Genomic DNA, 55,224 nt, shown 5'->3' on the forward strand with positions numbered 1-55,224 from the left:
GTAAGCGCCAATAAATCCGCACCTGTAGCTGACGCCCGAGTTTCGCCACACTGATTCCTGCTTTCACATTAAAGAGGAATCCGATGACTACCCCTGATTTACACCAGTTCTGGCAAGAGACGCTGTCGGACTGGCAGGCCTCGGGCCTGTCCGGTGCAGCCTACTGCAAACAAGAGTCGCTTGTTTATCATCGGTTTGTCTACTGGCGGCAGAAGCTGACCGGTCGTGTCGAATCCAGTGATGAACCGGTTCACGCTCGATCCGGATTCACTCGCGTGACTCCGACTCCGACTCCGGATGCCGGAGTCAGTTTGACCGTGTCACTGCCCGGCGGCGTATCGATCACCGGTCTGCATGCCGGTAATATCGATTTGCTGGGTGCCGTCTTGAGACAGCTGTGATGCGTCACCGCTATCTGCGCCCTTCCAGGGATTTGCCGGAGATCTACCTGTACCGAAAGCCCATCGACTTCCGCAAGCAGGCCAACGGCCTGGCCCTGCTGGTTGAACAGGAACTGGGGCACAGCCCATTCTCCGGTGCACTTTACGCCTTCACCAACCGGCAGCGGAACAAGATCAAATGTCTAATGTGGGAAGACAACGGCTTTGTGCTCTATTACAAAGCCTTGGCTGAGGAAAAATTCAAGTGGCCAGGGCCTGCGGATGAGCTGATGCCGCTGACCGGTGAACAGATCAACTGGTTGTTGGACGGCTACGACATCAGTCTGTTGCGGGGCCATAAAACCCTGCACTATGAGAGTGTCGGATAGCCCTTTTTGCATTACGTTTTAGGTGTGCCAGGGCATTGTTTTTGCTATAATTCCGCCATGAAATCAACGCCTGATAACGCCCTCAAAACCCCGGATCTCAACGGTTTATCGACCGCTGAGATGGTGGCGGTTATCAGCGGCCTTCAGCAGCAACTCGCCTCCAAAGAAGACGCCATCCAGCGACGAGACGCTCGCATCGAGATCCTCGAAGAACTGCTGCGCCATAAGAAGATCCAGCAGTTCGCCGCCAGCAGTGAAAAGCTGCCCAATCAGATCCTGCTGTTCGATGAGGTCGAGCTGGAAGTCGAGATTGATGAACTGCGCGATGAGCTGCCGGACGATGTCGAAGAGGAAGAGACGCCCCGCCGTTCCCGCAAGCGCCGCCAACGTGGCTTCTCCGATACGCTGCTGCGTGAGCGTATTGAATTAACCCTCAGCGACGAAGAGAAAGCCGGTGCCAGCAAGACCTTCTTCACCAAGGTGAAGGAAGAGCTGGAGTACATTCCCGCTCAACTGAAAGTGCTGGAGTACTGGCAGGAAAAGGCGGTGTTCGAGCAGGACGGCGAAGAGCGCATTGTTGCGGCTGCCCGTCCGGCGCGCCCGCTGGGCAAGTGCATCGCCACCCCGTCACTGCTGGCTTACCTCATTACCTCCAAGTATGCCGACGGTCTGCCGTTGTACCGTCAGGAACAAATGTTCCAGCGCCTGGGGCATGAAGTGAGTCGCACCAGCATGGCTCACTGGATCATCCGGCTGAATGACGTCTTCCAGCCGCTGATCAACCTGATGCGGGAAACCCAGAATAGCGGTGATTACCTGCAAGCCGATGAAACCCGGATCCAGGTGCTCAAGGAAGACGGTAAGACCGCCCAATCCGACAAATGGATGTGGGTCACCCGGGGTGGTCCACCGGGAAAACCTTCGGTTCTGTTCGAGTATGATCCATCACGAGGTGGCAAGGTACCGGTGCGTCTGCTGGATGACTTCCAGGGCATTCTGCAAGCCGATGGCTATTCCGGCTATGGGCAGGTCTGTGCCACGAACAAGCTGACGCGGATCGGGTGTTGGGATCACGCGAGACGTAAGTACGTGGAGGCGTCCCGGGCGGCACCGGCCAAAGGCAAAAAAGGCCAACCCTCAAAGGCGGATGTAGCCCTGAGCCACATCCGCAAACTGTACGCCATTGAAAAGGCCGCCCGGGATCTGAGCGACGCGGAGCGATATCGGGTTCGCCAGGAAAAGAGTCTGCCGTTGTTGAACGCCTTTAAAGCCTGGCTGGAGAAAAATGCCCCCAAGGTGATGAAAGGCCTGCTTACCCGTCAGGCCATGGATTACACCCTGAACCAATGGGACTACCTGGTCGGCTACTGTGAGCGCGGTGACCTGAAGATCAGCAATGCCGGAGCCGAGAACGCCATCCGCCCGTTTGCCCTCGGCAGAAAGGCCTGGCTCTTCGCCGATACCTCACAAGGGGCGAAAGCCAGCGCCACCTGCTATTCGCTCATCGAAACCGCCAAGGCCAATGGCCTGGAGCCTTCAGCTTATATCCACCATGTGTTGGAACGCATTGCTGAGTCCGACACGCTGGAGAAGCTCGAAGCGTTGCTGCCCTGGAATGCCGAGTTGCCGGCTTCGAAAAAAGTGGCTCAATACGATTAGGGCAAGCGGGTCGATTTAACGGCGCTTACAGTGAAAGCATTTTGGAATATTAGACAATTCAAACCACCTACTCGGCCATGCCAAGCCTGCCGCTAAGATTTCTTCTGGCCCAAATTCAGCGATTTCCTGAATTTGAAATTATGAATCTCCCTACGAATTTTCCCCTTGATCAAATACCAACGCCAGCGAAGCCGCATCAAACCTTTTCTCAAGTCTTTGGTATTAAAGCCGGTGTCGATAGCAGACTCAAATTCCGGGTTGTTGGTCACGCACGCTTGCTCAACACCAAAGCACTCGACACCGTTGTCCCAAAACTGATCCATTTCAATATCAACTGGCTCGGCCCAGGTGTCCGCGTACTGTAAAAATTTTCTTGCTGCAGAAGGCCTTAAAAAGTATCCGGTGGCACTTTTATGCCCCCTGAGAAACTTGCAAACCGTTACGCCGTTTTGATCAAAGACTCTTAACCTTTCCGTGTTCCTGGATCTGCTGTCAAACAGCCTTACACACTCAATAGTCTCTGGAAGAGCTGGGCAAACACTGAGAAACCGCGAAAATGATTCCTCAAAAATTTGTGCGTCATCCTCCAGAACAATGAGCGGCTTGTTGGACTCAGAGCAGCGCTGCCACACCAGGTAGTGACTGGCATAACAGCCCAAATGTCCTGCAGTAAGCGGAATTTCTCCAATACGCTTCGCCTTCCGTGCATCGAACCTTAAAAACAGCTCATGTCCTTTCTTGCCATCCACAGCATCGAAGAAGTGAAAGTCTACGCCCAAGTGCGAAAACTGTGCCTTAATCGCTTCTCGGCGCTCAACCGCCCTGAGAAGGCTGATGACAATTATTTCAGGCTGATCATTCATCATACTATTCCTAAAGAGAAACTAACCCGCGCCAAAAACTAGTGCTTGAACCATCGCCTGAGAGCAACTTCAAGATTGTTGAGCTGCTTATAAAACCGCAATCCCGTTAATGGATTATAGGTCCAGGGCTTAGGTGGATCTTTGGGAGTACACTCAAGAAATTCCTCGGCCACGGGCAACTTTTGGTCGGGTACAGATGTGATTTCTTTTGCCCGCCCCTCAGACCAAATCCGAAAAGGATAGAAACCCACACCTTTCTTACGCTCTGCGAGCTTCAGTCCCAAGGTTTTATTCTTTCCCCGATATGCAGGAACTTCAGGCAGCCACATTGCGAAAGGCAGCCACATGTACGCCATCATCCCGAAAAGCGACTTTGCCTGTTGGTCATTGGCAGGTTCGGACTGCTTGAATTGCCAGCCTGCCTCGATAAGTCTCTCCGGACGAAAAACAACCAGATCAGAGTAGTGGATACCTGCACTCTGCCCCGTGTCCTTCCTGAAGAAAAATTCGGCTGATGGTCCCTGTAATGGTGTTATCGGCCGTTTCGTCAGGTCGACACCTCGAATGAAGCAAGGATGAATAAACCCAAGACCTTCCGTATCGTCAAACAGCTTATCCAGAGCGGTCAATTCTTCTGGCGATATAGGTCGAACAACTTGCGTATCATCCTGAAGAAAACAAACAAGGCGACGACTCTGAAACCGTGTAAGCGCCGAGTTCATATTATGATAGAGACCGCCATGCTTAATGCTGCCCTCTTTCTCCGGTTTGATTACCTCACAGGTGTCCGAAATAGTGTTCAGATACTCGCAGGTTTCGGAGTCAGTGCTGTTGTCATCAAAAATGGCAATGTCTGCGTCCGGGATGCATCGTAGAATCGACTCAACACAATTTCGGAGAAATTTCCCTCGATTGAACGAAAAGATACACACGGCTATTCGGTTATTGGACATAAGCCTCCCCAGCCCTGTTAAGTTTCCTCACCGCTGCACGAGCGGAACAGGCCCATGACCACACAAATATCAAAGGAAGCCAACCAATCAACCAGACTGGGTGCATCGAAATCAGCAAGGTGTATTCATCCGTGAAGGTGAGCATCACAAAGAGTGCAAGAAGCGCCAACAAATGCAGTTTTACCAGGGGATTGGTTGGCGCCTTAATAGCCCAAAGCACCGGCAATCCCAATAAGGCAAGCTGGAATGCAACGCCAATAAAACCCGTTTCAGCCCAAACCCCAAGCCAGATATTGTGCGGATGGGATATATCGAGCCCCAAAGGTTCAAGAAACTGACGCGAGGCATCCATCAACTTGAAGTCCATTCCCGCACCGTTGCCAAACCAGAGAGACTCGGGCGGGTAGGATGCGTAAGCCTCCCAAATATCAAAGCGATGTGCATCGCCTCTCTTGAATAGTTGTTCAACCAAGGGTTCAAATCCCACGAGTGACTGAACACTTACTACGATTAGGGCTCCCGCAAAGACAACACAAAATGCGGTCAGGTGCGGGCGGAATCTGGCCCCGAGAACAAAAACAAAAAACGTCAAATAGGCGCACATTGTCAGAATGGGAGCCCGACTTTTGGTCATTATCACAAAGACGCAGGTAGCAACGATCACCAGAACAGCGAAAAACACTTCGGCGGGCTGTATTGGCTCATTTCTATGCAACAAGATAAACAAGCCAATTGCCATGAGCACAATCGCTATCGACGCGCCTTGAATAGGATGCTCCAACATACCCAAACCACCCGTCCGCAAGCCCCCAAACTCAGGCAACGGAACAGTTGCCACGCCTGCCAGAGAACCGAGTAGTGCCGCACACAAAAATACATATCCCCATACCTTTCTGTAACGAACGATACTGGACATCCACAGGCGAAATGCGAGCATGCCAAAGGCCGCTTCAACGCCCCACCGTGACGCCTGCCAGTCATCCTTAACAGGACCACTCCCCACAAACCATGTAGAAACAGACATATAGGCACAGAAAAGGACGAAAACAGCGATAAACGGCTCTTTCAGATCAACCAGATCCCGCCTCTGCAAAGCCAGATATGCGGTGAGAGGTAAGATCAAAGCGTGAAAAAAGGTTCTGAATACCACCTCAGGCGCAGATACGCTTAAGAAAAGCCAGATACCAAACAGAAACCCCAATCGACCAAACCATACAGCCGTCATTTCACGACCACTGGAATTCTGCCCCATATCTACAACACTCTGCATAGGTCGTCAGCCCGCCTTTAATTGACGAATCAACGGATCTATATAAGCACTGGGGGCCCAATTCTCTCGCCCACTAGCCTGCGAATGAATCGTAATGTAGTGCACGCATGGATCCCCACGCATCGAGGTCACAGTGTGAATAACCTTTTCAGGATCGCTGGTATCAAATATGTAACGACTTGATACTGGGTTACGCCATTCGACCTCACTGGCGTCGCACTGACACGCCAGAAATGCTTTGTAGTAGCCGAATTCGGACCACCTTCTGGGAGGTTGATCCAGGAGCACCTGCCACCAACGTTTTCTGCTACCCCTCTCCAGAAAATTCAGGGCCGCACGCAAAAGCCTCTGATCGAAAACAAAAGGCGTGTCAAAATAGACATTAACCTTACGGTCGGCGTTGACGGCCCCTGCCATCGCCTCTGAAACCGACACCCAGTTAGCCACCTTTCCCTTCAAATCAGTTCGCGATTTCCAGTCGGCAAAACACACAGCCTTTGCAGTCGATACAAAATCATCGACTTGTGCTGCCGGCGTAATGTACACATCCGAATCAATGATCACGGCCAGATCACAATCAAGCTCACTCGCCAGCTTCAGTTTGCATAGCTGCTGGGTATGCCAGCCGGTATAAGAGGGCCACATTGGCCACGAAATAAGGCGTTTCAGACTCCCGCATATCTTAGTAAGATCCCGCCCAAGCCTCGCCGAAAGGTTTCGAGCCCTCACGCGGATTGCTTCCACATCGGGTGGCAAAACATCCCGAGTCGACAGAAGATGCAGGCCGGGTTTGTCGGCAAACTCTCGGAACAGTTCGAGATCCTCATGCTGAACCACCACATAGTGGGGCAGATGGCTCAACCCCGAATGCTCAAGCGAGGCTCGCATCAATCGAAAATGCTCAAAATCACCAGCCCAAGTCGGTGTAATCAGAACCGTTCTCTGGAGGCGACTCATGAGAGGTTGTCCTGCTTCCGGTCGCGCCACCTAGACTGCCAAACCCGGAGCCTGGTCCTGAGTTTACTCCGGGCTTCATTGCCGGAATACCGGCCTTTGGCAACATGGCGAATCCTGTAAACTCCGGGAATCTGAATAGGCACTCCCTGACTCTGAAGTAACCACCGGAAGGCTCGGTCTTCATGGCATTTGGCGAAACTTTCTACCGGCTGTTGATACAATCTGATGTTTCGGCAATAACCCACGACTCGACACACATCACCATGAGCAATCTGAAGCGGGCCGGTGGCTTTGGCAATGATTCTGGTGGTGAAGGAGCCGGTGTCAATATCGAGGACTTGCGGCCCTTTGGTACCCGCTTGCAACATGGGGTTATCCTCAGCCAACAAATCAGTAGTATGCTCTTGTTCAGGAAACAGCAAGGCGTCCTGACGCCCCTGAAGCACCTTTGCCAAGGCATCCAGACAACCATCACGAAACATCAGATCACAATCAGTAAACCACACCCAGTCTGCCGCCGTGGCAAGCGCGGCACGGTTTCGGCCAATGCCTCGGCGAAACAGCTCCTGCTTAGGGACGGGCTGCCAGTTCCAGGTAATGCCGGGCGCTACCTGATCACCGAAAAAGGCAAGAAGCTCCTCTGTCTTTTTGTCTTCCGGACTGTAGAAAACCGTCATGGTGACATCCAGCTCTTTTGGCGGGAACAGCACCAACGAGCTCAGCTGGTAAACCAGAAAATGAGAATAGTTCCAGCAATGGCTGACTACTTCCAGTTTCAGGTGTCCGGTGCGCGCAGCACGCGTATTCTTTGGCGGCAGGTCAGGCTCGAACCACCCCGCAGGAATCCAGCCTCCGGCCGCAAACCGGAAAAAGGCAAGTTTTATCAGGTTCCACATAGTTTGGGCCCGGGCAACGTCTTGGAAAAACCCGCGAATTCTATCACGGCGACGATTGAAAAGCCGACAGCCATGCTGTTACAACGCGTCAATCACCTTGTGCAGGGTTTGTGACAATGGTACTTTTTCGGCCCTGTTTCTACCTTAGATGGAAAGATTTCGTGACCGGCAAGCTCATCAAAGTGGTTTTCCGCCTGCTGTCGATGCTTAGCCTCGGCAACGCCCAGCGCCTGGGCCGCCTGCTCGGCAGTATTGCGTGGAAACTCAATGGGCGCTCGGTAGAAACGACTCGCAAGAATCTTCGCGCCTGCTACCCCGAGCTGCGCGAGGACGAAATCGAAACCATGGGTCGCCAGAGCCTGCGCGAAACCGGTGCTACCGCACTGGAGCTACCGATTATGTGGGAATGGCCCGTTGAAAAATGCCTGGGATTGATCCGGGAGATCGAAGGTGAAGAGCTCCTGAGCGATTACACCGCCGGCAAACAAGGACTGCTGTTACTAGCCCCCCACCTCGGTAACTGGGAGCTAACCGGCCTATTCTTCGCATCACGCTACAAAATGGCAGCGTTGTACAGCCCACCGAACCAACCCGGCCTTGAGAACTACATCAAAACCGTAAGAAGCCGGAGCGGTTCAGAGCTGGTTGCCACTGATCGCCGGGGCATCATGCGCCTGTTCGCTATCCTCCGTGAGGGCGGCGTTGTTGGCATACTGCCGGATCAGACCCCACGCAGAGAAGGTGGCGAGTTTGCGCCCTTCTTCGGCATTCCCGCCATCACCATGACACTCGCCTCGAAACTGGTACACAAGACAGGGGCTGTGCCGCTGATCACCTACGCCCACAGACTGCCCGACGGCCGGGGGTTCAAAATTGTCATTCGCAAAGCCGAGGCGGGCATGACCTCAAAAGACATGACCGAATCCCTGGCTGCACTGAACCAGTCCGTGGAAAAGTGCATCGCAGAGGCTCCGGAGCAGTATCAGTGGGAATACAAGCGGTTCAGGCGTACCGCCCCCGGGCACACGCCGGTTTATTGAGGGCGTGCTCCATAGCCTGTAAGAAATGCCTGCCAGAGGCCATCCCGGGGCTCTGTGCCGACAGCGCCAAGGCATTTGTGAACCGATCGTTCGAAACGGCTGAGATTGGCCCGCTTCCAGCGGTCATCAGAGGATGAGGGCATCATGCGCCCACGGTCAAAATCAATCAGGTAGATTTCATCAGATACCAGAACGTTCATGCAGTTGAGATCTGCGTGAAAAACGCTGGCATCGTGGAACCGGCGCACACACTGCCCCGCGGCCTGCCAGGTTTTATGATCGCCGGGCTGCGCGCACTCTGCCAAAGGGATTGCCCCCGGAATACAGCGCATGATTAACGCCGCCTGATAGGTGCCGAGCTTCTCTTTCTGATAACCGGCAGCCACAGGCTCAGGAACCGGAAACCCCCGGCGAAACAACTGGTCCAGAAGGCGGAATTCGGAAAAGGACCGGACATGGTCTTCTCCGGTGAACAGGTAGTGCCGCCGGATAAATCGCCCGGGAATCCCCCCTCGGCAGAAATGCCTGAGCACCAGTTGATCAGAGCCCGCGCGGATAAACCATGCGGCCCCACGGCCTCCCCGGGTCACGGCGCTGGCACCGTCCTGCCAGAACGCCGGATCATACCAGCGTTCATCGAACAGCCCCAGAAACGAAGGAGCCACCAGGCTAACGCCGGTGGCTCCTTCCTGTCGCTTATATTGCGGTTGCTCCATTGATGGCTTTACCGCACCAGGGTCAGCCAATCCGCATGCTGCGCCAGCTTCCCTTTTACCGCATCAAAATACATGCTCTGCAGTTTCTCGGTCACCGGCCCGCGCTTGCCCTCGCCAATCTGACGGCCATCCAGCTCCCGAATCGGCAACACTTCTGCTGCGGTACCGGTGAAGAACGCTTCCTCGGCCACGTAGACTTCGTCACGGGTAATCCGGCGCTCTTTCACCTGCAGCCCCAATTCCCGGGCGAAATCAATGATGGTCGCCCGGGTGATACCTTCCAGACAGGACGTCAGCTCCGGAGTGTGCAGCACACCATCACGAACGATGAAAATATTCTCACCGGAACCTTCCGCTACGTAGCCTTCGTTATCCAGTAGCAGTGCTTCTTCGGCGCCGCCGGAGATGGCTTCATTCAACGCCAGCATGGAGTTGATGTAGTTGCCGTTGGCCTTCGCCTTACACATGGTGATGTTCACATGATGGCGGGTGTAGGACGACGTGCGAACCTTGATGCCCAGCTCTTTGGCTTCCGGTGACATGTAAGACGGCCAGCTCCAGGCGGCAACCATCACATGCACTTTCAGGTTGTCGGCGCGCAGGCCCATGCCTTCCGAACCCAGAAAGGCCATCGGCCGCAGGTAGGCTTCGTCCAGATTGTTCTCGCGCACCGCGGCACGCTGGGCTTCGTTCAGTTCTTCTTTGCTGAACGGCATTTTCATGTTCAGGATATGCGCAGAACGGAACAGACGATCAGTGTGCTCTTTCAACCGGAAAATCGCGGGGCCGTTGGCAGTGTTGTAGGCTCTCACCCCTTCAAAACAACCCAGACCATAGTGCAGCGTATGGGTTAGGACGTGGGTTTTGGCTTCCCGCCAGGGAACCATTTCACCATCCAGCCAGATAAGGCCATCGCGATCAGCCATTGACATTCTGTTCTGCTCCTGAAAAAGCGGATTTTAAGGACTTTGCATTCTAGCAGGAAATCCCGCGTAAAATACACGGAAGCCATTCAACCCACCACGAGTTTCTGCCAGAGCGCCGTTACAAAAGCGCGCTCATCGGTGAAACTGTCCGCCGCTACCTGGCTGTTCAGATTCTGCAAGGCGCGCCGATGAATGGTCGCGCGCAAGGTGATGTAGATATCCCGCAAGCGCTCGGTATCTTCTACCGGTAAAACCCCTGCCCGCCCAAGCTCTTCCAACTGGCGGATGTTGTCGCTCCAGCGGGTCAACTCCGGGTGCCGCTCACTCCAGGCAAGCATCAGGTACTGCACCAAAAACTCAATATCGACAATGCCCCCGGGATCGTGTTTTACATGAAACGTCTCCGCCTGCTTTGTCTCCGGCGTAGCCAGACTTGCGCGCATTTTATCCCGCATTTCAATAACGTCTGAGCGCAACACTTCAGCATCCCGGGGGGTGCACAGCATCTGGCGCCGAATATCCTCAAACGCCGCGACCGTGTGTTCGCACCCCGCCACTGCCCTGGCCCGGGCCAGGGCCTGATGTTCCCAGGTCCAGGCGTTTTCCTGCTGATACCTGGCGAAGGCCTGCAAGGTTGTCACCAGTAACCCGGAGTTACCCGATGGCCGCAGCCGCATATCGACATCGTAGAGCTGGCCAGAGGGCGTCTGGGTGCTGAGAATGTGCACAATGCGCTGCCCCAGACGGGTGTAGAACACCGCATTATCGATGGGGCGATCTCCGTCAGTGGCGAGCTGAGGGTCGGCCTGATGAACAAATACCAGATCCAGATCCGAGCCGTAGCTGAGCTCGATGCCGCCGAACTTGCCGTAGCCGATAACAGCAAACTCCGTATCGCACACCGAGCCGTCCTGGCGTTGCGGATAACCGTGGCGGCTGACCAGGTTGGAAAAGGCCACGTCGACCACATGGTCCAGCACCACCTCGGCAATCCAGGTCAGGTAATCGCTCACCTTCATCAATGGCAAGGTGCCCTTCAACTCAGATGCGGCAACCCGCAGCACATGCGCTTTCTTAAAATAGCGCAAAGCCTCCATCTGCTCTTCCAGGTCTTCATAGGGAATCCGCAACATCTGCTGGCGCAGGTCGTCCTGCAAGGCCTCTTTTGCCGGTGGGCTGTACAGACTTTCCGCGTTCAGTAACTCGTCCAACAGCAAGGGGGTATCTGCAAGCAATCCGGCAATCCAAGGGCTCTCACTGCACAGTTGCACCAACTGGCTCATCGCACCCGGGTTTTCCATCAACAGCACCATGTAGGCGCTACGGCGCAGAATCGCCTCGACCAGATGCACCACCCGCTCCAGAGTTTCCGAGGCATTGTCCACCTCAATCAAGGCATCCAGAAGCAAAGGAATAAACCCGTTAAGACGTTGCCGCCCCTGAGTCTGCAGGGTTTGTACCGTTCGACTGTCACGCAGCCGGGCCAAAAGCTGGTAACTGTCTTCGGGATTCTCGAAGCCCTGGCGGGTTAACCAGTCAACGGCGGCCTCCGGCTCCATTTCCGCCAGCCAAAGGTCGTAGCAGCCATCATCAACCTTGCTGTCCTCGCCCTGGTCTCCGTCATCGGTGGCAATAATGTCGGCGAAATGGCTCGCCACCTTTTGCCGATGGGCATCAAGCCGGGCCAGGCAATCCTGCCAACGCTCAAAACCCATGATTCTGGCGATACGGGCGCAGGACAAGGCATCGTCAGGCAACACCTGGGTTTGCTTGTCTTCCACACCCTGCAGGGCATGCTCCAGGTTCCTCAGGAATACATAGGCCTCCCGCAGTTCGCCGACTACGGTGGTGGGCAGCAACTCCAGCGCCTCGAGCTCATTGAGAATCTGCAGAAGTTCGCGCTGCTGCAATTCGCGATCACGGCCGCCACGGATCAGTTGGAACGCCTGCACCACGAATTCGATTTCCCGGATACCACCGCTGCCCAGTTTAATGTTGTTTTCCAGGCCCTTGCGGCGCACTTCCCGGCTGATCATGTCCTTCATGTTGCGCAGGGACTCAAAGGCACTGAAATCAATGTATTTCCGGTAAACAAACGGCCTCAGGCTCTCCATCAAAACCTGCCCAGCCCGTTTATCACCGGCCACCACGCGGGATTTCACCATGGCGTAACGCTCCCAGTCCCGCCCCTGGTCCTGATAATAGGTTTCCAGTGCCGCGAAGCTCAGCGCCAGCGCACCACTCTGGCCATAGGGACGCAGGCGCATGTCCACCCGAAACACGAAGCCGTCTGCGGTCATTGGGTCCAGTGCCTGAATCAGCCGCTGCCCAAGGCGAATGAAAAACTGCTGATTATCCAGTGCGCGACGACCGCCGCGGGTTTCCCCTTTGGACGGAAAGGCGAAAATCAGATCAATGTCCGAAGACACATTCAGCTCGCGCCCCCCGAGCTTACCCATACCGATCACTACCATTTGCTGGGGCGCCTCCTGCCGGGTGACCGGATCGATGCCCCAGGGTGTGCCCAGCTCTTCACAAGTCCGGCTGTAAAGCCAGGCCAGCGCACCATCGATGGCGATATCGGCAAACTCACTGGTGGCCAGCACAGTTTCATTCAAATCCGCCCAGCGCATCAGATCCCGCCAGAGAATCCGGAACTGAACTTCCCGGCGGTATTGCCGCAAAGCCCTGTGCAGGCTTTCCTCGGAATCTACGTCGGCCAAATAGTCTTGCCAGCGCTGAGCCAGCCAGGCCCCGGTGGTAGGTTCAGACAAGGGCCGCGCCAGAACCGCCAGTTTGATCAGCGAGGCGTGGCGCTGCAGGGTCTCTCGCAAAAAAAGGCTGCGGGCCAGCGCCTCCGCCAGCTCACTGGAAGAGACACCGGACTGTTCGATCCAGTCGGGCACGGCGTCCGGAAACACCGATGGCCAGCAACGCGACACATCGTTGGCAAGCTCGGCCGGCAATGACGCCCATGGTTCAGACATAACGCAACCCTCTGTCTCTCTGGTATATTTCAGGTACTGTATAACGAACTCGCCAAGGACTGAACAGGCCCGCTTACTGCCATGATGCGAAACCGACGCCCATTGAACCCGGAGCACACTCAGTCGCACCTGCCCATGGGCGGGCTTATACGCAGCCGGATCAAGCGGCTATTCCTGATTCTGGGAGGCCTTGTCTGCACCCAGATTCTGGTGCTGTGGGCTGCCGAGCCACTCTCACTGCTGGAAGCCGTGTGGCTGACCATGACCACTCTGGCAACCGTGGGCTATGGCGATTACGCACCTGTCACCACCATTGGCCGCATCAGTACCATCTCGCTGATGTTTGTTGCCTCAATCACGCTGCTCACGCTGATTGTGAGCGACTACATTGAGTATCGTTTCTATCGTCGAGAACGCATTCTGACCGGACGCTGGGTATACAACATGAAAGAGCACATTGTAATCATCAACACCCCAAGCCGCGGTGGCGAGCAGTATTTCATGCGCTTCGCATCGCAAATCCGGTCGATCCCGGAGTATCACACGGTGCCGATCATGATACTGACCCGGCAATTTCCGGGCGGGCTGCCCTCCGAACTGAACGATGCCGGGCTGGTACACTTCCATGGCGCAGGTAACGACCCGGAAGCCCTGAAGGCCGTGCATGCGGGCAGCGCGCGGCACATTATTGTGCTCGCTTCAGACGAGTCCGACCCGTTTTCTGACAGCCTCACCTTTGACATTGCCCACCGCCTGGCGGAGTCCAACCTCGGCAGCAAAACCACCGTTGAATGCGTGAACGACCACAACCGTGAGCGCTTCAAGGCGCTGGGTGTTCGCACCACCATCCGCCCGGTGCGCACTTACCCGGAAATCATGGTGCGCTCGGTGGTTGCGCCCGGTTCCGAGCGGGTTCTGGAAGATATGTTCAACTATGAAAAGGACCACCCACACCGCTACGACCTGGAACTGGACGACCTGTCCTGGGCGGATATTGTCAGTGCTCTGGTGCGCCACGGCATTGGCACCGCCCTGGCTTACATCGACCACGATAATGAAGTGGTCTGCCATCCCGACACCAACGAGGAGGTGGAAGGCAAGGGCCTGATCGTACTGGTGCGCTCAAACGATACGCCGGATGTTTCGGAGGTTGAGGAAGCCCTGGATCGCTATCGGGAGTTTCTGAAACAGTGGCGCACGCTGCGGGAAAAAAAAGACGCAGCGAAAGGCAACGGCGAAACCACCTAGGTGTCTGCCGATAACGCCAGCGCCAGCTGAACCTTGCCGAAGGCTGGCAGGCGGGCCAGTAAAGCTGGCACCTTGATGCCCTCGGCGAGCAATACCCGGGCCTGGGCCCAACTGGCTAGCACGGCGTCGTCCGCCTGTGGCAACGCCAGGGCCGCCAGCCAGGGTGCAGGCACTTGAACGCTCTGCCCCGTCAGCCAACCGAAACTCAACGCCCGCAGCAGGTTCACCGCTGATGGCGGCTGTGAGAGGGTTGTGGCTTCCGGCTGATGAACACCCGCCAAGTAATATCCCTGCTCTGCCTTGCTCACCAGATTCAGAAACACCGGCACAGCCCCGGCGAGCGCCATGGCCTGTTTCGCCAGTATCGACGGGGACCCGCCTTTCAGCTCAAACTCGACCTCGTGCAGGGGCAACACCTGGTCGCCCGCAACCACTTCGCCGGAATCCACAGCCACTTCAACCGAAGATCCACCTCCCTCAAGCATCACAATCCGGCGCCGGAAGTTGGTTTCAAACACACAGGCCAGGTCATCCAACGCCACCTGTTGCATCAATGGCGTATCCACCAGCAGGGCAAGGTCCAGATCCGGGCCGGGTAAATCCCACTCCCACTCCTGGCGCCGATGAGCACCGTTCACAAACTCGCCCTGGGTTTTCAGTGTCTGGATATAGCGATCGCCCGCTTTTCGTACTCGCAGCGCAGCCCGTGCACGATTGAACGCGGCATCCGGGGTATCGAAATAGCGGTTGATCAGGAGCTTTTCGGGCCCCTGAGTTGCGTTGGGGTGCGCTAGCAGCCACCTCCATGCCTGCGCCAACGCCGCCTCGGAAAGTGTCAGCTTGATTTCCAGTTCCGTTGCCATACCTTCGCCTGTCTTTTTTTTAAACACCAACGAAAAAGCCGGTGACTGAGTCACCGGCTTTTCTTTACTACTGGATTAGCCTGAAGGCTGATCAGAAGTAGTAAGTCGCACCCACAGCCAGAGTGGTTGTGTCTACGTCGTTGCTGCCGTCGTCTTTATTTTCCAGACCACCTTCAACATACACGTACATGTGGTCGGACAGGTTGTGCAGAGCCTGCAGAGTCAGAGTGGAAACTTCGTCGTCTGTGTTGTCAGCGTCCTGGAAACCGTACGCAACCGCGAAGGTGTTAGCACCAACGCTGTAACCTGCGAACAGGCCCCACGCATCGCCAACGTCTTTGCGGGTCTGGTAGGAACCGGTTACACGCAGGTCGCCAGCAGCGTAGCTTGCACGCACACCGTAGGTGTTTTCGTTGTTAACGCTGGTGCCAAAAGCACCATTGGAGTAGGCATAGTCGCCATCGTTGGAGTCGGCAGCAACCGCCAGCTCCAGGCTGTCCAGAGCGTAAGTCACTGCTACCTGGTATGGGTAGGACTTTTCAGCAGCGCCCTTGTCACCGTCACCGTTGATCTGAACAGCACCGTGCAGCTGCAGGCCAGCAAAGTTCGGGGAGCTGTACTGGATCAGATCGCCTTCACCAGTGTCGTGGCCGATCTTGGTGCCTGAACCCAGCGCTTCGAAGTAGTTTGAAATCTCGTCGATAGCCGCTTCATAGCGGGAATCGTCAGAACCGACCCAAACCTGACCGAAGCTGTCGCCCTTGATACCGATGTAAGCCTCATCCAGCTTGGACAGGCCAGAGCTGGTTGCCTTATCGTCAGCCTGGAACTCCATTTCAGCCTTGAAGAAACCAGTTACACCCGGTGCAATTTCATGGCTGTGCTTGATGCCCAGAGTAGAGCCGTTGTCGAAGTGAGCAACCTCGGAAATACCGTCTTCAACGTTGGTATGGGTAGCGGCGTACTGAATGTTACCGTAAACCGTCGGCAGATTGCTTTCCTGTGCCAGAGCAGCGCCAGAGAAAGTTGCAGCTGCAATGGCAGAAGCAAGAATCGTTTTTTTCATGTTGCGTCTTCCTTATTGAGTTAACTCAGGTTTTCGACGGGCTTAAATCCCGATCTGGTTCTGGCAAACACGCCGAAGCAGCGTTTACCGGATTCATGACCACACCCGGTTGCAAGCAGCCCAGGATGCGGGCTTTTCTTCTTCTTATATGACAAGCACACTTGCCTTGGTTATCAATCACTTACATGGCGTTGTTAAACCCATGCATGATGAACCTGTTTTAATACAATGTTTACTATTTTGCAAATTTTTAACGGTTACTTTTTGGTCTTTTTTTACTCTGAAACCACCACTGTCAAGCCATTCAACAACTTGGGAAACCGAGAGCTACTGCATCATGCTCCGGTTTGCGACGCTTTCGATGGCACCTCCAGAAGAAACGTAACCGGTCCGTCATTCACCAGCGCAACCTTCATGTCCGCACCAAAACGCCCCTGGCCAACCCTTTCTGCCCCCAAACTTTTTCGGGCTTCCTGGATAAAGGCGAGGTAAAGGTTTTCTGCACGATCGGGCGCGGCCGCCAGTGAAAAGCCGGGGCGGGTTCCGGATGAGGTATCTGCAGCCAGCGTAAACTGGGGGACAACCAGTAATGAACCCCCGGCATCCTGAACATTGACGTTCATTCGGCCCTGCTGATCGGGAAATATCCGGTAGGAGAGAATCTTCCGGCACAGCGCCTTGGCTTCATTTTCCCCATCGTTCCTCTCAACGCCCAGCAACAACAGCAAGCCCGGCCCTATCCGGGCAACCGACTCACTGCATACTGAAACACTGGCTTCCGAAACGCGCTGGATTAGTCCTTTCATTCAAGGCCTTGAGCGTTGATACCGAACATTAAATTTTATAAACGCCAAGAGTGTATATAGCCGCACATGGCTCCGCAACCCTGCTGCTTCAACAAAAGGTCGCATAGCCGTTACAGCAACCAGGCTTCTAACCTGCGGAGGGCAGGCTGCGGGCAGCCACGTCCTCAACGCCCCGTATCAGGGCATCAATGATGGCAGGCTCGGATGCCGAATGGCCCGCATTCCGGATAATCTGGAAATCCGCCTCGGGCCAGGCTTCGCTCAGCGCGAAGGCGTTATCCAGCGGGCACACCATGTCATACCGGCCATGAACAATAACCGCCGGGATATTCTTCAGCCTGGCCGCATTCCGCAAAATCTGGCCGGGTGCCAGAAAGGCATGATTCATAAAGTAGTGGCATTCGATACGAGCCAGAGCAATCGCCACATGAGGGTGCGCAAAGTGATCAACCACCGAGGGGTTAGGATGCAGCGTCGCACAACGCCCCTCCCAAACGGACCAGGCTTTTGCCGCCTGGATCTGCTCCAGGTCGTTGGTGCTGGTCAGGCGCCGGTAATAGGCCGACACCAGATCCTGCCGTTCGGCCTCGGGAATGGGTAACAGGAAATCCTGCCAGTAATCCGGAAACACCCGGCTGGCGCCGTCCTGATAAAACCAGTGGATATCTTCCTGACGGCAGAGAAATATACCCCGTAGCACCAGACCCAGAACCCGATCCGGATGGGCCTGCGCGTAGACCAGACTGAGCGTAGACCCCCAACTCCCGCCAAACAGTAACCACTGATCAATACCAAGGAAATGGCGGACGGCTTCAAGATCCTGCACCAGCTTGTCGGTACTGTTGCCCTGTAATTCAGCCAGGGGTGTCGATCGCCCGGCACCACGCTGATCCAACAGAATAATACGGAAACGCTCAGCATCGAAAAAGCGCCGGTGATAGTCCTCGCACCCCCCACCCGGGCCGCCGTGAATCACGATCACGGGAATACCATCGGGATTACCCGACTCCTCCAGATACAGCTCATGGGGATGATCAACCGCCAGCCGGTGGCGGGCATAGGGTTCGATTTCAGGATAAAGGCTTAGCATGACAGGCTCCGTGGCAGGGTTCACGGCAGTCTAGCTGAGGGAGGGAGGAAAATGACAGTGCCCAGAACAACAAAGCCGCCGCCAGGACGTGCCTGACAGCGGCTTTATAAGGCTATGAAAAGCTCAGCCGTTACTTCTTGTTGGCGCGCTTACGCTCGTTTTCAGTAAGCAGCTTCTTGCGCAGCCGGATCGACTTGGGTGTCACTTCCACCAGCTCGTCGTCCTCGATAAACTCCAGCGCCTGCTCCAGCGTGTGTTTGATCGGCGGAACCAGCCCGATCACCTCATCCTTACCGGAGGCCCGCATGTTATCGAGCTTTTTCCCTTTGGTGGGGTTAACCACCAAATCGTTGTCCCGACTGTGAATACCACACAGCTGACCTTCGTAGATTTCCTGGCCCGGGTCGAGGAACAACTTGCCCCGGCTCTGCAGGGTTTCCAGAGAATAGGTCAGCGCCGTTCCTGTCGCCATGGAGACAATCACGCCGTTCTGGCGACTGGTCATCTCACCGGCCTTAATCGGCCCGTAATGACTGAACGTCGAGGTCAGTATACCGGTACCAGAGGTCATGGTCAGGAAGCTGTTGCGGAAACCGATCAGACCACGGGCGGGGATGGTGTAGTCCAGGCGGATACGGCCTTTACCGTCCGGAATCATGTTGGTCATCTCGCCACGACGCAGCCCCATTTGCTCCATTACCGGGCCCTGATGCTGCTCTTCGATATCGACGATCACATTCTCGTAGGGCTCCTGCTTCACCCCGTCGACTTCTCTGACCACCACTTCCGGGCGACCCACCGCCAGCTCGAAGTTCTCCCGACGCATGTTCTCGATCAGTACTGACAGGTGCAGCTCGCCCCGACCCGAGACCTTGAACTTGTCAGCCGAATCGCCTTCTTCAACCCGCAGCGCCACATTGTGCAGCAGCTCTTTGTCCAGGCGCTCCTTGATGTTCCGGCTGGTCACGTACTTGCCTTCCTTACCGGCAAACGGAGAGTCGTTTACCTGGAAGGTCATGGAGACAGTCGGCTCATCGACCGTCAGCGGCGGCAGCGCCTCGACCGCAGAGGGATCACACAGGGTGTCGGAGATAAACAGCTGATCCAGACCGCTCACGCAAATAATGTCACCCGCCTGAGCTTCATCAACTTCTACCCGCTGCAAGCCGGAGTGCCCCATGATCTTGAGGATACGGCCGTTGCGCTTCTTGCCGTCGGCGCCGATAGCGACGACGGGAGTGTTAGTGCTGACATTGCCGCGCATGATGCGCCCGATGCCGATAACACCCAGAAAGCTGTTGTAGTCCAGCTGGGAGATCTGCATCTGGAACGGGCCGTCACGGTCTACTGAGGGCGCCGGCACATGGTCAACAATGGCCTGGAACACGGCATCCATGTTCTCTGCCAGTTCATTGTAATCCAGGCCAGCCAGGCCATTCAGGGCGCTGGCGTAAACAATGGGGAAGTCCAGCTGTTCGTCGGTGGCACCCAGGTTATCGAACAGGTCGAACACCTGATCAACTACCCAGTCCGGTCGCGCGCCCGGGCGGTCAATCTTGTTCACCACCACAATCGGGTTCAGGCCAGCGGCAAAGGCCTTCTGGGTAACAAAGCGGGTTTGCGGCATGGGCCCGTCGATTGAATCCACCACCAGCAGCACACTGTCTACCATGCTCATGACCCGCTCCACTTCGCCACCGAAGTCGGCGTGGCCCGGGGTGTCTACGATGTTGATATCGTAGTCTTTCCACTTGAGCGCCGTGTTCTTGGCCAGAATGGTAATGCCACGCTCTTTTTCCTGGTCGTTGGAGTCCATAACACGCTCGTTTTCGAGCTCTTTGCGGTCCAGGGTTCCAGACTGGCGCAGCAGCTGGTCAACCAGAGTGGTCTTGCCATGGTCGACGTGGGCGATAATGGCAACGTTTCTAAGCTTATCAATCACAACGGGTACCCTACAGAAATTATCGGCGCGCAGTATATCGAAAAGTCTCAGGGGATAATATGAAGTTTAGCGCCTAATATGTAACCAGTTCCCGAATGCACCAACAAGACGCACTGAACGCCCGGCCGCACCAATTCGGTGCAAAAAAACCAGGAGCGCAAACACAGCACGTTCTTTGATTTTCAGTGGAACAGGCCGAAGAATCCTGTTTTCAGGCATTCGGGCAAAACTGGCAAGGCGATTGCTAAACAAACCTCAGCCGCATTTGACAGGTAAGCCATCAGCGGTTCTGGTAAGCTGCGCGAGTCTTTCCAGAATCAGCAAACCAAGGCTGAACGATCCGGCATTTAAGAACGTCAAAATTCTACGGAGCATGCAGAATGTCCAAGACGATTGATTTGATCAAAGAGCACGAAGTCAAGTGGATTGACTTGCGTTTCACCGACAGCCGCGGCAAAGAGCAGCACGTTACCATGCCTGCCACCGAGGCGAGCGAAGACTTTTTTGTTGACGGCAAGATGTTCGACGGCTCATCTATCGCTGGCTGGAAAGGCATCAATGAATCCGACATGATCCTGATGCCGGTAGACGAAACGGCCGTGCTGGATCCGTTCACCGAAGAAACCACCATTAACATTACCTGTGACATCGTCGAGCCCTCCACCATGCAGGGCTACGAACGGGATCCGCGCTCTGTGGCGCAGCGGGCCGAAGAATACCTGAAGTCCACCGGCCTGGCCGATGGCGCGCTGTTTGGCCCTGAACCCGAGTTTTTCATTTTCGATTCCGTCAAGTGGAATGTCGACATGAAAGGCGCCATGTATGAGCTGCACTCCGAGGAAGCCGCCTGGGTATCCGGCGAAGACTTCGAGCGCAACAACATTGGCCACCGCCCGGGCGTGAAAGGCGGTTACTTCCCGGTGCCGCCGGTAGACAGCCTGCACGACCTCCGTGGCGCCATGTGCGCAGCCATGGAGTCTATGGGGCTGACCATCGAAGTGCACCACCATGAGGTAGGCACGGCTGGCCAGTGCGAAATCGGTGTTGGCCCGAACACGCTTACCCGCAAAGCCGACGAAGTACAGATTCTGAAGTATTGCGTGCACAACGTGGCCCACGCCTACGGCAAAACCGCCACCTTCATGCCCAAGCCCGTGGTGGGCGATAACGGCTCCGGTATGCACGTTCATATGTCTTTGAACAAAGACGGCAAAAATCTGTTCGCCGGTGACGGCTACGCAGGCCTGAGTGAAATGGCCCTCTACTACGTTGGCGGCATTATCAAGCACGCCAAAGCCATTAACGCCTTTACCAACCCGGCCACCAACAGCTACAAGCGCCTGGTACCCGGCTACGAAGCCCCGGTCATGCTGGCCTACTCGGCCCGCAACCGCTCAGCCTCTATCCGTATCCCCTACGTGAACAGCCCCAAGGCACGGCGCATCGAGGTTCGTTTCCCGGATCCCGCTGCCAACCCGTACCTGGCCTTCGCCGCCCTGATGATGGCGGGTCTGGACGGCATCCAGAACAAGATCCACCCGGGCGACGCCATGGACAAGGATCTGTACGACCTGCCAAAAGAAGAGGCCATCAACATTCCACAGGTTGCCACTACCTTGCAGGAAGCTCTGGAGTGCCTGAAGGCAGACCACGAGTTCCTGACCCGGGGCGGCGTATTCACGGAAGACATGATCAATGGTTATATCGACCTGAAACAGGGCGAAGTCGAGCGCCTGAACATGACCACGCACCCCGTGGAATTTGACCTCTACTACTCCTGCTGACCACCGCGCCTGCGGGCGCACGTGCATTCAGGCAAAAGCCCCGCGTCATGCGGGGCTTTTTTTGTTAACTCTCTCCCAATTTCCAGGGCGCCCCCCGGCCCTTAACGATATGTAACCAAGCTCAGGGGTCGCAGCATTGAAATGCCGGGGCCTGCATTCGATAATCCAATCAGTTCATTACTGCAGGTTACTTTTGCCATGAAAGCACCGTTTCTTATTGCCGCCAGCCTGTTACTGGCTGCCTCCGGCGCCTACAGCGAGGTTTACCGTCACGTCGATGCCCAGGGTAATGTCACCTTTTCTGACGAGCCCATGGACGGCGGTGAACAGGTACAGGTGAAACCGGTCACTACAATTACTTTGCCAAAACCGGAAGCCGTCAGAGAACCGGAAAGAATGCAGGAACAGGCAGATCGCGAGGGCGCAGCCTATGGTTCCCTAACGCTCACCTATCCGGACAACGGGCAGGCACTCCACAGTGGCAACGGTAATGTCACCTTCAAGATATCAAGCACCCCCGGCCTCCGGCCAGGCCACCGGTATGAAGTCACACTCGACGGCCAGCCCGTGGGCCAGAGCAGCTCTGACAGCATCATTGTCGAGAACATTGATCGCGGAACCCACAACGCCGGTGTGCACATCGTCGACCAGAGCGGCATTCGGGTTAAGAACGGCGACCCGATCACCTTTACCATCCACCGCCCTTCACGCCGAAACTGACACACCGCACCAAGACCGTGCACGCGCACCAAGTTAGTGCCATACTGTGAGCAATCCCGGCAGGTGGCACGCCTTCCAAGACGAACCTCGGCCCGACTGACTGCGATCTGCCTTCCCGAAAATTTCCCCTGCCTGCTCCAGGCGCCCCTATTCGAACTGGTTCGATTCTTGCTTTAAACAACAGGCGCCAACTTGCATGGTCGCAAGATCATCTGATCAGCACACGGAAGCCTCTTATGCCACGCCGAACAAACGACAGCAACGGAACCAACGACACCAGTATTCTCGACAGCCTGGCAACCGCTGTTCTGTTGCTGGGTGAGGATCTGTCGATTCGATATCTGAACCCGGCTGCCGAAAACCTGCTGGAAACCAGCATGAGCCGGAGTCGTGGCCAAAAACTGCAGGAAATCCTGATCGATACGGGCCATGCCCAGGCTACGCTGCAGGCCTCGCTTGCCAACGGCCATCCGTACACCCGGCGCGAAGCCGAACTTGCCCTGCCCTCCGGCACCCGGCTAACCGTCGATTACTCAGTGTCGCCGATCACCCAGGCACCCACCGAGTTACTTATCGAAATTCAGCCCAAAGACCGCTTGCTGCGAATCAGTCGTGAAGAAGACTTGCTGTCCCAGCAGGAAACCACCCGCAGCCTGGTTCGCGGCCTGGCCCACGAGATCAAAAATCCGCTTGGGGGCATACGAGGTGCCGCACAATTACTGGATCGGGAGTTGGCCAGCGATGAGCAGCGGGAGTATACCCGCGTGATCATCGACGAAGCGGATCGGCTGCGGGCTTTGGTCGACAGGATGCTGGGCCCCAACAAAGCACTGACCATGGCCTCCACCAATATTCACGAAGTGTTGGAGCGCGTGCGCACTCTGGTTGAAGCTGAAAGCAAAGGAAATATCCGCTTCGAGCGCGACTACGACCCGAGTATTCCGGAATTTTCCGGCGACAAGGAGCAGCTGATCCAGGCGTTCCTGAACATTGCCCGCAACGCCATGGAAGCCGCCTTTGAAAGAGCGGCACCGGCCCTCCTTGAGACAGAGCCAGCCATAACCGTCCGCACCCGGGCGCTCCGGCAGTTTACGATCGGCCACCGTCGTTATCGCCTCGTTTGCCGGGTGGACATTATCGATAACGGCCCAGGCATTCCGCCCGAGCTACTGCACAGCATATTCTATCCGATGGTCAGTGGCCGGGCGGCCGGAACCGGACTTGGGCTATCGATTGCACAGAGCATCATCGGCCAGCACCGGGGGCTGGTGGAGTGTGAAAGCGAGCCCGGACAAACCGATTTCATTATCTTCCTGCCTCTGGAGAACAACGCATGAACCAACCAGCGAATGTCTGGATTATCGATGACGATCGCAGCATCCGCTGGGTGCTTGAACGTTCCATGAGCCAGGCAGGCATGCAGCCCCGGGTATTCGAAAGCGGTGAAAGCATTATGCTGCGTTTGGAACAGGAACAGCCCGACGCCATCCTGAGCGATATCAGAATGCCCGGTGTAGACGGCATTACCCTGCTGTCCCGCATTGTCGAGCGACACCCCGATCTGCCGGTCATCATCATGACCGCCCACTCGGATCTCGACAGCGCTGTCACCAGCTATCAAACCGGCGCCTTCGAATACCTGCCCAAACCTTTTGATGTGGACGACGCCGTGGCATTGGTTCGGCGCGCGGTGGCACACAGCCGCGAAAAACGCGCCAGCAGCGACCCGGTTCTGGAAACCGCGCCCAGAACCCCGGAGATCATCGGCGAGGCGCCCGCCATGCAGGAGGTGTTTCGTGCTATCGGCCGCTTGTCCCACTCCAACATTACCGTGCTGATCAACGGTGAAAGCGGCACCGGTAAAGAGTTGGTGGCCCAGGCACTGCACAACCACAGCCCCCGGGCGCGTCACCCGTTTATTGCCCTGAACATGGCGGCTATCCCCAAAGATCTGATCGAATCGGAGCTCTTCGGCCATGCCAAAGGCGCTTTTACCGGCGCAGCGGCAACGCGCCACGGGCGGTTTGAACAGGCCAACGGCGGCACCCTGTTTCTGGATGAAATCGGCGATATGCCCGCCGAGACCCAGACCCGCCTGTTGCGGGTCCTGGCCGATGGCGAATTCTATCGGGTGGGCGGGACCACGCCGGTGCAGGTCGATGTGCGCATTATTGCCGCCACCCACCAGAATCTGGAAAAACTGGTGCAGGCAGGCCACTTTCGGGAAGACCTGTTCCACCGCCTTAACGTGATACGGGTTCACCTTCCTAAACTGGCGGAACGGAGGGAAGATATCCCCCGGCTGATGCAGCACTTTCTGAAGCGCGCCGCCAAAGAACTGGCCGTGGAGCCGAAAGTGCTGACCCCGGACGCGGAAAACTTCCTCACCACCCTGCCCTGGCCGGGCAACGTGCGCCAACTTGAAAATGCCTGTCGCTGGCTGACGGTGATGGCCAGTGGCCGGGAAATTCACGTAGACGACCTGCCGCCGGAGCTGATTCAGCAGGCCGACGAAGAACACCTGGCAACAGGCCTGACCTGGCAGGAAGGACTGAGACACTGGGCCGAAGAAGAACTTAAACGGGGCCACAAAGGTATTCTGGAAACCGCGGTGCCGGAATTCGAAAAAATCATGATCGAAAGCGCCCTCAAGCACACCGGTGGCCGCCGTCGCGATGCCTCTGTGTTACTGGGTTGGGGGCGGAATACGCTGACCCGCAAGATTAACGAGCTGGGCATGAGTGCGGAGGAGCAAGAGGACGCATGATGTGCGCTCCCAGCCAATGCCCGCTCAGCGTTCCTGCCAATAGATGACCCGGTCGTGGCCCCGATAAACGCCGAATGTGGCCAGGCCACTCGGGTGGTCAAACGTGCTGTCCCCGTTCCAGTCGTATGTCAACCACGGCGGCACCTGCCAGCGCAACGTATCGGTTCCCTGAGAGCCATCCGGCAGCAGGCGCAAGGCAGGCGCGGTTCCGGCCGAAAACGAACCTGATGGTGCGGCTGCGCCATCCAGCCGGTGGTAGTTGGCAGTATTATTAATGAGAGCCGTATCCCAGGCGGTGCAGCGGTCGGCAATGTTGGTCTCGAAGCGGCTACCGTTCCAGTACTCCACTCGATAGGGCATAGGCAGCACCGGAAGAGTCTCCGGGCCATACACATTGTCCATAGACCAGCGCCCGAAACGTATGTGCAAATCCGCCAGCGGTGTAAACGGATAAGGCGCTGACTCAGCCGCAACTCCGTCGCTGTCGGTCAGCTCTTCAATGACAAACTGCAACGCTGGCCGAAAGGGCGCGACAAGACCATCACCCGTGCGCCCGAATTCGAACTGCTCAGATGCATCATACTGAAACAGCATTTGCCCGGAACCCAGCACATTTTCGGGGCCGCTCAATACCCCCGGTAACGGGGTTGAGAGCACCGGCATCGCACTGCCGACAAGGTTCATCGTGAGCTGATCAACATCGGGATACCGGCGTTTTACGTCCGGCGCCACGAGTTTCTGGAAGCCTGGGAACCGGTAATTTCGGGTTACTTCCCCCTGCACAGACAAAGGGGTAATCGTCAGCTCAGGCGCCAGCAACCAGTCAAAAGGCTGGCCGGTATAGGTGAAGGATTGGGCCGCACCTGTGCAAAATGGCGCCAGTTCGCCGGGGCTGACCTCAACCTGGAATCTGTCGGGATAGAACCGCCCGACAGGCCGACTGCGGGCCGCGGGCAAATCCCGTCCGAGATAACTTCCGGGGGCTGGAGTCATCGCCACCTCAAATACGCCCACCTCCGATATCTGAGCTTCAACAACCTCAGCGGCCGACAGGGAGCGGGCGTGAGAATAGCTGGCCGGAAGCAGGGTGCCCTGGGCACCACCCGCCGGAGCCACAAGGGTGGTTTCAAGCGGAATATCAAGCAATCTGAAATTCGGTGTTACAGGATTTCCCTGGCACAAGTCTGCATCTGCGTCTGATTGCCAGCCCACGGCGGTAATGGAGACATCGAACGCTTGCCCCGCTTTACGAAACGCAGGGCACCGCTCATCCCCGAAACCGCACACGCCCTCTGGCTGAACACAGAATCCTGCGGGTAGGCTGACAAAACTATCGGCGCCCGGCATCCGAAGCCCGGCGTCATTGCTTGACGCACTGCCCTGATAAAGTGCGTTCAGGTTCATCTGGCCAGCATCGGGATAGGTCACCTCGATGTTCGCGACACCGCCTGCGCCAAACTCCAGTTCCACAACCGACGCATCGGCTTCATTGCGCCCGACAGGCTCCCCCTGCACTAAAACCTGCCGGGAGTCCGGGCGCCCGGCAGGGCCCGGATTGACATAGGCCGACCAGAACCGAACCGGTTTTCGAACATTTTCAAACGCGGGCACGCACGCGTTGCTCTGGTCGTCCCGCTGAACAGCCCGCACCTGAATATTCGACTGGGGCCGGTGCGACGTCAGATCAGGCACTTCAAATGCCAGCCCCGTATCCCGAAACTCGACCTCACAATTTGCCGGGTTCAGGCTGCCAGAGCCGTTATCGCACAGGGCACGGCTGAATGCCTTGGCTGGCGGCGTTGATGAAACCACATCCAGGCGAACCGACCCCGGCGTGGTCTTCTGCAATGGCCGAACGGCTTGTCCGCCGCTGAAACTGAAAGTGTCGCCCCCCAGCCAGCCGGTTGGCTGCAGGGTGACCTCAACCGGATCGGTAAACGGTACACTGCAATCCGCGTTCTCGCAGGCCCGAATGGTAATGGCTTCAGGCTGACAGGTGAGTGCAACGCCATCGTATACGAACTCGAAATGATCGACCTGTTTCCCCATCGGCTCAAGCTTCAGGGCACATACCTTCAGGTTATCCAGTTCATGAATATTGGTACTGCCTCCGGTTGAACCGGTGAGCGAGATCAGAAAATCGTCGGGTACAGGCGCCTGCCCGGCTCGGGCCAAAACATCAAAGGGTCCGATAAGGTTCTGGTAACCACCGCCTGTATCCCGCTCTACCGTTACCAGTGCTTGCCCGGCCTCCTGGGAGTCCACTACGATGCGATAACGGTGAGGATTGCGCGCTCCGGTGTCGTCTATACCTGGTGACAAGCTTCCTGTGCCTTCAAGATATCGATACCCGCTGGCTCCGGATCCTGACCCCCTCAAGGTAACGGAGTCCCTCGTGCGTTGCCCGCCGCCCTGCTTTCCCTCATTATTGGCAGCAAAGTTACCGTATTCATCAATGCCAACGCCAAGCCAGCCACCGGCAAAGCCAGGTGTGCCATTGTTGCGTTGGGCGTAGCCCAATGCGCCACCGTAACTGCCGGGCTGAGGGGTCACCTTCGCATCGGAAAACACCACCGCAATACCATCCGCCCCATTCCCCCCATATGCGAAGTAGTCGAATTCCAGCACAACCAGGTTTTCGGCGCCGGGCAGCAGGCGTTGCAGGGTAGCAGCGGTGGACTGATTTCGTCGGGCTTCGGTCATCCGCATGCGGCCATCAACCACCTGGGGCGTGAACGACCCTCCAGCAACCGATGTCACCCAGTCTGTTTCGCCGAGAGACGCTTCGGAAAAGTCATCCGTGAAACACTCAGTGGGCTCGGGTTCCGGGTCGGGCTCGGGCTCCCCGGAGCTGCAAAGGCCGTCCAGTAAGCCCGAGTTCGCGGCACCGGGATCGTGCGTAAACTTGGGTTTGTCATCATCAAAATCCACTTCATCCTCAGACGCGATTGCACCTGACACCTGAACCTTATCATCTGCCTCAATCTCACCTGTCGTGTAAATCACACCGTTGAATTTTGTTTTCTCTCCAAGCTCGAGATCACCTTGCACCACCAACAGCAACTGGCTCGGATCGCCATTGAGATTAATCTTGGACTTTTCATCAAACTCGTGGTCGCCGGAAACAAAGATTCGGACCACCTCGCCAGGTTTGACGGCAAGTTTGTATTTTTCGTCTAGCTCATCGCCTTTAAAGTAGTAATCTCCCCCGCTCAACTCGGTGCCAGATGCTGGCCAGGCCTGTGGGGCAGGCCATTTCCCGACGGGTGCCGGTGCGGTGTTTTCATTATCGTTGATCGTCAGGCGCTTATCCTTCGGCAACTCTTCATTGATTCCAGTATCGGATGAATAGATCTCATCACACGACAGCGCCAGTGCGCTGCTCGCCCAGAACGCCAGCGCCAGTGACACCAGGATCCTTAACCAGACCTGCCTGCTCATCGAACCCGAACCTCCACCGTGCGCTCTGCCCGATCCATTCCCTGCCCGCACCAGCCCCTGCTGGTGAGTGAATACACCGTGTTACCACCGGCACCATCCAGCGGGGCGATAACCGATTCACAGTCAAGCGCCGCACCACAGCCGTTAAGCCCGGCTGCAGAAAAGCCCAAGCTGGCAGGGACGGCACTGCAATCGTTGGCCTCCAGCACTTTATGCACCGCCAGCTGAGCCCCGCTTTCAGCGGCGAAAAACGCCCTCTGTGACTGTATCTGTAGGCTAACGGCCTCTCCACCCGCCTGCTGCATTTGCGCCATTGTCAGTACCAGCAAGGCCAGTACAGTTATAACGAACAACGCGACAGGTAAACCGGCGCCAGCCTGACCTTGAGTGCTTCTGAATTCAGGGTACATTTCGAACCTGAACCTCCTGATCAAATGCCGTGGTTTCTCCGGATTGGGCATCACTGATCTCGAAACGGAAGGACACCACAGCCGCCCGCTTCTGGCTGGGAGGCTCTACCTGAAAGCGAACAGAGCCGCTCACCAGGTTTGCCGCCAGCACTTCTCTTTTCGGATGGCTTGCCGGTAAGGCGGTTGCGACTGCTTTATTCAGGCCATAATCCCGATACCGAAACAGATACGCCCCTGCCTGGCAGACAGTTACCGGTGAGGCCGCCAGATAAAACCGGCGTTCCGGCGAACGGCTTGCAAATTGATGGGTTGCTCCGCCTGCAAACTGTACCGTCACCGCCGCCGTGCCGGAGGGCATGGTGGCCGGGGGTGAAATCGGCCCCGGATCTTTGGGCTCGTAAAGGTCTTCGCCATATCCGTAAACAACCACCCGCCCGGTAGCGCTGCGGTTATATGGCAAGGGCACTGCTTCAAAGCGATCCGGGCTGGAGGCATTTGGCAGTGTCAGATAATTCGAGGCCGCCAGAATCGGCATCCACTCCAGGCACGAGCCGTTACTGTTTGTACGTATCGAGGTGGGTAGTGCCTCACGCAGCTCGCGGCTGAGCTGCTCACTGATGACCACACCTGCCAGCGACCTCTGTTGCCTGGCACTTACATCCAGAGCCCCCTGTGTCGAGAGGCTGACAAAGCGCACTGAAATGGTTGCCACGATGGCAAGTAGCACAATTACCATAACCATTTCGATTAAGGTAAACCCTCGCAAACCAGCAGTCTGCATGGTAGACGCGGCGCCAGACATCAGAAGTTCGCTCTGTAAGCGGAAAAGGCATAGCGGCCACCGGAGGGGTCGCGAATATCCAGGTCTATGCGTTTTGCATCCCGTTCTGCGAGGCCAAGATCCGCCCCCGCACAGGCGACAGTCACCGCAACCGAAAAGCCCTGATACCCCGGAAGTCCGGTGCCATCAACAGCCGTTGGCGGGCCGTTCAGCGAGTGATAATCATCGACATCGTCAAACGATGCCCGAACCTCCCCGGCCTCTTTGCCAATGGTGCAGGCGCCCGTGTATTTGGGAACACCTCCCGCTGGCACCTGATGGTCGTATTTTCGGGTAAGTATCTCATCCATGTACAACTGAGCCAGTTTCACCGCCCGGGTCTGGTTCAATGGGTCTGCGCTGCGACCGGCGATCAGGGAAAAGGCACCCACCACTCCGGCAATAGCGATACCGATAATCATAATGGTTATGACCAGCTCAACCAGCGTGGCACCTCTCTGGAAGGCTCTCATGGCAGGCAACTCCCGGCATACACTGCACCCAGAGAGCTCAGGCAGGTTTCAAACCGACTATCACCAGAGAAGATAAGTTGCAGACTAACGCCTCCGGTCGGAGCGCCGAACGCGTCAAAGGTTAGCAAGAGCGGCAAACTGTGGTCGACAATGCTAAGGCTTGTACCCTCGCGGGCCAGTTCATAGCCGCGCTCAAGCGCAGTGCCCGGCCCCACCACAAAGCGGAAACTGTCCGCGGTTTGTTCAATTCGAAGCGCCGAGGCGCCGTTGCCCGCCAACGCTGCCTGCTGGGCAAGCAGCGTGGCGGAAGCGAGTTGCTGGCTGGCCAGCAACGGCGAGAAGGCAGAGCGACTGGCAAACAGGCCTATTCCCAGAGCGGAGAGTACTCCGATCAGAAAGATGACCATGACCAACTCTATGAGAGAAAACCCTCGAACACCGATGAGAGACATCCGCACCTGCGCTCCAAACCTGTCAAAATAGCAGCGCCTCAACAGCCGCCAAGTTCGATTGAGGTAACACGCCCAGAAGTCTCATCGTAGGCGAATTCACACTTGTCTGGCGCTGTCGGAGTATATCCTTCAATGGTAAATACACCGGTGGTAGCATCAAAGGCAAAGTCATTAGGGTCAATCTGCGCCGCTGCAGTGATGCCCTCAGGAGAGCTTCCGTGCGCAACAGAAGCGGGATACCCCTCTGCTGACATATCAACCTGCACTCCATCTAACGTTAATGGATCAGGACTGTTTCCATCGGCAAGCCAGGCTGAGTGAGCAATTGCAGCTGCAGATTTTACAGCGCCCGCGGCGCCCTCAATACTGGCTTGACGCGCATCCCCACCCAGATCCGCAAAACGCGGCAAGGCGAACGCCGCCAGAATCCCCAGAATGACAATCACCATCACCAGCTCGATCAGGGTGAAGCCCTTCTGTTTCTTTGCTGCAACCATATTCATCATGAGTACTACCTCTTTCTGTTGTCGTTAACGCTTGATCCAGACTACTTTACTTAAAAATCAATTAATTACAGTAACTATAGAACCGTCAGCGGTATCATAGGTGATCGTACTGTTTTCACCATCCAGCTGGTAGGTGTAGGTACACTCACTACCCGAAGCACTCGCAAGATAATCAATATCTGTACCGGCCGTCGCTACCGATGGTGCATTGGCCTGAAGTAAGCCCTGCCATACCTGCACACAGCGGTTGGCGTTAGGCGCGCCGGTGTTGCCATTGGTCGAGGTTGCCCAGCCCTTATCGTTCACCGCAACATCGTCGTTGCCGAAACCATCAACCGCTGCCACGGCGGCAGTCTGGCCATTGGTCACCCACTGGGCTTTGACCAGCGCCACGCCGGCACTCAAGGCACCGGCAGTCCCCTTGATGCTGGACTCGTGGGCCTGCTCGGAGAGCTGGGCAAAGCGGGGTAAGGCGAAGGCCGCCAGAATCGCCAGGATGGCAATGACCACCACCAGTTCGATCAGGGTAAACCCTCTTTGCTTTCGCTTGTGACAGTACTGCTTCATTCGTCAGCCTCTTTGATAGCTTTGCGTTTTCATCAGAGCCTGGCGTCCTGCCGGTTCGCTCTGGTTGCTTGTAACGGTACTGATTCGAGCACAAGGCCCGTCAGCCGTTCGTTTTGCTCCCGCACGTTATTCCTGTTGCGGTCGGCAAATCCGGTTGTTACCACCCAGGCTACAGGCTGACCAGCTTCTACGGCCTTACCTTCTACGGTTATCGGCTGCCGGGGCCGGTATATTAGCCAGCCTTTGTCTGTACCGCCCGCCCGCTGCGGCTGGAAACACCAGTTTCCCGGTGCAGGGCCGCCATGCCCGCATGGCCCCTGGTACACATCCCAGCGATGCTCCAGCCAGAGGAACGGGTTGCCGCCCTCGGCATTTGCCAGCGACTGGTGCCGATCCAGCATAAGCTCTGCACCCTTGATCACCAGGGCTGAACGCAGATGCACCAGCACCATGGCGACACTGCGCGCTTCAGCGCTTTGCAGTTCGCGCTCAAGCCGATCCAGCAGCACCCATGCCAGCACCGACAGCACCATCAGCACCACCAGCCAGCGCACACGCCGGGCATTCTGTAAGTGATCATCAGCGAGCCTGGCCGGGCCCGACACTAACCACGCCCCATGGCAGCCGCTCCCAGATCCCATATCGGCAGGAAGACACCCAGGGCAAGGATGAGTACCAGCACCCCCATGGCAACAATTAATATGGGCTCGATGGATTCCGCCAGCCGTTTCAGCCCGTAGTCGACATCCTCATCGTAAAAATCCGCCACATTATTGAGCATGTCGTCGACCGACCCGGTCTCTTCGCCGACAGCGATCATTTGTAAGATCAACGGCGTGAACATTCCACTATGACGCGCCGTACGTAGCAGGCTTTCACCCCGTTCGATTCCGGTACGCATATCCCGGATGTGCCTGCCAACCCAGGCATTGTCAGTGGCATCAGCCACAACGGTGAGCGCCTGGGTTACCGGCATACCCGCTTTCAGCATGGTGGCGAAGTTCCGCGCGAACCGGCTCAGGGTGATCAACTCCAGCAGCGGCCCGATGATCGGCACACGCAATTTGTAACGATCCCAGGTCAGGCGGCCGCTTTCGGTGTTTTTCCACTGGCGTATCAGGACCGCGGCCACAGCCAACCCGAACAGCATGATTGGCCAGTAGGCCAGCAAAAACTCGGAGGTGCCAACAAGCACCCTGGTGAGAAAAGGAAGGTCGGCACCGAGTTTGTTAAATACGGTTGCGAACTTTGGAATCACCAGGAAATTCACCACCATCAACGCCGCCAGCAAGGCCACCACCACAAATGTGGGATAGCGCAGGGCCTGCTTCACCCGGCGCTTGGTATCCCGCTCAAGCTCCAGAATTTCCGACAGTCTTCGGAACGAGTCGTCCAGCATGCCGGTGTTTTCACCCACGTGTATCATGGCCACAAACAATTCCGAAAACACGCGGGGATGCGCCTGCATGGCGGTCGCCATGGTGGTACCGCCTTCCAGTCTGCTGGTAATGTCGTGCAGTACCTCGGCCAGCATCGGCGAACGGGTGGTATCCGCCAGCCCCCGCATGGTGCGTATCAGCGGGATACCGGCTTTGGTCAGGGCGTGCATCTGCCGGCAGAATACAATCAGCTCATCCAGCGTTACCGCCCCGCGAAACAGCGGCAGTTCATTCAACTTGCTGAACGAACCGGCTTTTTCTTCCTGAACGGAAATACTCAGCGGCGTAATCCCCTGGCGCATCAGCTCGCTGGCGGCCGCATCCTCGCTCGTCGCCGACAGCATTCCCTGCTGGACAACACCGCGGTTGTCCTTGCCCCGATACCGGTATTGCATCAGGTATCCACTCCGGTAACGCTGCCGCCACCAGGGCCATTCACACCTGACGCACTGACTGCTTCAGAGGTCACCGCCACCCGGGCAACTTCCTGCAGAGAGGTAATTCCCTGCAGTGCAAAGTCCATGGCGCACTGCCCCAGCGGCCGGTAGAGCGGGCTTTCGCGAGCCGCCCGGGTAAAGTCACCAACGTTTCGGCGGCGCAGCGCGTCCAGCATGTCTTCGTTCATTTCCAGCATTTCGTACACACCCACGCGGCCCTTGTAGCCGGTGTTGCTGCACTGATAGCAGCCCTTACCGTGTACAAAGCCCGCTTCAATATCCAGCGGATCCAGGTCAAAGGAACGCAGCCATACCTGTTCCTGGCTACTGGGCTGGTAGGCTTCCTTACAGTTGTCGCACACCCGGCGCACCAGCCGCTGGGCAACCACGCCCAGCAGGGAACTGGCCACCAGAAAAGGCTCCGCTCCCATATCGATCAGGCGCATGGCACTGCTGATGGAATCGTTGGTATGCAGGGTGGAAAGCACCAGGTGGCCCGTCATCGCAGCTCTCAGGCCAATCTCGACGGTCTCCTGGTCGCGCATTTCGCCCACCAGAATGATGTCCGGATCCTGGCGAAGCGCCGCCCGCAGCACACCTGCAAACTCCAGGCCTATTTTCGGGTTCACCTGCACCTGGGTAATCCGCGGTAACCGGTACTCCACCGGATCTTCAGCGGTGATGATCTTCACTTCCGGCTGATTCAACTCACTCAGGGCACCGTAGAGTGTTGTGGTTTTACCACTGCCGGTCGGGCCGGTGACCAGAATCATGCCGTGCGGCTTCTTGATCAGGGAACGAAAACGGGCAAGCATCTGCGGCGGCATACCGGTGCCTTCCAGGTCAAGCGTACCCTGGCTCTGATCCAGCAATCGCATAACCACCGACTCACCGTACTGCACCGGCATAGTCGAGACCCGAACGTCAATACTTCGGCCTTTTACCCGCACATTGAAACGGCCATCCTGGGGCAAACGCTTCTCGGAAATGTTCAGCCCCGCCATCAGTTTCAGGCGCAACACCAGGGCGGCGTTCACCCGTTTTTCCTTCATGACCTGTTCTTGCAGAACACCATCCACCCGCTGGCGAATGCGCACCACCGACTCGTCCGGCTCTATGTGAATGTCGGAGCTTCGGGCCTGAACCGCATCTTCGAACAGGGTCTGCAGAAGTTTGACGACCGGAGCATCCGCACTCTCCGATTCTGCGGTGAGGTCAGCCAGGTCAAAGGCATCGTCACCCAGCTCATCTTCCAACTCTTCCGCCAGTGAGGCGATCTCGTCTGTACGCCGGTACACCAGATCCAGCGTGTTAAGCAGTTCACTCTCGCGCACAACCGCCTGGCGAACGTGCGTTTTCAGTACACGAACCAGTTCATCATAGGCAAAGATATCGAGCGGATCGGCCATCCCGACCAGAAGATCACTGCCCTGCTGTGCCAGCACGATGGCCCGGAACCTTCGCGCCAGAGCTTCAGGCAGCTTTTTTACCAGCTCATTGTCGAACTGGTAATGCCGCAGTTGCACAAAAGGAACATTCAGCTGCCGGGACAGGATGTTGAGCAGGTTGTCCTCATCCACATATCCCAGATCAATCAACGTTCGTCCCAGCTTGCGCCCGGTACTCTTCTGCTCGCGCAGAGCCGTCAACAGTTGCTGCTCGGTGATGACGTCGTTCTGGATCAACAAGTCGCCGATGCGGATTTTCTTTCTCGGTTCCGTGCTCATGATCCGGCCTGCAATGCGTGAATTCGTTCCCAGGCGTAGTCAGCCAGGGCGGGCGCCAGGCCCGGCAAGGCGGCGGCCTGGGCGTAGGCTTTGCTGGCGCCTTCTGCTCGTCCGCCGGTCTCCAGGGCGATCGCCAGGCCAAGCCACCAGGCGGCCTGGCTATCATTGAATGCAAGCAGTTCTGCCCAGTGGGCGGCCGCGTCATCAGCACGCCCCGCCTGCTGCAACAAGGTTGCCAGTGTGACCCGGTAGTCCGGATAGTCCGCTGCCGCAGGCACCTCCGCCTCCAGTGTTCCTACAGCCTCCACCAGCCTCCCCTCAACCAGCAGCAGCCGGGCTCTGAGCAAGCGCAACCGGCTGAAACCCTGGCTTACCGAGGCTCCCAACCAGCGGCGAGCCCGTTCCGGCATATCCTGAACCAGCATTTCACGGGCGAAAATTTCCCGACTTTGCGGTGCAGTCTGGCTCTGAGTCAATTCAACCAGTACTTGTTCCGCCTCTGCCGTTCGCCCGGCAGCCAGCAGGCTCGTGATGTGACGGCTGGCCCGTATGTCGATGGCCTCTGCGGTTTCCTTTACCTGTTTGACGCCAGGCGAACTCAATGGCGCCTGAACCGACGACTCGGCTTCGGTCGCGCTCACCGCCTTCAGGCTCTGCTTGTCCGGCCGGACTGCCATTTGCTGTGGGGCTTCTTTAGCCGCCAACAGCGTCGCTGACTCGTTAGCCCCTGATGCGTCCGGCGCTTGATCAACCGGTGTTTCCCGAGGCGTTGGCGCCCGATCCCCCCCAGGCTCTGCTGAAGGCAATGGAGACGCCACCCTGACTTCTGCCGCATCTGCCGCATCTTTCACATCTGTCGCGGCCCGATCTTCCGTTGCCTGCGGTGGGTTGGACACCACTGCGACAGCCGGGCCGTCCATCCCTCCGTTGTTGACGGCCAAGGGTGGCTCCGCAACGGGTAAGGCCACCACTGGAGTGGGCGCCTGAAAAATGTGCCAGAGGTAAACCGACACCGCGATCACCACGGCCAGAAACAGCGCGCCTAAGCGTTTTGGGCCAGAGCGGTTCGGTGTTGTCGCCACCGAGCCCGTATACACACCGCTCACGCTGGGCCGCTGCTGGCGTTGCTCGGCCGCACGTAACGCATCATTGAGCAGGCTCATAACCATCCTCCGAACAACCCGAGCGGGTAGGCGCTCTCAGTATCCCTCGCGGCAAGCAGGGCATGTCGGCGGCTCACCTGTGGCGCGCCCTGCCCCCAGGCTGCCAGTAATGCTTTATGGGCCAGTATGTTTACCAGCCGGGGAATGCCCCTGGATGCCCGCCAAAGCACCTTCAGGGCCGCAGGAGCAAAAAGATCGGCACCGTTGTAGCCTGCCTGCGCCAAACGGTGGCGCAAGTATAACGCCACCGAGTTCCGGCTAAGTGGCTGCAGGCGCGTCTGGAACGTAATCCGCTGTCGCAACTGCCGCAGACTCTCTTTTGCCAGCAAGGTGTCCAGTTCAGGCTGGCCAAACAAGACAATTTGCAGCAAGCGACGGCTCTCGGTTTCCAGGTTGGTGAGCAGACGAAGCGCTTCGATCGTGGCTTCAGGCATGGCCTGCGCCTCATCAATCACCAGCACCACTGGCTTTTGATCTACAGCCAGAGCAATCAAGCGATTCTGCAAAGCTTTCAGAATCTGGTGTCCGTTTGTGCAGACAGCCACATCCGCCCCCAGCTCCTCAGCTACCGCCTCGTAAAGTACATCCGGTGACAGGCTAGGATTTGGCAGATACGCCGTGCAGGCTTCTTTCTCCAGCTCATTCAATAAAAGGCGGCACAGGAGCGTCTTGCCCGTGCCGACCTCCCCGGTGACTTTGATAAAGCCCTCGCGCTGGCGTAACGCCACCAACAGCAACTCCAGAGCCTCGGAGTGGCTGGGGGCCCGCAGGAAGTAGCGGGTATTGGGCGTTAAGGCGAACGGGGCTTCCGTCAGCCCGAAATGGCTCTGGTACATCAGCGTGGCATTTTCTCGGGTTGCGGTTTTACAGAGTCCGACGAATTCAGCAATGCCCGCAACACATTCATCCGTTCCCGGGACGCGCTGATATCGGTATTGAACTGGCCTGCATTCGCAACCACAGGCCGCAGCAGAATCACCAGCTCACTTTTACGGGATTCGAAATTGCGTTGTTTGAACAGTTCTCCAAGCAACGGAATCTCACTCAAAAACGGAACGGCGGCGTTGTTGTCTTCACTGGTATTCTGGATCAGGCCGCCGATCACCACGATCTGGCCACTCTCGGCCCGGATAACGCTGTCGGTCTCGCGCACGGTACTTCGGGCCAAAGGCAGGGAAACATCACGCTCACCAATGGTGATGACTTTTTTCTGATCAGCCACCTCACTGACCGACGGGTGAACGTGCAGTGTAATGGCGCCGTCTTCGGCAATTTGAGGGGTAACATCCAGTGAAATCCCCGAGAAAAACGGAGTCAGCTCAACCGATGTTGAGGTACGATCCGTTGCAGCCACCGACGAGTTGTTGTTATCAAAGTCGATATCCGTCACAAAAAACTCATCGGTGCCAACTTTGATCACCGCCTTCTGATTGTTGATGGTGGAAATCCTCGGGCTGGAGAGTATTTGCACATTGCCCTGCTGGCCCAGTAACTCCAGAACAGCATTGAAGTTGCCCTCACGAATGGTTGCTGAGAACAGCCCCCCGATGTCTGCTGTGCGAATAATCTGGCCGGTTACACCTTCAAAGGTAAACTCGGCGGGCAAGCCATCGCTGGCGGTAACCGAAGAGGCGCTCTGGAAGTCCGTCCAGTTGATGCCCTGCTGGTAGCCCTCATTCAGCGTTACTTCAAGAATTTTTGCCTCCAGCACCACCTGGCGTTGCATAATCAATTCCGTGCGCCGGAGATAATCCTCCACCAGTTCCAGCTGCTCAGAACCTGAACGCACCATAACCAGCCCTGCCCCCGGATTCACCACAACCTGTGAGCCCTCACCAGCCACAATCATCGCCAGCGCATCCCGGATGTCCTGCCAGAAATCCGACTCGGTTTGCGTGGAAATGGTGGTGCCAACCAGGTTGCGGGTTCCGCTCTGGGTGTCATCAACCGTATTGTCAGCACTGCGGTTCGGGCTATGGCTCACCTGTCCGGAACTGACCCGGGTCTCGGAGCCACCTTTGCGCTTGAAGTGCAGGTAGTCAATCGGGAACAAGCGGGTTTCAATCTGTTCGGAAGCTACCCGAAACAGTCGGCCTTTGCGGGTAACACTCAGCCCATACAAATCGGCGGCGATATCCATGACTTCCGGTACGGTTACATCGCTCAGGCGCAAGCTGATGCTGGTATCGACCTCAGGGCGCACCACCGCGTTGTACCGGGTACCTTCCACCAGCGCAGCAAAAAAACTCGAAGCCGGAACGTCCCTCGCGTTGACATCAAAACGTTCATCAGGCTCGGGCGCTCCCGTCAGAGGCGGCAACAGGCTGGCGCTGATATCCCGGGCCTCCGGCACCGCTCGCGGTTCGGATGAAGCGGGTTGCCGGGCCTGCTCCGCGTCTTCCAGCGCCTTGTCAATCTGATCCGCCACATCCGTTGACGTCGCCGCCGACGTGCGCATCAACGGATTGTTGCTGCACGCACTCAACAGCACGGTAACTGCCGTTAACAGGGTGACTCGGGCTAGTGGGCTGAACGGACTCATTGGCGTGCTTCTTCCATTGTTAGTTGTTCCGGACATCGGGCAAAGCGGCCGGATACAGTGTGCGCAGGTATCCACTCTCGAGAATTTCAACTTTATCCCGATCTATTCGGCGTATCTGAATATCCCGGTGGCGCTCACCTTCACGTAATGCCACACCCTCAATAACCACAACTTTGCGCCGGGTACTGTAGAAAATCGAATCTACCTGCCAGGCCTTCATTGGTTCGGCCCCCGGCGCTCTTTGCGCGCCCGGAGGGCGCGTCGGGTCTTGCAGGGCCTGGCTAGCTGGCGCCCACAGCAGAGCAAGCACCAGGCACAGCGCAATCCACAGATGCTGTTTCATATCAGACTCCCAGCCAGGCACGGTTAAGGCCGAGCGTTCGTACCCTCAGAATACCAACCCCCTTCGGCCAGTCTCCGACATCGTACTCAAGCCTCTGCCAGCCCAGGCGCTCATCCATGGCTTCTAATTGCTCCAGGTAACCAAGAAAGTCCAGGTAGCTACCCTGCACTCGCATTTCAACATCGTGGGCATACAGTAAAGGCTTGGCCTCCCCGTTCGCCCGATTGCCGGCATCTGCCTGCGCCTCTGGGTAAACCGGCGCAGGCGGCATCAGCAGCATGGACTCAAGCCTTAAGCCGTCCTGCGCCTCCAGAATGCGCTTCAATAACGCCACCATATCCTGCGGCGCAATCAGCCGCCCGGTGGTCTCGGTGATTTCACGATCGAGCCGTGCCAGGCGCTCTTTTCGCTCCTGCAATCGCTCTTTCAACATCTGCGACGGATCCTCGGCCAGTTGCGACTCAAGGATTTGTTGGCGGGCCAGCAAGGCATCCCGGCTCACCTCTGCAGCCTGTAGGCGCTGGCGCAACTCTGACGTTTGCGCCTCCACCGGCGCCACCAGTCCCTGCCAGGTTATGAAGAAAGCACCGAGACACAAGGTCGCCAGCAGCAGCATTCGCTCTCTTAATGTACGATCGCCATACCAGGTCGCAGCGCTTTGCCAGGCATTCCGGAAACCTGTCATGAACCGGCCTCCGAATCTGACTGTGTTGCCACTTGAAACTCGATAACCTGGCGTTGTGCTCCATCCTCAGGTCGGGAAACCTGAAATTCGGAAAAGGTTTCACCGATAAACGCAGGTTCCTGGCCCAGCCCCTGCAGGTACGCAGGGACAAGTGCCGCCCTCTGCGCTTTACCATGCAGACGAACCTGTTCAGGTGCCACTCCTAGGTGTACCCGGGTCAGCCATAAGCCTTCAGGAATCTGCTTTGCCAGGGCAGTCATGCGGGCAGAAAAAACCGGTTGGTGGTGACTGACCAGCGTCTCCATTTTCGCTAACAAACTCTGTCGCCGGAGGATCGTTTCTGTTACCCGCTGGATAGCTGCTTCCAGGGCCGGGTCTGGCGCCATGGCCTGGACTCTCGCCTGCTGGCTCGTCACCAACTGCTCCAGCGACGCATTCTGCGCTTCGGTCGCTGCAAGGCGCGCCTGCAACTTGTCATTTTGTTGCTGGCCGTACAACGCAAAACCAAGCACCAGAAAGACCGACAGGACAACCAGTATAAAAAAGGTTATCGCATTCAGTGGCTCTTTGACGGGGCGCAACTCGGCACTGTAAAGGTTTACCTGCTGCCTCATGAGCCCGCCTCCAGCAGTCTCGTCATCGCGGCCCAGGCCAGCAGGCACCGACGGTCCAGATCACCTTTAAAACCAAGAGATGAGCAACTGAGAGTTTCAACACTGCCAGCCACGTAGCCAGACAGCATCGAGGCCAGTGGCAAAGAAGCATCTCCGGATACCAGCCGAATTGCGGCGGGCGGCACCTGCCCAAGCTGGCTTTCAAAATAGTCAAGGGATCGCTGCAGCTCCAGAGCCAGTGTTTGCACGGCATTCTCCTGGCTGGACGCATCCCTTAATTCGTCGTGAGCAATATCGAGACGACGAGACAAATACAGTGTTCCGCCCCGGCAGATAACCATCTGACCATAGCGTTCCCGAAGATGAACCAGCGCCACACCGCGGGCTTCCTCATCAAGCTTGCCAGCGATACCCGCCAACGCCAGCTCTGCAATATCAACCTGCTCCGGCTCAATGCCTGCCGACGTTGCCAGCCCGGTCAGCTCCAGCACCAGCGACTTGCGTGCAGCAACCAGATTTATAAGCGCCCCCCTGCCGCGGGCGGCATCCTCCGGAAACCCGAACACATCGGTCACCGCATCCGCAGGGCTGAAGTCCAGAAAATCTTTTAGCTTCCATTTCAGGGCAGCCGCCAGCTCGTCGTCATTAACCCCCTCCGGCCGTTCCACCTGATGCACCTGGTACTGATCCAGTGGCAGCACGAAAAACGCAGCGGCATGTCCCCAGCCACGATTGTGAACCAGTTGCGACAAGGTAGCCTCACGCTTTGCCGGTGAGCACGCCTCGAAACCGGCATCGACTCGTGCAGCACTCGTCATAGCACACCAGGCAATACCATCCGGACGAACCTCAAGGCATAACCTGACTCTGCTTTTTCCACGCCCCATCAGACGTGCCAGTTTACGTATCGAAGAAACCTGAATCATGAACTACCTGATGTAGACCGATGCCAACACTCAATCTAGCACAAGTGATTGCAATTGCGTCACAGACTTACAACATTTCACATAATAGGCGAAGTAGCAGCCATAACTCTAGGTTTTAACGATTAATTTGATCAATGAACACTCACCAAAAAAAACCCGCTACAGGAGCGGGATTTTTCAATGTCAGTACAGACACCCGGTCTTAAAACGGAATGTCATCATCAAAATCGTCAATAGGCTCCGGCATTCCGCCACTTTGTGAAGGGGCCTGCTGGGGGGAGTTATAGCCGCCCGGCTGCGGAGCCTGCTGTTGTGGCGGAGCGTTGTATTGAGACTGCTGCTGAGGCCGCACCTGTGGCGCTCCGGCATTCATGCCGCCTTCACTACCGCCACGGCTGTCCAGCATCTGCATCTGACCGTTGATATCGACCACGATCTCGGTGGTGTAGCGATCCTGGCCATCCTGCCCTTGCCACTTACGGGTCTGCAGCCGCCCTTCAATATAAACCTTGGAACCCTTGCGAAGATATTGGCCAGCCACTTCCGCAACCTTGCCGAACATCACCACGCTGTGCCACTCCGTGCGCGGCACCATCTGCCCTGTCTGACGATCCTTGTAGCTCTCATCGGTGGCAATTCTCAGGTTGACCACCGCATTACCGTTCGGGGTATAGCGGGTATCCGGATCCTGGCCCAGATTACCTATGAGAATTACCTTGTTTATGCCTCGTGCCATCGTCTGCTCCCGATCGTATCATCTGCATGCAGGCCGTCCGTGCCTGCCTCTGTGTTTAAGTAACTTCACCCTGCCGGACAAATTCGAAGTCCGCAAGCTGTTCTTCCCGAAATTGCTGCCGATCCACCTTCAAATAGGCGGTCGAGGCATCCTCGACAATCACCACATCCTGCACACCCGGCAATTCCCGCAGCCGCCGATCCACTTCATCCAGTTTACTCCCAACCACCCGGGCAAGCCGGACAACAAGGCTGGTGGTATAGCTCGGTGACGGCATGGTCAGGGCCACAAGAAGCCAGAGCGCCAGTACGCCCGACATCAACCAGAGCACGCCGGTTACACCACCACTTTGAAGCAGGTAGCCGCCAAGCGCGCCCCCAAGGAACGCTCCCAGAAACTGTGAGGTAGAGTACACACCCATCGCCGTCCCCTTACCCGCTGCCGGCGCCTCTTTGCTGATCAGTGAAGGCAGGCTTGCCTCCAGGAGGTTGAAGGCCATAAAAAAGAAAAACAGCACGGCCCAGGCTGCCCAAAGGCTGGCGCCAACCATGGTCAGCCCCGCCGTCGCCGCAGTTAGCAAGGCAATGGCAAAGCACAACATCGGCTTCATTTTGCGCTTTTTCTCGCCGACAATAATAAAGGGCACCATAGCGAAGAACGACAGCACCATGACGCTCAGATAGAACCACCAGTGGGACTGGCTGGCCAACCCCAACTGATTCTGCAGCATCGACGGAAACACCAGAAACAACGCGGTCAACGCAAAATGCAGCACAAAAATCCCGAAGTCCAGCCGCAACAGACGGCCATCCGCCAGAATGCGGCCAACCAGCTCCCGGGCCGGATGGGTATCTGCGCTGGCTTTAACCGTATGAGGATCCGGCACCAGCCGGGCAACCACAAACAATGCCACCAGAGCCAGCACTGCCGTGGCATAGAAGATGCCAGACAAGCCCCAGGCAGCACCCAGCAAAGGCCCGACAACCAGTGACACAGAAAACGAAAGCCCGATAGAAATGCCGACCACCGCCATGCCTTTAGTGCGCTCTTCTTCTCGGGTAAGGTCGCTGAGCAGAGCCATGAGCACACTGGCAATCGCCCCCGCCCCCTGAAGAATCCGCCCGGCAATGACTACGTATATAGAGTCAGCGGCGCCGGCGAGCACACTGCCAGCAGCAAATAGTATCAACCCCAGGTAGATCATGCGCTTTCGTCCGACCCGGTCGGACATCAGGCCAAAGGGGATCTGTAACAGCGCCTGGCTCAGGCCATAAGCCCCTATCGCCAACCCCAACAGGGCGGGCGTGGCGCCTTTAAGATCCTGACCCAGCAGTACAAACACCGGCATGACCATGAACAACCCGAGCATGCGCATGGAATAGACGGATGCCAAAGCGGTGACTGAGCGTTTTTCGAGCGCGTTCATGCCTACCCGTAACGAGTGATTGAATGAGAAGCGGTCCTATCCGCAAGCGGCGCATTGTATCAGATGCACACCACCGACGGGACACCCGAGCGCAGCGCAACCACACTTAGCCGGGGCGGAACGAAAACGATATAATGGCAACTTTTTACCAGTAGAGAGGCAGTATGGATCATATCCAGATCAAGGGCGCCCGCACCCACAACCTGAAAAATATCGACCTGGATATGCCAAGGGACAAACTGATCGTGATTACCGGCCTGTCGGGCTCGGGCAAGTCTTCCCTGGCGTTCGACACACTCTACGCAGAGGGCCAGCGTCGCTATGTGGAATCCCTTTCCACCTACGCCCGTCAGTTCCTGTCTATGATGGAAAAGCCGGACGTTGATCACATAGAGGGGCTTTCTCCGGCCATTTCCATCGAGCAAAAGTCAACATCACACAATCCCCGCTCGACCGTCGGCACCATTACCGAAATCTACGACTATCTTCGCCTGCTGTTTGCCCGGGCAGGAGAACCTCGCTGCCCTGAACACAGCCAGCCACTGGAGGCACAGACCGTCAGCCAGATGGTTGATCAGGTGTTGGCGATGCCCGAAGGCAGCAGGCTGATGATTATGGCACCGGTGATCCGCGACCGGAAAGGTGAGCACCATCAGGTGATCGACACCATGAAGAGCCAGGGGTTCATCCGCCTCCGGGTGGACGGCACGGTATACGATATTGACGACGTACCTGCGCTGGACAAAAAACGCAAACACCAGATAGATGTAGTGGTGGATCGATTCAAGGTCAAAGAAGGCCTGGAGCAACGCCTGGCAGAAAGCTTCGAGACAGCCCTTGAACTGGCGGACGGCATCGCCCTGGTAGCCCCCATGAGCGGGGCCGGTGAAGAACAGACATTTTCTGCCCGCTACGCCTGTACCCAGTGCGGCTATTCGCTCAGCGAACTGGAGCCCCGGCTGTTTTCGTTCAACAACCCTGCGGGCGCCTGTCCCACCTGTGACGGGCTGGGCGTGCGACAGTTTTTCGATCCCGAGAAGATCATTCAAAATCCGGAAGCAACGCTTGCATCCGGCGCCATCAAAGGCTGGGATCGAAGAGCCGTTTACTACTTCCAGATGCTCGGAAGCGTTGCTGAACACTACGACATAGATCTCGACACCCCCTGGCAGGAACTGCCCGAACACTTCCAGGATATTCTGTTATCCGGTTCCGGTGATGACGAGGTGCCTTTCCGCTACGTCAATTCCCGGGGCCAGATTATGGAAAAGGCCCACCCGTTCGAGGGCATCCTTCCCAACCTGGAGCGACGCTACCGCGAAACCGACTCCCAAAGCGTTCGCGAGGAACTCGCCCGCAACCTGAGCACCCAGCCTTGCAAAGACTGTAATGGCTCACGCCTCCGGCGCAGCGCACGACATGTATTCATTGAGGAGCGCACACTTCCGGATCTGACCCACCTGCCGGTTGGCGAGGCCCACCAGTATGTTACCGACCTGACGCTGCCCGGGCGCCGGGGAGAAATTGCCGAAAAGATCCTGAAAGAAGTGCGCGAGCGCCTCCAGTTTCTGGTGAACGTGGGGCTGGAATACCTGACCCTGGAACGCAGCGCCGACACCCTATCGGGCGGCGAGGCCCAACGCATCCGCCTGGCCAGCCAGATTGGTGCCGGCCTGGTGGGGGTCATGTACATTCTTGATGAACCCTCCATAGGGCTGCACCAGCGCGACAACGACCGCCTGCTGGCGACCCTTACGCATCTGCGGGATCTCGGCAATACGGTCATCGTTGTTGAACACGATGAAGACGCGATTCGCGCCGCAGACTATGTGATCGATATTGGCCCCGGCGCTGGCGTACACGGCGGGCAGGTCGTTGCCCGGGGCACTCCGGACGAGATCCTCGCCAGTGCCGACTCACTCACCGGCCAATACCTCAGCGGTGCCCGTTCGATTGCCGTACCGGACTGTCGCAACACAGGCAACGGAAAATCCCTGGTTCTGAGCGGTGCCTCCGGCAACAACCTGCGCAATGTTACCCTGACCCTGCCGATCGGCATTATGACCTGTGTGACCGGTGTCTCCGGCTCCGGAAAATCCACCCTGATCAACAGCACACTCTACCCTGTCGCTGCCACCAAGCTGAACAAGGCCACCAGCCTGACCCACGCGCCCTTCAAACAAATCAGCGGGCTGGATAATCTGGACAAAGTGATTGATATCGACCAGAGCCCCATTGGCCGAACACCCCGATCCAACCCTGCCACCTACACCGGCCTGTTTACCCCGATTCGGGAGCTATTCGCCGGCACTCAGGAAGCACGCTCCCGAGGCTACAAGCCCGGCCGTTTTTCCTTCAACGTAAAGGGAGGTCGCTGTGAAGCCTGCCAGGGCGATGGCGTGATCAAAGTTGAAATGCACTTTCTGCCAGATGTATACGTGCCCTGCGATATCTGTAAAGGCAAGCGCTACAACCGGGAAACCCTGGAGGTGCGCTACAAGGGCAAAAATATCCATGAAGTTCTTGAAATGACAGTAGAGGAAGGGCGGGAGTTCTTTGATGCGGTTCCGTTCATTGCCCGCAAACTCCAGACCCTGATCGATGTGGGACTATCCTACATACGGCTCGGCCAGAGTGCGGTCACCCTTTCCGGCGGTGAGGCACAGCGGGTAAAGCTTGCGAAAGAACTCTCCAAGCGAGATACCGGGAAAACTCTCTATATCCTGGACGAACCGACCACCGGCCTGCACTTCTACGACATTCAGCAGCTGCTGAGCGTGCTCCAACGCCTGAGAGATCACGGCAACACCATCATTGTGATCGAGCACAACCTGGACGTGATCAAGACTGCCGACTGGATCATCGACCTGGGCCCGGAGGGCGGCTCCGGAGGCGGGCAGATTATTGCCGAGGGCACGCCCGAAGAGGTGGCCGAAACCCCTGGGTCCCACACCGGTCGTTACCTGAAACCCTTACTGGCCCAGGGCAAGGGCAAGCTTTAAGCCTTGCTCAGCAACAAAAAAACCGGGAACCTTTCGGAACCCGGTTTTTTTTGGCCAAAGCCGAGGAAATTACTCCTCGTCTTCGTCCACTTCTTCCGCTTCAATATCCAGCGGGCGACCAACCAGCTCAACAAATGCCATAGGGGCATTGTCGCCAGCACGGAAACCGCACTTCAGGATACGAAGGTAACCACCCGGACGCTCGCTGTAACGGGGGCCAAGCTCATCAAACAGCTTGGCAACCGCAGCATCGCTGCGCAGGCGAGAGAACGCCAGACGACGATTTGCTACCGAATCATTCTTTGCGAGCGTGATCAACGGCTCTGCTACCCGACGCAGCTCTTTGGCTTTCGGGAGCGTCGTTTTGATCAGCTCGTGCTCAACCAGTGACGCAGTCATGTTACGGAACATGGCCTTGCGATGCGCACTGGTCCTGTTGAACTTACGACCACTCTTACGATGACGCATTGCTCTGATTCCTTACCTTAAACTAATCGGCGATCAACCGCCCAGAACCCGGTCGTCGCCGCGAAGGCTAGCCGGTGGCCAGTTATCAAGACGCATACCCAGAGACAAACCACGGGACGCAAGAACGTCCTTGATCTCGGTAAGCGACTTTTTGCCAAGGTTAGGCGTCTTCAGCAGCTCCACTTCGGTGCGCTGGATCAGATCGCCGATATAGTAAATGTTTTCAGCCTTCAAGCAGTTAGCTGAACGCACAGTCAATTCCAGATCGTCTACCGGGCGCAGCAGAATCGGATCAATTTCTTCCTCTTCCTCTACACGCTCCGGCTCTTTCTCATGATCGAAATCAACAAACACAGCCAGCTGTTGCTGGAGAATGGTCGCCGCCCGACGAATTGCTTCTTCCGGGTCGATGGTACCGTTGGTCTCCAAATCAATAACCAGCTTGTCCAGGTCTGTGCGCTGCTCAACCCGCGCGCTCTCGACGGCATAGGCCACGCGACGCACCGGGCTGAACGTGGCATCCAGCTGCAAACGCCCGATGGCACGAGTCTCGTCCTCGTCCAGACCGCGCTGATCCGCAGGCTCATATCCCCGGCCGCGAGCCACAGTCAGGCGCATATTGACTTCGCCATTCTCGCTCAGATGACAAATCACGTGATCCGGATTGGAAATCTCCACGTCATGATCCAGCTGGATATCGCCAGCGGTCACAACACCCGGACCTTTCTTGCTAAGCGTAAGCTCGGCTTCATCGCGGTTGTTCATCTTTACGGCGACGCCCTTGAGATTCAGCAGAATCTCGATGACGTCTTCCTGGACACCTTCAATGGCGCTGTACTCGTGCAGGACACCGTCAATCTGCGCTTCAGCAATTGCGCAGCCCGGCATCGAAGACAAGAGAATCCGTCGCAGCGCGCTGCCCAAGGTGTGCCCGAAACCGCGCTCAAGCGGTTCCAGAGTCACCTTGGCGCGAGTTGCGCTGGATTCTTTCACGTCAATGGTACGAGGTGTCAATAACTCTTGTACTGAACGCTGCATAGACGCCCCTATCTGCTATCGTTGCTAACTGGGCTTTACTTGGAGTAAAGCTCGACGATGAGGTTCTCGTTGATGTCGGCAGGCAGTTCAATACGCTCTGGTACTGACTTGTAAACGCCTGACATCTTGTTGGCGTCAACCTCTACCCAGCTAACCGATGCGCGGCTGGAAGCCAGATCCAGCGCGCCTTTAACACGCAGCTGGTTTTTGGCCTTTTCACGCACGCTCACAACGTCGCCCGGCTTGACCTGATAAGACGGAATGTTAACCGGCTTATCGTTCACCAGGATCGCCTTGTGAGAGACGAGCTGACGGGCTTCCGCACGGGTAGAACCGAAGCCCATGCGATATACAACGTTATCGAGACGACCTTCGAGGAGTTGCAGCAGGTTTTCACCGGTTGCACCCTTGCGACGGGCTGCCTCTTTGTAATATCCGCGGAACTGCTTTTCCAGCACCCCGTAGATACGACGAACTTTCTGCTTCTCACGAAGCTGCAAGCCGTATTCGGACAAACGACCGCGACGCGCGCCGTGCATACCCGGCGGAGTCTCGATGTTGCACTTGGAATCGAGCGCGCGAACGCCGCTCTTCAGAAAAAGATCTGTCCCTTCACGACGAGACAGCTTGCACTTCGGGCCTATATAACGAGCCATAATTCACTGTCTCCTGTGTTAGACGCGGCGCTTCTTGGGCGGACGACAGCCGTTGTGTGGAATCGGCGTCACATCAGTGATGTTGGTGATCTTGTAGCCACACGCGTTCAGCGCGCGAACTGCAGATTCACGTCCGGGCCCAGGACCCTTAACCTCTACATCCAGGTTTTTAAGGCCGTATTCAGCAGCCGCATTACCGGCTCTTTCAGCTGCTACCTGCGCAGCAAAAGGTGTGCTCTTACGTGAACCGCGGAAACCGGAACCACCAGAAGTGGCCCAGGACAATACGTTGCCCTGACGGTCCGAAATGGTCACGATAGTGTTGTTGAAGGACGCGTGGATGTGCGCGACGCCATCAACAACCGTCTTTTTCACCTTTTTACGGGTACGTGTACCTGGCTTTGCCATGTTTGCCTACCTGTTACTTACGAATAGGTTTGCGAGGACCTTTACGGGTGCGTGCGTTGGTCTTGGTGCGCTGGCCACGGACCGGAAGGCCATGACGATGACGCAGACCACGGAAGCAACCGAGATCCTTCAAACGCTTGATGTTCATCTGTACTTCACGACGCAGATCGCCTTCGACGGTGAACTTGCCCACTTCGGTACGAAGTGCTTCAAGCTGCTCGTCGCTCAGGTCTTTGACCTTGACGTCCGGCTTAACGCCGGTTGCATCGCAAAGCTTCTGGGCTGTCGTCTTGCCAACACCAAAGATATAGGTGAGCGAGATAACAGCATGTTTGTGATCGGGTATATTGACACCGGCTATACGTGCCATCCAAATTACTCCGCGTTCAAAGCTTTGCTGTGTGAATTTTCCGCCACAAAAAGGGCGCGAAATAATAGCGCCCAACTCACCCTCGAGTCAAGCGCTACTATTCCGAACCCCTTTTACAATGTCAGTTCAAATCCCGAAGGATCAGCCCTGGCGCTGCTTGTGGCGAGGCTCCGAGCAGATGACTCGCACTGAGCCATTGCGTCGAATTACTTTGCAGTTACGGCAAATTTTCTTTACCGAAGCGCGTACTTTCATTGTCGACTCCAGTTTTCAAGGGGAACGGCATTCTTAGCCGTTCCGACCATAGCCCTTGAGATTGGATTTCTTCATCAGCGATTCATACTGATGGGACATCAGGTGCGACTGAACCTGGGCCATGAAATCCATCACCACGACTACAACAATCAGCAGCGAGGTACCCCCAAGATAGAAGGGCACATTACCTGCCACCATCAGGAACTGAGGGAACAGAGAAACTGCTGCAATATAAAGCGCACCAAACAGGGTCAGACGGGTAAGCACACCATCGATGTACTTGGCTGTCTGCTCTCCTGGCCGGATACCTGGGATAAATGCGCCGGAACGCTTGAGGTTATCCGCAACTTCCTTGGGGTTGTACATCAGCGCTGTGTAGAAGTAGCAGAAAAAGATCACTGCTGCTGCGAACAGAATAATATACAACGGCTGGCTCGGTGCCAATGCCTGGGAAATATCGCTGAGCCATTCCATACCTTCACCCTGCCCAAACCACTGTCCCAGAGACGCCGGAAACAGAAGAATAGACGAAGCGAAAATAGGAGGAATGACACCTGCCATATTCACCTTCAGTGGCAAATGGCTGGATTGCTGAGCGAACACCCGACGACCCTGCTGCCGTTTGGCATAGTTGATCGTTAACCGGCGCTGCCCGCGCTCCATGAATACCACAAAGCCAACCACGGCGATTGCCAGTACTCCGATACCGAGCACTACCAGCAGGCTCATCTCGCCATTGCGTGCCTGCTCCAGGGTCTGGCCGATCGCGCCGGGCAAGCCAGCAACAATACCTGCAAAAATCAGCAGCGAAATACCGTTACCGATGCCACGCTCTGTGATCTGCTCGCCGAGCCACATCATGAACACCGCCCCACAAACGAACGAGATCACTGCCACGAAGTGGAAGCTGAAACTGTCGTTGAAGGTGACGCCCTGAGAGGCCAACCCTACGGAGATACCAAAGCCCTGAACCAGGGCCAGGATAACCGTACCATAACGCGTATATTGGCTGATCTTTCGGCGACCGGCCTCACCCTCTTTTTTCAGCTGCTCAAGCTGCGGACTGACCGCAGTCATGAGCTGCATGATAATCGAGGCAGAAATATACGGCATGATACCAAGTGCGAAGATACTCATTCGCTCAAGCGCACCACCGGAAAACATATTGAACAGACTCAGGATGGTTCCCTGGTTCTGGTCAAACAACGCCGCAAGCCTGTCCGGGTTAATACCCGGAACCGGAATGTGCGCACCGATCCGATACACCAGCAGCGCCAGGAACACAAACCAGAGCCGCGATCGCAGCTCTGCAAAACCCTTCCCGGCGCCCGCAGGCAGTGATGCTGTCTTGGCCATTTAGTCCTCGACTCGTCTTAGTCTTCGACTTTTCCACCCGCGGCAGCAATCGCCTCGCGTGCACCTTTGGTCACCCGCAGGCCTTTAACGGTTACCGCACGGTCCAGCTCGCCGGACAGGATAACCTTGGCTTCACGGATTTCCTCGCGGATGATGTCGGCCTTCTTCAGCGCCGCCAGATCCACCACATCGCCTTCAACCTTGGCCAGTTCGTTCAGGCGGATTTCCGCGACATAACGCTGCTGACGTGAGGTGAAACCGAACTTAGGCAGACGACGGGCCAACGGCTGCTGACCACCCTCAAAACCGGGAGCCACAGAACCACCTGAGCGGGACTTCAGACCCTTATGACCGCGACCACCAGTTTTACCAAGACCGCTACCGATACCACGGCCGACACGCTTCGCGGACGGGCGTGAACCGGGTTCTGGAGCAAGTTCGTTCAGACGCATCTTAGTTCTCCTCAACCCGAACCAGGTAGTTTACCCGGTTGACCATACCGCGAATGGAAGGTGTATCCTCCAGTTCAACAGTCTGGCCGATTTTACGAAGACCCAGGCCCTTGACGCACAGTTTGTGCTTGGGCTGACAGCCGATCGGGCTGCGGGTCAGAGTTACTTTGATCGTATTTGCGTTCGCCATGACTTCAACCCAGAATCTCGTCCACGGATTTACCGCGCTTGGCTGCAACGTCTTCAGGCGCCTTCATGGCCTGCAGACCCTTAATGGTGGAACGCACAACGTTTACCGGGTTAGTAGACCCGTAACACTTTGACAGTACGTTCTGTACACCTGCTACTTCCAGCACCGCACGCATTGCACCACCGGCGATAACACCGGTACCTTCTGACGCAGGCTGCATGAACACCTTGGAACCGCCGTGCTGCGCACGAACCGGATACTGGAGTGTGTTGCCATCAAGAGCAACGTCAACCATGTTCTTGCGCGCAGCTTCCATGGCCTTCTGGATAGCAACGGGAACTTCCCGCGCCTTACCACGACCGAAACCTACGCGGCCTTTACCGTCACCCACTACAGTCAGTGCGGTGAAGGCAAAAATACGACCGCCTTTAACTACCTTGGCGACCCGGTTTACCTGCACCAGTCTTTCCTGGAGCTCAGGCGCCTTCTGTTCGTTAACGCTCATCTTCTCCACCTCTTAGAATTGCAAGCCAGCTTCACGGGCTGCGTCGGCCAGAGCCTGGACGCGACCGTGATAACGGTAACCTGAGCGGTCGAATGCGACCTTCTCAACACCCGCCGCCTTGGCACGTTCAGCGATCAGCTGACCGACCTTTTTGGCGGCTTCCACGTTACCGGTTGCACCCTGGCGCAGGTCCTTATCCAACGTGGAGGCAGTGGCCAGCACTTTGCTGCCATCTGCAGACGTAACCTGGGCATACATATGACGCGGTGTACGGTGCACGCACAGACGGTCGGTACCCAGCTCACGGATCTTCATGCGCACTTTGCGCGCACGACGCAGTCTTTCGTTATTTGCGCTCATAGTCCCGCCTTATTTCTTCTTGGCTTCTTTGCGTCTGACCTGCTCATCCGCATAACGCACACCCTTGCCTTTGTACGGCTCGGGCGGACGGAAGGCGCGGATTTCCGCAGCGACATGGCCAACCTGTTGCTTGTCGATACCGCGAATCACGATCTCCGTGTTAGACGGAGTCTCGGCGGTAACACCCTCGGGCAGCTCATATTCAACCGGGTGAGAAAAACCCAGTGTCAGGTTGAGCTTCTTACCTTGCGCCTGCGCACGATAACCGACACCGATCAGCTGAAGCTTGCGCTCCCAGCCAGCCGAAACGCCGGCAACCATGTTGCTGACCAAAGCGCGAGTTGTACCAGCAAGAGCGCGGGACTGTTTAGCACCGTCGCGAGCTGCAAAACGCAGAAGGTTTTCTTCCTGCTTAACTTCTACAGCCTGGTGAATAGTGAACTGAAGCGCTCCCTTGGAACCCTTCACATTAATTTCCTGTCCGTTCAGCTTGACCTCAACACCGGAAGGCAGCACGACAGGATTATTGGCAACCCTGGACATGTGATTCTCCTAGAATACGGTGCAGATGACTTCGCCACCCACGCCTGCAGCTCGTGCAGCGCGGTCTGTCATTACGCCCTTGGACGTAGAGACAATGGCAACCCCAAGACCACCGGCTACTTTCGGCAGTTTTCCTGAACCTTTGTACTGGCGCAGGCTCGGACGGCTTACACGCCGGATCTCTTCAATAACCGGCTTACCGCCGAAGTACTTCAGAGTGATGGTCAGCTCCGGCTTGGCGTCGGCTGAAACGGAGAAGTCTGCCACGTAGCCTTCGTCCTTCAGGACCTGGGCTACGGAGACCTTCATCTTGGACGACGGCATCGTTACGTCTGCTTTCGACGCCATCTGAGCGTTACGGATACGCGTAAACATATCCGCAAGCGTGTCTTGCATACTCATATGAATGAGGCTCCTGATCTTTTTAGTTGTGCAGCGGCTTGCCGCACCGCTTACCAACAGGCACCTGACCGAAGTCAGGCGGCCTATCTTACCAGCTTGCCTTGGTCAGGCCCGGAACGTCACCGCGCATGCCGTATTCACGGAGTTTGATCCGTGACAGCTCAAACTTGCGCAGAACGCCGTGGGGACGACCAGTCACCTGGCAGCGATTACGAAGACGCGAAGGAGAGGAATCGCGGGGAAGCTGCTGGAGCTTCATCTGCGCATCCCAACGGTCGTCGTCGCTGGTATTCGGGTTTTTGATAATTGCCTTGAGCTCGGCGCGCTTGGCAGCATACTTCGCTACCAGCTGCTCGCGCTTTTGCTCACGGTTTTTCATTGAAACCTTCGCCATGTCACTCGTTCCTTATTTCTTGAACGGAAAGCCAAATGCTTTCAACAGTTCGCGACCTTCGTCATCGGTACCGGCAGAGGTGGTGATGGTGATATCCAGCCCGCGGATCTTGTCGACTTTGTCGTACTCGATCTCAGGGAAGATGATCTGCTCACGCACACCCATGCTGTAGTTACCGCGACCATCGAAGGATTTCGGGTTCAGGCCCCGGAAGTCACGAATGCGGGGAACCGCAATGTGCACCAGGCGATCAAAGAAATCCCACATGCGCTCACCGCGCAAGGTCACTTTACAGCCAATTGGCCAACCTTCACGAATTTTGAAACCCGCGACGGACTTGCGAGCCTTGGTGACAACCACTTTCTGACCTGCCAGGCGCTCAAGATCCGCCACAGCATTTTCAATCAGCTTCTTGTCACCTACCGCTTCGCCAACACCCATGTTCAGGGTGATTTTTTCGATACGCGGCACCTGCATCACGTTCTTGTAACCGAACTCTTTCTGCAGGGCGGGTACCACTTCCTTAGTGTACTGCTCTTTCATGTTAAGCATCGTAACCACCACCGCTTACTGGTTATCGACAGCTTCGTTCGTGGACTTGAAGATCCGCACTTTGGTGCCGTCTTCCTTGATCTGGAAGCCAACACGATCGGCTTTGCCGGTCTGCGGATTAAAAATAGCCACGTTCGAAGCCTGGATAGGCGCTTCTTTCTCGACGATACCACCCGGGGTGCCGAGCATCGGGTTCGGTTTGGTGTGCTTCTTCATCATGTTGATGCCAGAAACAAGCACGCGA

General features: G+C 56.7%; 58 protein-coding genes (1 of these 58 only partly in view). 11 read left to right on the forward strand and 47 right to left on the reverse strand.

The features are described 5' to 3' along the window. Window positions 1-83: 83 nt before the first annotated feature. The 3 genes from tnpA to tnpC are packed head-to-tail and all read left to right on the forward strand — an operon-like array spanning window position 84 to window position 2,428. Complete coding sequence (tnpA, locus tag C7H09_RS14090; RefSeq protein WP_106761476.1) at window positions 84-401, forward strand: IS66 family insertion sequence element accessory protein TnpA; 318 nt, start codon at window positions 84-86, stop codon at window positions 399-401. Next, a complete protein-coding gene (gene tnpB / locus C7H09_RS14095) occupies window positions 401-769 on the forward strand; it encodes an IS66 family insertion sequence element accessory protein TnpB (RefSeq protein ID WP_106761477.1) in 369 nt (122 codons plus the stop codon). The genes tnpA and tnpB overlap by 1 nt, the downstream gene beginning before the upstream one ends. A gap of 57 nt (window positions 770-826) precedes the next feature. Continuing rightward, a complete protein-coding gene (gene tnpC, locus C7H09_RS14100) occupies window positions 827-2,428 on the forward strand; it encodes an IS66 family transposase (protein ID WP_106762036.1) in 1,602 nt (533 codons plus the stop codon). A gap of 92 nt (window positions 2,429-2,520) precedes the next feature. On the opposite strand, the gene C7H09_RS14105 is transcribed toward tnpC, so the two are convergent. From C7H09_RS14105 to C7H09_RS14120, 4 genes are read right to left on the reverse strand one after another with little or no spacing between them, the layout of a single operon-like run. Beyond that, the gene (locus C7H09_RS14105) at window positions 2,521-3,291 is read right to left on the reverse strand and encodes a glycosyltransferase family 25 protein (RefSeq protein ID WP_165794832.1); all 771 of its coding nucleotides are present in this window, start codon (window positions 3,289-3,291) and stop codon (window positions 2,521-2,523) included. A 38-nt stretch (window positions 3,292-3,329) separates the two neighbouring features. Continuing rightward, a complete protein-coding gene (locus C7H09_RS14110) occupies window positions 3,330-4,244 on the reverse strand; it encodes a glycosyltransferase family 2 protein (protein WP_106763774.1) in 915 nt (304 codons plus the stop codon). Beyond that, window positions 4,234-5,496, reverse strand: coding sequence for an O-antigen ligase family protein (locus tag C7H09_RS14115; protein WP_165794833.1), 1,263 nt, complete (start codon window positions 5,494-5,496; stop codon window positions 4,234-4,236). Before C7H09_RS14115 ends, C7H09_RS14110 begins: the two co-directional genes overlap by 11 nt. A gap of 24 nt (window positions 5,497-5,520) precedes the next feature. Then, window positions 5,521-6,471: a DUF6492 family protein gene (locus C7H09_RS14120; RefSeq protein ID WP_106763778.1), complete on the reverse strand. Its 951-nt coding sequence runs from the start codon at window positions 6,469-6,471 to the stop codon at window positions 5,521-5,523. Between the two features lie 182 nt (window positions 6,472-6,653). Between C7H09_RS14120 and C7H09_RS19900 the strand changes: the two genes are divergently transcribed. Both C7H09_RS19900 and C7H09_RS14130 read left to right on the forward strand, forming a co-directional pair. Continuing rightward, a complete protein-coding gene (locus C7H09_RS19900; protein ID WP_165794834.1) occupies window positions 6,654-7,481 on the forward strand; it encodes a hypothetical protein in 828 nt (275 codons plus the stop codon). A 47-nt stretch (window positions 7,482-7,528) separates the two neighbouring features. After that, complete coding sequence (locus C7H09_RS14130) at window positions 7,529-8,407, forward strand: lysophospholipid acyltransferase family protein (protein ID WP_240616598.1); 879 nt, start codon at window positions 7,529-7,531, stop codon at window positions 8,405-8,407. On the opposite strand, the gene C7H09_RS14135 is transcribed toward C7H09_RS14130, so the two are convergent. The 3 genes from C7H09_RS14135 to glnE all read right to left on the reverse strand — a co-directional run bounded on the left by C7H09_RS14135 (window position 8,401) and on the right by glnE (window position 13,036). Beyond that, on the reverse strand, window positions 8,401-9,123 hold the full coding sequence (locus C7H09_RS14135) for a 3-deoxy-D-manno-octulosonic acid kinase (RefSeq protein ID WP_106763784.1): 723 nt from the start codon (window positions 9,121-9,123) through the stop codon (window positions 8,401-8,403). The genes C7H09_RS14130 and C7H09_RS14135 overlap by 7 nt on opposite strands. Before the next feature lie 8 nt (window positions 9,124-9,131). Continuing rightward, the gene (locus tag C7H09_RS14140) at window positions 9,132-10,055 is read right to left on the reverse strand and encodes a branched-chain amino acid transaminase (RefSeq protein ID WP_106763786.1); all 924 of its coding nucleotides are present in this window, start codon (window positions 10,053-10,055) and stop codon (window positions 9,132-9,134) included. 80 nt (window positions 10,056-10,135) lie between these two features. Continuing rightward, window positions 10,136-13,036: a bifunctional [glutamate--ammonia ligase]-adenylyl-L-tyrosine phosphorylase/[glutamate--ammonia-ligase] adenylyltransferase gene (gene glnE / locus C7H09_RS14145; RefSeq protein WP_106763788.1), complete on the reverse strand. Its 2,901-nt coding sequence runs from the start codon at window positions 13,034-13,036 to the stop codon at window positions 10,136-10,138. 81 nt (window positions 13,037-13,117) lie between these two features. On the opposite strand from glnE, the gene C7H09_RS14150 reads away from it, so the two are divergent. Continuing rightward, entirely contained in the window at window positions 13,118-14,284 is a 1,167-nt protein-coding gene (locus tag C7H09_RS14150; protein WP_106763790.1) for a potassium channel family protein, read from the forward strand. Here C7H09_RS14150 and C7H09_RS14155 read toward each other — a convergent pair. The 5 genes from C7H09_RS14155 to typA all read right to left on the reverse strand — a co-directional run bounded on the left by C7H09_RS14155 (window position 14,281) and on the right by typA (window position 20,051). Continuing rightward, the gene (locus tag C7H09_RS14155) at window positions 14,281-15,147 is read right to left on the reverse strand and encodes a CYTH domain-containing protein (protein ID WP_106763886.1); all 867 of its coding nucleotides are present in this window, start codon (window positions 15,145-15,147) and stop codon (window positions 14,281-14,283) included. The two genes, C7H09_RS14150 and C7H09_RS14155, sit on opposite strands and share 4 nt — an antisense overlap. Before the next feature lie 91 nt (window positions 15,148-15,238). Continuing rightward, window positions 15,239-16,213: a porin gene (locus C7H09_RS14160; protein WP_106763792.1), complete on the reverse strand. Its 975-nt coding sequence runs from the start codon at window positions 16,211-16,213 to the stop codon at window positions 15,239-15,241. 335 nt (window positions 16,214-16,548) lie between these two features. Next, on the reverse strand, window positions 16,549-17,019 hold the full coding sequence (gene dtd, locus C7H09_RS14165) for a D-aminoacyl-tRNA deacylase (RefSeq protein WP_106763794.1): 471 nt from the start codon (window positions 17,017-17,019) through the stop codon (window positions 16,549-16,551). Between the two features lie 127 nt (window positions 17,020-17,146). Then, window positions 17,147-18,109, reverse strand: a complete 963-nt coding sequence (pip, locus tag C7H09_RS14170; RefSeq protein ID WP_106763797.1) for a prolyl aminopeptidase — start codon at window positions 18,107-18,109, stop codon at window positions 17,147-17,149. 130 nt (window positions 18,110-18,239) lie between these two features. Beyond that, window positions 18,240-20,051 (reverse strand): translational GTPase TypA, encoded by a 1,812-nt coding sequence (gene typA / locus C7H09_RS14175; RefSeq protein WP_106763799.1) that lies wholly within the window; start codon window positions 20,049-20,051, stop codon window positions 18,240-18,242. 380 nt (window positions 20,052-20,431) lie between these two features. Here typA and glnA point away from each other — a divergent pair, with 380 nt between their 5' ends. The 4 genes from glnA to glnG all read left to right on the forward strand — a co-directional run bounded on the left by glnA (window position 20,432) and on the right by glnG (window position 25,322). Beyond that, a complete protein-coding gene (gene glnA / locus C7H09_RS14180) occupies window positions 20,432-21,835 on the forward strand; it encodes a glutamate--ammonia ligase (protein ID WP_106763801.1) in 1,404 nt (467 codons plus the stop codon). A 198-nt stretch (window positions 21,836-22,033) separates the two neighbouring features. Further along, window positions 22,034-22,555 carry a DUF4124 domain-containing protein gene (locus C7H09_RS14185; RefSeq protein WP_106763888.1) on the forward strand — a complete coding sequence of 174 codons (522 nt, stop codon included), beginning with the start codon at window positions 22,034-22,036 and terminating at the stop codon, window positions 22,553-22,555. Between the two features lie 236 nt (window positions 22,556-22,791). After that, window positions 22,792-23,892, forward strand: a complete 1,101-nt coding sequence (glnL, locus tag C7H09_RS14190; protein ID WP_106763803.1) for a nitrogen regulation protein NR(II) — start codon at window positions 22,792-22,794, stop codon at window positions 23,890-23,892. Further along, window positions 23,889-25,322: a nitrogen regulation protein NR(I) gene (gene glnG / locus C7H09_RS14195; protein ID WP_106763805.1), complete on the forward strand. Its 1,434-nt coding sequence runs from the start codon at window positions 23,889-23,891 to the stop codon at window positions 25,320-25,322. The genes glnL and glnG overlap by 4 nt, the downstream gene beginning before the upstream one ends. Before the next feature lie 24 nt (window positions 25,323-25,346). Here the strand turns inward: glnG and C7H09_RS14200 are convergent, their stop codons facing one another. From C7H09_RS14200 to C7H09_RS14290, 19 genes are all read right to left on the reverse strand, one after another. Beyond that, the gene (locus C7H09_RS14200) at window positions 25,347-28,763 is read right to left on the reverse strand and encodes a DUF6701 domain-containing protein (protein WP_106763807.1); all 3,417 of its coding nucleotides are present in this window, start codon (window positions 28,761-28,763) and stop codon (window positions 25,347-25,349) included. Beyond that, window positions 28,760-29,173, reverse strand: coding sequence for a hypothetical protein (locus tag C7H09_RS14205; protein WP_106763809.1), 414 nt, complete (start codon window positions 29,171-29,173; stop codon window positions 28,760-28,762). The genes C7H09_RS14200 and C7H09_RS14205 overlap by 4 nt, the downstream gene beginning before the upstream one ends. Beyond that, a complete protein-coding gene (locus tag C7H09_RS14210) occupies window positions 29,163-29,975 on the reverse strand; it encodes a PulJ/GspJ family protein (RefSeq protein WP_338064051.1) in 813 nt (270 codons plus the stop codon). Before C7H09_RS14210 ends, C7H09_RS14205 begins: the two co-directional genes overlap by 11 nt. Further along, window positions 29,975-30,466: a prepilin-type N-terminal cleavage/methylation domain-containing protein gene (locus C7H09_RS14215; RefSeq protein WP_106763810.1), complete on the reverse strand. Its 492-nt coding sequence runs from the start codon at window positions 30,464-30,466 to the stop codon at window positions 29,975-29,977. The genes C7H09_RS14210 and C7H09_RS14215 overlap by 1 nt, the downstream gene beginning before the upstream one ends. Further along, window positions 30,463-30,918: a pilus assembly FimT family protein gene (locus C7H09_RS14220; RefSeq protein WP_106763813.1), complete on the reverse strand. Its 456-nt coding sequence runs from the start codon at window positions 30,916-30,918 to the stop codon at window positions 30,463-30,465. The genes C7H09_RS14215 and C7H09_RS14220 overlap by 4 nt, the downstream gene beginning before the upstream one ends. Before the next feature lie 38 nt (window positions 30,919-30,956). Next, window positions 30,957-31,424 (reverse strand): prepilin-type N-terminal cleavage/methylation domain-containing protein, encoded by a 468-nt coding sequence (locus C7H09_RS20450; protein ID WP_420844194.1) that lies wholly within the window; start codon window positions 31,422-31,424, stop codon window positions 30,957-30,959. A gap of 57 nt (window positions 31,425-31,481) precedes the next feature. Next, window positions 31,482-31,991 (reverse strand): type II secretion system protein, encoded by a 510-nt coding sequence (locus C7H09_RS14230; protein ID WP_106763815.1) that lies wholly within the window; start codon window positions 31,989-31,991, stop codon window positions 31,482-31,484. Between the two features lie 32 nt (window positions 31,992-32,023). After that, window positions 32,024-32,596: a hypothetical protein gene (locus C7H09_RS14235; protein ID WP_240616600.1), complete on the reverse strand. Its 573-nt coding sequence runs from the start codon at window positions 32,594-32,596 to the stop codon at window positions 32,024-32,026. Continuing rightward, a complete protein-coding gene (locus C7H09_RS14240; RefSeq protein ID WP_106763818.1) occupies window positions 32,596-33,825 on the reverse strand; it encodes a type II secretion system F family protein in 1,230 nt (409 codons plus the stop codon). The genes C7H09_RS14235 and C7H09_RS14240 overlap by 1 nt, the downstream gene beginning before the upstream one ends. After that, entirely contained in the window at window positions 33,825-35,594 is a 1,770-nt protein-coding gene (locus tag C7H09_RS14245) for a GspE/PulE family protein (protein ID WP_106763820.1), read from the reverse strand. The genes C7H09_RS14240 and C7H09_RS14245 overlap by 1 nt, the downstream gene beginning before the upstream one ends. Then, window positions 35,591-36,757 (reverse strand): MSHA biogenesis protein MshN, encoded by a 1,167-nt coding sequence (locus C7H09_RS14250; protein ID WP_240616601.1) that lies wholly within the window; start codon window positions 36,755-36,757, stop codon window positions 35,591-35,593. The genes C7H09_RS14245 and C7H09_RS14250 overlap by 4 nt, the downstream gene beginning before the upstream one ends. Continuing rightward, window positions 36,754-37,593 carry an ExeA family protein gene (locus C7H09_RS14255; RefSeq protein WP_106763825.1) on the reverse strand — a complete coding sequence of 280 codons (840 nt, stop codon included), beginning with the start codon at window positions 37,591-37,593 and terminating at the stop codon, window positions 36,754-36,756. Before C7H09_RS14255 ends, C7H09_RS14250 begins: the two co-directional genes overlap by 4 nt. After that, entirely contained in the window at window positions 37,593-39,299 is a 1,707-nt protein-coding gene (gene mshL, locus C7H09_RS14260) for a pilus (MSHA type) biogenesis protein MshL (protein ID WP_240616602.1), read from the reverse strand. The genes C7H09_RS14255 and mshL overlap by 1 nt, the downstream gene beginning before the upstream one ends. 19 nt (window positions 39,300-39,318) lie before the next feature. Further along, the gene (locus C7H09_RS14265; protein WP_106763828.1) at window positions 39,319-39,642 is read right to left on the reverse strand and encodes a hypothetical protein; all 324 of its coding nucleotides are present in this window, start codon (window positions 39,640-39,642) and stop codon (window positions 39,319-39,321) included. A 1-nt stretch (window position 39,643) separates the two neighbouring features. Beyond that, the gene (locus C7H09_RS14270) at window positions 39,644-40,327 is read right to left on the reverse strand and encodes an MSHA biogenesis protein MshJ (RefSeq protein ID WP_106763830.1); all 684 of its coding nucleotides are present in this window, start codon (window positions 40,325-40,327) and stop codon (window positions 39,644-39,646) included. After that, complete coding sequence (locus tag C7H09_RS14275) at window positions 40,324-40,941, reverse strand: PilN domain-containing protein (RefSeq protein WP_106763833.1); 618 nt, start codon at window positions 40,939-40,941, stop codon at window positions 40,324-40,326. The genes C7H09_RS14270 and C7H09_RS14275 overlap by 4 nt, the downstream gene beginning before the upstream one ends. Beyond that, complete coding sequence (locus C7H09_RS14280) at window positions 40,938-41,759, reverse strand: type IV pilus biogenesis protein PilM (protein WP_106763835.1); 822 nt, start codon at window positions 41,757-41,759, stop codon at window positions 40,938-40,940. Before C7H09_RS14280 ends, C7H09_RS14275 begins: the two co-directional genes overlap by 4 nt. Before the next feature lie 310 nt (window positions 41,760-42,069). Further along, window positions 42,070-42,603 (reverse strand): single-stranded DNA-binding protein, encoded by a 534-nt coding sequence (gene ssb / locus C7H09_RS14285; RefSeq protein ID WP_106763838.1) that lies wholly within the window; start codon window positions 42,601-42,603, stop codon window positions 42,070-42,072. Window positions 42,604-42,658: 55 nt separating this feature from the next. Then, on the reverse strand, window positions 42,659-44,029 hold the full coding sequence (locus C7H09_RS14290; RefSeq protein ID WP_106763841.1) for an MFS transporter: 1,371 nt from the start codon (window positions 44,027-44,029) through the stop codon (window positions 42,659-42,661). 164 nt (window positions 44,030-44,193) lie between these two features. On the opposite strand from C7H09_RS14290, the gene uvrA reads away from it, so the two are divergent. Beyond that, entirely contained in the window at window positions 44,194-47,031 is a 2,838-nt protein-coding gene (uvrA, locus tag C7H09_RS14295; protein WP_106763843.1) for an excinuclease ABC subunit UvrA, read from the forward strand. Window positions 47,032-47,100: 69 nt separating this feature from the next. Here uvrA and rplQ read toward each other — a convergent pair whose 3' ends face one another. The 16 genes from rplQ to rplX form a co-directional block, all read right to left on the reverse strand. Continuing rightward, a complete protein-coding gene (gene rplQ, locus C7H09_RS14300; RefSeq protein WP_106763846.1) occupies window positions 47,101-47,499 on the reverse strand; it encodes a 50S ribosomal protein L17 in 399 nt (132 codons plus the stop codon). A 33-nt stretch (window positions 47,500-47,532) separates the two neighbouring features. Further along, window positions 47,533-48,537 carry a DNA-directed RNA polymerase subunit alpha gene (locus C7H09_RS14305; RefSeq protein ID WP_106763848.1) on the reverse strand — a complete coding sequence of 335 codons (1,005 nt, stop codon included), beginning with the start codon at window positions 48,535-48,537 and terminating at the stop codon, window positions 47,533-47,535. A gap of 35 nt (window positions 48,538-48,572) precedes the next feature. Continuing rightward, a complete protein-coding gene (rpsD, locus tag C7H09_RS14310; protein WP_106763851.1) occupies window positions 48,573-49,193 on the reverse strand; it encodes a 30S ribosomal protein S4 in 621 nt (206 codons plus the stop codon). An 18-nt stretch (window positions 49,194-49,211) separates the two neighbouring features. Then, the gene (rpsK, locus tag C7H09_RS14315; RefSeq protein ID WP_007153992.1) at window positions 49,212-49,601 is read right to left on the reverse strand and encodes a 30S ribosomal protein S11; all 390 of its coding nucleotides are present in this window, start codon (window positions 49,599-49,601) and stop codon (window positions 49,212-49,214) included. 13 nt (window positions 49,602-49,614) lie between these two features. Continuing rightward, entirely contained in the window at window positions 49,615-49,971 is a 357-nt protein-coding gene (gene rpsM, locus C7H09_RS14320; RefSeq protein WP_029655315.1) for a 30S ribosomal protein S13, read from the reverse strand. A 141-nt stretch (window positions 49,972-50,112) separates the two neighbouring features. Then, the gene (gene rpmJ / locus C7H09_RS14325) at window positions 50,113-50,226 is read right to left on the reverse strand and encodes a 50S ribosomal protein L36 (RefSeq protein WP_008174902.1); all 114 of its coding nucleotides are present in this window, start codon (window positions 50,224-50,226) and stop codon (window positions 50,113-50,115) included. A 33-nt stretch (window positions 50,227-50,259) separates the two neighbouring features. Beyond that, a complete protein-coding gene (secY, locus tag C7H09_RS14330) occupies window positions 50,260-51,582 on the reverse strand; it encodes a preprotein translocase subunit SecY (RefSeq protein ID WP_106763853.1) in 1,323 nt (440 codons plus the stop codon). Between the two features lie 17 nt (window positions 51,583-51,599). Then, on the reverse strand, window positions 51,600-52,034 hold the full coding sequence (gene rplO / locus C7H09_RS14335) for a 50S ribosomal protein L15 (protein WP_029655316.1): 435 nt from the start codon (window positions 52,032-52,034) through the stop codon (window positions 51,600-51,602). 1 nt (window position 52,035) lies between these two features. Beyond that, window positions 52,036-52,224, reverse strand: coding sequence for a 50S ribosomal protein L30 (gene rpmD, locus C7H09_RS14340; RefSeq protein WP_106763855.1), 189 nt, complete (start codon window positions 52,222-52,224; stop codon window positions 52,036-52,038). 4 nt (window positions 52,225-52,228) lie between these two features. Next, on the reverse strand, window positions 52,229-52,729 hold the full coding sequence (gene rpsE / locus C7H09_RS14345; RefSeq protein ID WP_106763856.1) for a 30S ribosomal protein S5: 501 nt from the start codon (window positions 52,727-52,729) through the stop codon (window positions 52,229-52,231). Between the two features lie 12 nt (window positions 52,730-52,741). Continuing rightward, window positions 52,742-53,089: a 50S ribosomal protein L18 gene (rplR, locus tag C7H09_RS14350; RefSeq protein WP_106763858.1), complete on the reverse strand. Its 348-nt coding sequence runs from the start codon at window positions 53,087-53,089 to the stop codon at window positions 52,742-52,744. Window positions 53,090-53,098: 9 nt separating this feature from the next. Next, entirely contained in the window at window positions 53,099-53,632 is a 534-nt protein-coding gene (gene rplF / locus C7H09_RS14355) for a 50S ribosomal protein L6 (protein ID WP_106763860.1), read from the reverse strand. Between the two features lie 9 nt (window positions 53,633-53,641). Beyond that, window positions 53,642-54,034 carry a 30S ribosomal protein S8 gene (rpsH, locus tag C7H09_RS14360; protein ID WP_106763862.1) on the reverse strand — a complete coding sequence of 131 codons (393 nt, stop codon included), beginning with the start codon at window positions 54,032-54,034 and terminating at the stop codon, window positions 53,642-53,644. Between the two features lie 88 nt (window positions 54,035-54,122). After that, entirely contained in the window at window positions 54,123-54,428 is a 306-nt protein-coding gene (gene rpsN, locus C7H09_RS14365; RefSeq protein ID WP_022989790.1) for a 30S ribosomal protein S14, read from the reverse strand. A 12-nt stretch (window positions 54,429-54,440) separates the two neighbouring features. Next, window positions 54,441-54,980: a 50S ribosomal protein L5 gene (gene rplE, locus C7H09_RS14370; protein ID WP_106763865.1), complete on the reverse strand. Its 540-nt coding sequence runs from the start codon at window positions 54,978-54,980 to the stop codon at window positions 54,441-54,443. Window positions 54,981-54,995: 15 nt separating this feature from the next. Next, a protein-coding gene (gene rplX, locus C7H09_RS14375; RefSeq protein WP_011784253.1) for a 50S ribosomal protein L24 crosses the window boundary here: on the reverse strand, window positions 54,996-55,224 show its 3' portion. The gene runs 92 nt beyond the window's last position; only the last 229 of its 321 coding nucleotides appear in the window; its start codon lies off the right edge, out of view — the gene reads right to left on this strand; it ends in the stop codon at window positions 54,996-54,998.

It is taken from the genome of Marinobacter fuscus, from assembly GCF_003007675.1.
GTDB lineage: Bacteria > Pseudomonadota > Gammaproteobacteria > Pseudomonadales > Oleiphilaceae > Marinobacter > Marinobacter fuscus.

Bases quoted from the DNA above. Each gene is read 5' to 3' on its own strand.
- C7H09_RS14255 (WP_106763825.1), bottom strand. From the start codon at position 37,593: ATGTACCAGAGCCATTTCGGGCTGACGGAAGCCCCGTTCGCCTTAACG.
- rplF (WP_106763860.1), bottom strand. From the start codon at position 53,632: ATGTCCAGGGTTGCCAATAATCCTGTCGTGCTGCCTTCCGGTGTTGAG.
- C7H09_RS14220 (WP_106763813.1), bottom strand. From the start codon at position 30,918: ATGTCTCTCATCGGTGTTCGAGGGTTTTCTCTCATAGAGTTGGTCATG.
- glnA (WP_106763801.1), top strand. From the start codon at position 20,432: ATGTCCAAGACGATTGATTTGATCAAAGAGCACGAAGTCAAGTGGATT.
- rpsD (WP_106763851.1), bottom strand. From the start codon at position 49,193: ATGGCTCGTTATATAGGCCCGAAGTGCAAGCTGTCTCGTCGTGAAGGG.
- rplO (WP_029655316.1), bottom strand. From the start codon at position 52,034: ATGCGTCTGAACGAACTTGCTCCAGAACCCGGTTCACGCCCGTCCGCG.
- C7H09_RS14280 (WP_106763835.1), bottom strand. From the start codon at position 41,759: ATGACGAGTGCTGCACGAGTCGATGCCGGTTTCGAGGCGTGCTCACCG.
- C7H09_RS20450 (WP_420844194.1), bottom strand. From the start codon at position 31,424: ATGATGAATATGGTTGCAGCAAAGAAACAGAAGGGCTTCACCCTGATC.
- C7H09_RS14290 (WP_106763841.1), bottom strand. From the start codon at position 44,029: ATGAACGCGCTCGAAAAACGCTCAGTCACCGCTTTGGCATCCGTCTAT.
- rpmD (WP_106763855.1), bottom strand. From the start codon at position 52,224: ATGGCGAACGCAAATACGATCAAAGTAACTCTGACCCGCAGCCCGATC.
- rplR (WP_106763858.1), bottom strand. From the start codon at position 53,089: ATGAGCGCAAATAACGAAAGACTGCGTCGTGCGCGCAAAGTGCGCATG.
- glnG (WP_106763805.1), top strand. From the start codon at position 23,889: ATGAACCAACCAGCGAATGTCTGGATTATCGATGACGATCGCAGCATC.
- glnE (WP_106763788.1), bottom strand. From the start codon at position 13,036: ATGTCTGAACCATGGGCGTCATTGCCGGCCGAGCTTGCCAACGATGTG.
- C7H09_RS14155 (WP_106763886.1), bottom strand. From the start codon at position 15,147: ATGGCAACGGAACTGGAAATCAAGCTGACACTTTCCGAGGCGGCGTTG.
- rpsK (WP_007153992.1), bottom strand. From the start codon at position 49,601: ATGGCAAAGCCAGGTACACGTACCCGTAAAAAGGTGAAAAAGACGGTT.
- tnpB (WP_106761477.1), top strand. From the start codon at position 401: ATGCGTCACCGCTATCTGCGCCCTTCCAGGGATTTGCCGGAGATCTAC.
- C7H09_RS14105 (WP_165794832.1), bottom strand. From the start codon at position 3,291: ATGAATGATCAGCCTGAAATAATTGTCATCAGCCTTCTCAGGGCGGTT.
- C7H09_RS14275 (WP_106763833.1), bottom strand. From the start codon at position 40,941: ATGAGGCAGCAGGTAAACCTTTACAGTGCCGAGTTGCGCCCCGTCAAA.
- pip (WP_106763797.1), bottom strand. From the start codon at position 18,109: ATGCTAAGCCTTTATCCTGAAATCGAACCCTATGCCCGCCACCGGCTG.
- C7H09_RS14245 (WP_106763820.1), bottom strand. From the start codon at position 35,594: ATGAGCACGGAACCGAGAAAGAAAATCCGCATCGGCGACTTGTTGATC.
- C7H09_RS14305 (WP_106763848.1), bottom strand. From the start codon at position 48,537: ATGCAGCGTTCAGTACAAGAGTTATTGACACCTCGTACCATTGACGTG.
- C7H09_RS14265 (WP_106763828.1), bottom strand. From the start codon at position 39,642: ATGAAACAGCATCTGTGGATTGCGCTGTGCCTGGTGCTTGCTCTGCTG.
- ssb (WP_106763838.1), bottom strand. From the start codon at position 42,603: ATGGCACGAGGCATAAACAAGGTAATTCTCATAGGTAATCTGGGCCAG.
- rplQ (WP_106763846.1), bottom strand. From the start codon at position 47,499: ATGCGTCATCGTAAGAGTGGTCGTAAGTTCAACAGGACCAGTGCGCAT.
- tnpC (WP_106762036.1), top strand. From the start codon at position 827: ATGAAATCAACGCCTGATAACGCCCTCAAAACCCCGGATCTCAACGGT.
- C7H09_RS14115 (WP_165794833.1), bottom strand. From the start codon at position 5,496: ATGGGGCAGAATTCCAGTGGTCGTGAAATGACGGCTGTATGGTTTGGT.
- C7H09_RS14205 (WP_106763809.1), bottom strand. From the start codon at position 29,173: ATGTACCCTGAATTCAGAAGCACTCAAGGTCAGGCTGGCGCCGGTTTA.
- uvrA (WP_106763843.1), top strand. From the start codon at position 44,194: ATGGATCATATCCAGATCAAGGGCGCCCGCACCCACAACCTGAAAAAT.
- C7H09_RS14120 (WP_106763778.1), bottom strand. From the start codon at position 6,471: ATGAGTCGCCTCCAGAGAACGGTTCTGATTACACCGACTTGGGCTGGT.
- tnpA (WP_106761476.1), top strand. From the start codon at position 84: ATGACTACCCCTGATTTACACCAGTTCTGGCAAGAGACGCTGTCGGAC.
- C7H09_RS14240 (WP_106763818.1), bottom strand. From the start codon at position 33,825: ATGCAATACCGGTATCGGGGCAAGGACAACCGCGGTGTTGTCCAGCAG.
- C7H09_RS14270 (WP_106763830.1), bottom strand. From the start codon at position 40,327: ATGACAGGTTTCCGGAATGCCTGGCAAAGCGCTGCGACCTGGTATGGC.
- C7H09_RS19900 (WP_165794834.1), top strand. From the start codon at position 6,654: ATGGCATTTGGCGAAACTTTCTACCGGCTGTTGATACAATCTGATGTT.
- rplE (WP_106763865.1), bottom strand. From the start codon at position 54,980: ATGCTTAACATGAAAGAGCAGTACACTAAGGAAGTGGTACCCGCCCTG.
- rpmJ (WP_008174902.1), bottom strand. From the start codon at position 50,226: ATGAAAGTACGCGCTTCGGTAAAGAAAATTTGCCGTAACTGCAAAGTA.
- secY (WP_106763853.1), bottom strand. From the start codon at position 51,582: ATGGCCAAGACAGCATCACTGCCTGCGGGCGCCGGGAAGGGTTTTGCA.
- C7H09_RS14110 (WP_106763774.1), bottom strand. From the start codon at position 4,244: ATGTCCAATAACCGAATAGCCGTGTGTATCTTTTCGTTCAATCGAGGG.
- C7H09_RS14150 (WP_106763790.1), top strand. From the start codon at position 13,118: ATGATGCGAAACCGACGCCCATTGAACCCGGAGCACACTCAGTCGCAC.
- C7H09_RS14250 (WP_240616601.1), bottom strand. From the start codon at position 36,757: ATGAGCCTGCTCAATGATGCGTTACGTGCGGCCGAGCAACGCCAGCAG.
- rpsH (WP_106763862.1), bottom strand. From the start codon at position 54,034: ATGAGTATGCAAGACACGCTTGCGGATATGTTTACGCGTATCCGTAAC.
- rpsE (WP_106763856.1), bottom strand. From the start codon at position 52,729: ATGAGCGTTAACGAACAGAAGGCGCCTGAGCTCCAGGAAAGACTGGTG.
- C7H09_RS14230 (WP_106763815.1), bottom strand. From the start codon at position 31,991: ATGAAGCAGTACTGTCACAAGCGAAAGCAAAGAGGGTTTACCCTGATC.
- C7H09_RS14140 (WP_106763786.1), bottom strand. From the start codon at position 10,055: ATGTCAATGGCTGATCGCGATGGCCTTATCTGGCTGGATGGTGAAATG.
- C7H09_RS14135 (WP_106763784.1), bottom strand. From the start codon at position 9,123: ATGGAGCAACCGCAATATAAGCGACAGGAAGGAGCCACCGGCGTTAGC.
- C7H09_RS14160 (WP_106763792.1), bottom strand. From the start codon at position 16,213: ATGAAAAAAACGATTCTTGCTTCTGCCATTGCAGCTGCAACTTTCTCT.
- C7H09_RS14215 (WP_106763810.1), bottom strand. From the start codon at position 30,466: ATGAGAGCCTTCCAGAGAGGTGCCACGCTGGTTGAGCTGGTCATAACC.
- rpsN (WP_022989790.1), bottom strand. From the start codon at position 54,428: ATGGCGAAGGTTTCAATGAAAAACCGTGAGCAAAAGCGCGAGCAGCTG.
- rpsM (WP_029655315.1), bottom strand. From the start codon at position 49,971: ATGGCACGTATAGCCGGTGTCAATATACCCGATCACAAACATGCTGTT.
- glnL (WP_106763803.1), top strand. From the start codon at position 22,792: ATGCCACGCCGAACAAACGACAGCAACGGAACCAACGACACCAGTATT.
- C7H09_RS14185 (WP_106763888.1), top strand. From the start codon at position 22,034: ATGAAAGCACCGTTTCTTATTGCCGCCAGCCTGTTACTGGCTGCCTCC.
- C7H09_RS14200 (WP_106763807.1), bottom strand. From the start codon at position 28,763: ATGAGCAGGCAGGTCTGGTTAAGGATCCTGGTGTCACTGGCGCTGGCG.
- dtd (WP_106763794.1), bottom strand. From the start codon at position 17,019: ATGAAAGGACTAATCCAGCGCGTTTCGGAAGCCAGTGTTTCAGTATGC.
- mshL (WP_240616602.1), bottom strand. From the start codon at position 39,299: ATGAGTCCGTTCAGCCCACTAGCCCGAGTCACCCTGTTAACGGCAGTT.
- C7H09_RS14210 (WP_338064051.1), bottom strand. From the start codon at position 29,975: ATGTCTGGCGCCGCGTCTACCATGCAGACTGCTGGTTTGCGAGGGTTT.